Below are 57,671 nucleotides of genomic sequence, written 5' to 3'. Positions count from 1 at the left end.
ACCAGTGTGAGCATAAGCAGCACTATAAAGCCTACTATAAACGGCATGGGTGAAATATCTATCCTGAAAGCGAAATTTTCCAGCCATTTATCCAGTAAGTAATAAACTGGAAGTAAAGCAATAGCAAACCCTGCTATACAAAACAGTATATATTGTTTTGAAAGTTCCTTTAAAAGTACGCCCGTTTCAGCGCCCAGTGTTTTCCTTATGGCTATTTCCTTCATTTTTCTCTGGATAGAGTAGGAGGCCAGGGCAAATAAACCAAATACCGCGATAAGGATTACTATAATATTAAGAAGGGAAAAAAGGTTTTTTTGCTTTATATAATCCTCGTATGTGCGTGCATAATTTTTATTTACAAAATCATAACTGAACGGATATTCGGTATCTACTTTTGTTGTCCAGAATTTTTCAATATCTGCAATGGTTTGCTGCATGTTCTCTGCATCAACTTTAACATATATGCTGCTAACATTACCAAGCATCCATGTAATGGTTTTAAAATGGAAAAATGTCATAGGGGGAATTTCATTTTGCGGGCCGGTTACATTAAAATCATCTACTATGCCTACTATTTTCAAATCTTTATTGTTCCAGTGTATTATTTTGCCTATAGGGTCTTTTTCTTTCATCATTTTTAGCGCCGTTTCATTAACCATAACAGAATTAACAGTATCCAGTGCATATTTTTCTGAAAAGCCGCGCCCTTTTACTATTTTAATTTGCATCATTTCCAGCATGCCGAAATCAACTGCCATGTTTTGTCCCTGAATATTATTAACATCTTTATACTTAAAACCCGATGATGAATTGGCGCCGTTGCCAAAATCAAAAGCACCTGTAGTTACCTGCTGAACGCCCTTGATTTTTGAAAGCTCCCTTTTTATGGTATAGTAGCGGTTAAATAATTTTTCCTGATAGTTTTCATCTTTCCAGTCATAAAAATTCCTGTATTGTACCTGTACTACCTGGTCGCCATTAAAGCCCAGTTCCATGTTGGCCATGTGGTTTACCTGGCTGTAAACAATGTAAGAGCCTATTATAAAAAAGGATGCAATGGCAAACTGGAGTATCAGCATGCCGTTTCGCAGCCATACGCCGCTCTTACTCCTGCTAAAGTTGCCTTTAAGTACTTTTAATGTCTCAAAATTTGATACATATACCGCCGGAAATATACCTGCAGTAATAACTACTATTATAAAAATTACTATTAGCTGCACATAAAACTCATTACTGTGCAGCATCAGTGTTTTGTTTAAAAAATCATTATAATAGGGCAGGGATAACTCTACTACCACAAGTGAAATTAAAATAGCAATTATTGCTGTAATTACAGTTTCAAATATAAACTGGCGGATAATATTGCCTTTGGTTGCCCCAAGTATTTTACGTATTCCTACTTCCTTTGCCCTTTTTATGGCATTGGCTGTGGCAAGGTTTACATAATTGGTTATAGAAAGGATAAGTATCAGTATAGAAAGGCCAAACATTATTACTAGGAACTGGTAGTTGCCTTTACCTTCCGGGCCACCACTAGTAAGGGTATGCAGCCTTACCTGGGATAAAGGTTCAAGATGCACTTTAATATTACCGTTCTTTTTTAAATATTCTTCAGGGCTTATACCCTCGTTCTTAGCATATCTTTTTATCCTGTTTTCATAGTAAATATTCTCTATCTGCTTTTCAGTCTTTTCTTTAGCAGCAGGATTTTTAAGCTTTACAAGCAGGGCAAAATTAAAATTACCCCATTCATCTTTATTTTCGGCAAGCCTGGTTTCAATATTGTTAATAACTGCTTCGGGTTCAAAAAATGTCCTTTTATCAACCCTGTAAACCCCTTTTACAATTTTAACACCCTTAGCATACTTTATCTGCTTGTTTATAGGGTTTTCATCACCAAACAGGGCTTTGGCTGTTTTTTCAGATAATACTATACTGTTTGCGCTTAATGCTGTTTTAGGGTTGCCTTTTATAAATTCAAAAGGGATAAAGGAGAAAAAGTTTTTTTGGGCATCAGTAATTTTGGAACATATAATCTTATTGCCTTTATATGAAATTATTTCGCCCGAATACCAGTCGTTTACATAACAATAGCTTTCCAAATCATCTGATGAAGCCTGTAGAAGTTCACCGGTGGCTGCAAGGTTGGTAGACCATATATCAAGGTTAAGGTCGCCCAAATCATTGGTTACCTGAAACGTCCTGTCCTTATCTTCTATCCAGCTATTGTAGGAATGTTCCTCGTTCCAGTACAGCATGGCAAAAATTAATCCTGCTATACCAATACTAAGCCCAAGTATGTTGAGTGATGTAAATAACTTGTTGTTTTTTACATTATATAAAAATATTTTAAACCAGTTTTTAAGCATGTTGTTTTTGATTAATGATTGATTGATAAAAGCTGTTAATTGTTTACAAGCACATCTACATTCCTGCTGTTTTGCTTTTGTGAGAGTATCATGCCGTCTTTCATTAAAATGGTTTTTTGTGAAAAGGACGCATCATAGTCAGAGTGGGTAACCATTAATATGGTTGCACCGTTGGCATGAAGGTCGGTAAGCAGTTCCATAACCTCGTTGCCGTTTTTACTGTCAAGGTTTCCTGTAGGTTCATCGGCAAGTATTATTTTAGGGTCATTAATCAGTGCCCTTGCCACAGCTACCCGTTGCTGCTGCCCGCCCGACAGCTGTTGCGGGAAATGCTTTAGCCTGTGCGATATGGAAAGCCTTTCGGCAATGACCTCTACTTTTTTCTTTCTTTCGCCGGCAGGGATATTATTATAAATCAACGGCAGTTCTATATTGTCATAAACTGATAGCTCATCAATCAGGTTAAAATTCTGGAATACAAAGCCTATGTTCTGCTTCCTTATTTTTGATTTTTCCGTTTCGCTTAATCCTGTTATCTCTTTGTCCAGTAATTTATAGCTGCCGGAGGTAGGATTGTCCAGCAGGCCGACAATATTTAAAAGTGTAGACTTACCGCAGCCGGATGCGCCCATAATTGTTACAAATTCACCCTGTTTTATTTCCATGGAAATTTCATTAAGGGCTTTTGTTTCCACTTCTTCGGTGCTAAATATTTTTGAAAGCTGTTCAATTTTTATCATGACTATATGTTTATTTAATTGTTTTTTATTTTGCTGAAAATGTTTGTTCGGCATACTCTACCCAATCCTCATCAGGTATGGTATCATCAAGGTAATAATCGGGCTGTATGCCTTTATCATCAATAGCCATTTCGGGAATCCTGTAACTTTTGGAAAGGCAGTAGCCCATTTCTATTTTTCCGCATGGCGATGTAACAAAATGCATATTGCTTATGTCAAGCACACCCATAGTGGTTGTACCAAAAAGCTTTGTTTTTGTGCTTTGTTTTGCAGCAAGCGAAAACTGCTCTGATGTACTGCCATTTGCCCTGTTTATAAGTATTGCAACATTTTTAGGATAATTGTAAACGGTATCAAGGGTTTGCACATATACTTTTTGATCGTTAAGGTTAACAAACTTACCCAGGTTATCATTCAGGGTTTTTAAATTTTCTTTAATGGCTTTCTTTTTCTCACTGGAAATGTCAGGATATTTTAAAAATTCTTCCATGCGCTGGTTGTTAAGCGGTGTAGAAAGCATTTCCAGCCCTATAATCCTGATAGGGTTAGTGTATAGGTAAGGTATAATTTGCGCATAGCTGTTATCTGAACCTCCGCCATTGTTCCTTATATCAATTACAAGGTTCCTTGTTTTTATTATTTTATCATGGTTTGCGTTTATAACACTGTCAATACTGCGTTTGTTTTCATAAGCAAATGAGGGTATGCGTAACACAAGGGTGTTTTCAGAATACTGCTGAACCATTGGCCCCTGTGCATTAAGCAATTCAAGATAGTTGATAGTGTTTTTGGAGTCTTTTTTATCAGGGTTTACACGTGTTAATGTAAATGCACTAATCTGCATCGTATTAAAGCCAATCAGTTTCGCGCTTTCAAATTTGTATTCCGAGTAATTCTTCAGGTAATAAGTCCCCGCATATTTATTGTCTGAAACAGCATTAAATTGTATTTTAACCTGATTCTTTTGCCACCCGCTATTCCCTCCTTCAATAATAAATCCGGTATAGCCATTTCCATTTTTCACTATTCCTATTGTGTAAGGGCCTGTTTTCCAGATACCTTCTACAGAGGTTTTCTTTATTTTTGAAAGGTATTTGTTTAGCTGCTGCTCGGTAATATCATATTTTTCCCAATCTGCATGCCCTGGTATTTCCTGAGCAGGTTCTGCATCCTGCCCGGTATTGTCTTCAATAATATTGACTGATATATGCCCGTTTCTAAAAAATTTCATCCAGTCATAAATGGCCTCGGCACAACCTGCGGTGGTGTTAATAGTTTTCACCTTTTCAAGAAATGACCTGTTGTGCGCATTGTAAGCGGCTTCGCCCTTTTTGTCAACCGCATAACGGAATCCTGCGTCATTTTCCTCGAAAGTTTTTTTAGCCCAGTTAAAACTTTCCTCGCAATTGCATTCCTGTCCAAATGAAGGAAGTGCTGCTAATAATAAAAAAACTAATTTTTTCATATTTGGTGTGTTTATAGTATGCGGTTGATTAGTCCGCTGTTATAATTGGTTAATTGATTGATGACTGAACTCTTTAAATAAACATGCTCATTATTGATAAAATACATTCTGTTATTATTTGTATCATACTTTACTCTTTTATATTTAATACCTGTATATCGCTGTAATCCCTGTAAGATGAGGTAACTACTTTTTCACCCAGTTTAAGGCCTTCTTCTACTTCATAATAAAGAGGGTTTTCCCTTCCCAGCTTTATATTTCTCCTGATTGCTTTATCTCCTTCGGCAACAAATATCCATTTCCCTGCAGTATCCTCATAAAAACTCCCTTTAGTTAATACAGTGGTTTTTGTTTTTTCTGACAATATAAGCCTTACTGCAAAACTTAATCCCTGCTTTAGGTCAAGTTCCTTACTCTGTTTAAATTCAAGGTCAACTAAAAAGCGCCCGTTTTTAATTTCAGGTATAATTTTAGCTACTTCAACTTCAATTATGCTGTTGTTAAAATCTATCTGCCCTTTTTGTCCTGTAGAAATTTTATCAAGATAATATTCATCTACCTCGGCCTGTAATTTATAACCTTTCATAACATCTATCTTTCCTATGCTTTCGCCTGCTTGGTAGTTTTTGCCAAGCACAGGCTCAAAAGACAATACCCTGCCCGAAAAAGGTGCGGTAACTAAAAAATTCTTTTTGTTGCTGCGCAGTATTTCAAGGCTTTTTTGCATAATGGCCTGCGATTGGTTTATTTGCGATATAAGTATAATGTTTGCCTGCTTTTCCTTTTGTATGCTTTGCTGTATAATGCCTTTGCGCTCTTTTTGAAACCTAAAGTTTTCCTGAGTTTTATCCCATTCGTTTTTAGATAATATTTCTTCCTTATATAACTTTCCGTTCAGTTCATATAGGTTTTTGGCATCAAGGTAATCATGTTCTATTGCTACAAGGTCTTTAGCCATGCTTAGTTCCTGGTTCCTTAAGTCCAGTTTTGCCTTATTAAGGTTGTTTATCTGTTCTATTATAGAGGTTTCCTGTGTTACATAGCCCAGTTCGGTATTCGGGTTATATAACCTTACCAATGGCTGGCCTTTTTCTACATAATCTCCATTTTCTATATATATTTCCTGTACAGAGCCTCCTTCAATAACATTAAGCAATGTGGAATGCAGCGGCTCAACCTTAGCCTGAAATACTATAAAATCCTCAAAATAGTTATCCTCAACTGTTTTTATCACTATTTCTTTCCTGCTTACGTTAAGGCTCCTCTTTTTTATTGCTGCTGAATAAACAAAATAGCCTATCAGTAAAAAAGCAGGTACTGCCATCAAAAAATACTTATTTTTTTTACTTTTACGCTTAACAACGGTATCCATTTATGTTTGTTTTGGCATATAGAATAACAATTTTATGCCATTATTTTAAAAGTTGTAATTGATTAATTTATAGTGATTTATTTACCACAAAAATTTCTCAGTGTCCGATACCGAACACTTTTTTGTCCGAAACCGCACACCAATGAAAAAAACACAGGCAGGTATTTTAATAATTGACGATGATGAGGCGATTGTATTTGCCTCAAAAATGGTATTAAAAAAGCATTTTGAATCGGTTTACACCCTTAATAATCCCAAACATATACTTTCGCTGCTTTCGGAAACACCGGTTGATGTTGTCCTGTTGGATATGAATTACAGGATTGGTTTTGAAGATGGGCGTGAGGGCATATACCTGCTGAAGGAAATTAAAACTTTTGCCCCTGCAACAGTAGTTATTTTAATGACCGCCTTTGGAAAGGTGGAAACAGCCGTAGAAGGATTAAAAAAAGGCGCTTTTGACTATGTTTTAAAGCCCTGGGATAACAGCAGGCTTATTGAAGTGGTAAAAGCTGCAGTAGATGAGGCACGTAAAGGGAAGAAAAAGATAGCGGAAGCACCGGCCCGGGATACCTTTTTTATTGGTAATTCACCGGCAATAAAAAATGCCTATGCGCTGGCAGGCAAAGTGGCAAAAACAGATGCCAATGTGCTTATACTGGGTGAAAATGGTACAGGTAAATATGTTATGGCACAGCACATACACCAGGCATCAGCGCGGGCAGGCAAACCGTTTGTGCATGTAGATTTGGGGGCGCTTAATGAAAATATTTTTGAGAGCGAGCTTTTCGGGTATGCCAAAGGTGCATTTACAGATGCTAAGGCCGATACTGCGGGCCGGTTTGAACTGGCGCAAAACGGTACTATTTTTTTAGATGAAATAGGAAATGTGCCGTTGCATCTTCAGTCCAAATTATTGCAGGTAATACAAAGCAAGTCAGTAACCAGGCTGGGGGAGGGCAGGCCCCGCCAGCTTGATGTACGCATTATTACCGCAACCAATACCGATTTAAGGAGTGAAGTAGCGAAAAAAATATTTCGGGAAGATTTATACTACCGTATAAATACGATGGAGATAACCCTGCCGTCCCTGCGTGAAAGGAGGGAAGACCTGATACCCCTTGCTGATTTCCTGCTAAGTAAAATGGCAGAAAAATATGGTAGGGAAACAGTGGTATTTGATGAAAAGGCATTGCAGCAAATAGAGGTTTACCAATGGAATGGCAACATACGTGAAATGGAAAACCGTATTGAGCGGGCTGTTATATTATGCGAGAATAATACAATTACGGCAAATGATTTGAACCTTACTAATATTACGGATATTGCTGTTGATGAAAACGAACTCCAGTTATCTGAAATTGAGAAAAAATCTATAGAGAAGGTGCTTATAAAAAATAATTATAATATCAGTAAATCAGCAGAAGAGCTTGGCCTGTCAAGGGCTGCTTTATACAGGCGAATTGAAAAATATGAAATAGGCAATGGCTAAAAAGAAATCATTTCAGTTATACCAGCTTTTATTTTTACGGCTCATAGTTATACTGGCTGTTGTAGCTTGTATTTTCTTTTTATATACCCATCACTTTATATACACCACCATTTTTTTTCTGCTAATTTTTATAGCATTGCTGGCTGAGCTGTTTTATTTTGTTCAAAATGTTTTTCAGTTTTATGATAAAACAATCAGTGCCATATTAAATGATGATTTTTCAGCTGATTTCTCCAAACACAGCGGGCTTCAAAATTACAAAAGCCTTTTTAGGTTATACAATACCCTGAAAGCAAACAAACAGGAGCAGGTATCAAAAGACATCGTTTACAGTTCCATACTCAACAATATAGAAACGGCAGTACTTATACTGCAAAAAAAGCAAGGGGAAGAGGAGAGGAACATCTTTTTTATTAATGATTATTTTTCAGGCCATTTCCGGGTTCCCAAAGTTACAAAATGGCATTACCTTAAAAATATGCTGCCATCCTTATGTACTATTATAGAGGAACGGGATTTTGATGATATAAAAACATCAATACAGATACGCATAGATAAAGAGGACATGCAGACTTTTATATTGCAGGCTTCTAAAACGGTAAATTATAACGATGAGTATTATATTGTCCTGATGGATTCTATACAAAATGTAATAGATAAAAAGGAAAAAGAAGCATGGGTAAACCTGATGAAAGTTATATCACATGAGCTTATGAACTCCGTTACTCCCATACGCTCCCTTGCACAGAACCTTCAGGAAATAGCCGGGCAGGAAAAGTTAACGGATGACGACCTTGATGATATAAGGCAAAGTGTTAATACCATGATACACCGCAGCGACCATTTACAGGGGTTTATAGAAAGCTACCGCAAGCTTGCCATGCTGCCATCTCCTGTTAAAGAGAAAACGGAGCTGACCGCACTGATTGGCAGCGTGCTGCAAATTATGGCACCTCTGCTTAAAAATGCAGGAATCAGTATTGACAATAAAGTTACTGATAAGCGCTGGTTGATGGTTGACAGGCTGCAAATTGAGCAGGTACTCATAAACTTACTTACCAATAGCATGTATGCACTGGAAGATAAGGCCGATAAGAAAATTGAAATAGCTGCCGAGTTTAAAAATAAGCGCATCTTCATTACAATATCCGACACAGGAAGTGGTATTGACGCCGCAATTGAAGATAAAATTTTCCTTCCTTTCTTTACCACCAGGAAGCAGGGGGCCGGCATAGGGCTTACCCTTTCCAAAAATATTGTGGAAGCCCATAATGGTTACCTGATTTACAATACCGATGGTGAAAGGACTACTTTTTTAATCTGCCTTGTGGAATAGATGCCTTTTAAATAACCAGCTCTTTTACAATAATATAAACCCCCATCAGCAATACAAAATAACCAAACCCGGATTTAAGTTTTTCCCCATCAATTTTACGCGACAATGTTATACCTATAAAAATGCCGGAAAGGGCAACCAGGGTGAAGGGTATTAGAAAGAACCAGTCTATAGCGCGGTTAAAAGCATCACCCGCAAACCCTGCTAACGACTGTATGGCGATAATAAACAGTGAAGTGCCTATGGCCTTTTTCATGGGAAGCCCTGCAAGGAACACTAACGCAGGTATAATAAGAAAACCACCCCCGGCACCCACTGCGCCTGCAAGCAAGCCTGTTGCTGTACCACTTATAATAATTTTTCCTTTTGAAAGAGCCGAGGGTTCAAAGGCAGGAGATGCTGACCGTATCATTTTCATGGCTGCCAGCAGCATTATTACGGCAAAAAGTAGCATTAACATCAACGGCTTTGTCAGGGCAAAGTTGCCTATTGTACCAATAGTATCAGGTATAGCAGGTATTACTAAAGCACGCACAAGATAAGCGGTTATTAAAGAAGGTATGCCGAACAGGAAAACGATACTAAAATTTACATTACCTGTTAAAGCATTCCTTGTTCCTCCGGCAAGGGCGGTAATGCCCACAACAAATAACGAATAGCCTGTAGCGGTTACCGCATCTAGGCCCATTGCATAAACCAGTATAGGTACAGTAAGTATTGAACCCCCACTGCCTATAAGCCCAAGTGAAACACCAATCAGCAACGCAAGTAAATAGCCTGATAATTGTATAAAATCCATATAATTATTTTATAGGCTAAATTATACCGATGGGATTATACTGGCAGTAACAAATGTTACAGCAAACAGTTATTTCAGCAGTTGTATTATATTACGGTTTAGCTTAATTATACCTTCGTTTTCAAGGGCTTTTAAAAGCCTGGATACCACCACGCGTGAGGTATTTAGCTCATAGGCTATTTCCTGGTGGGTATTGGCAATTAATGACGATTGGTTTACTTTGGCTTTTTCTCTCAGGTAATTCAGCAGGCGCTCGTCCATTTTCATAAAAGCAAGGTTATCAATTGCAGAAAGCATTTCTGAAAGCCTTTTATTGTAGCTGCTGAAAACAAAGTTGCGCCAGCTTTTATATTTGCCGAGCCATTCCTCCATTTTTCCTATGGGTATCATAGCTACCGTTCCCCTTGTTTCGGCTACGGCGCGTATCTCGCTTTTGGTATCGCCAAGGCAGCAGGCCAGTGTCATGGCACAGGTGTCTCCTTTTTCAAGAAAATACAAAAGCAATTCACCTTCAACCTTATCTTCCCGCAGTATTTTTATAGCCCCATTTATCAGCAAAGGCATCTGTTTTATATACTGCCCTATTTCAATAAGCAGGTCGCCTTCATCAAAATCAATAATACTGGCAACATCTGCTATTTCCTCAATCAGTTTCGGTTCAAATATACTGCTGTAAGCATTTGTAATTTCGCCCATAGATACTTGCTTTTATAGCTGTAAAGATAATAATTAATGGGGTAGCCTATTTTTTATATAGCCATATGCCCACGTGCCTGCCACCGCACCGGCTATAACTATTAAAACCGGAATGAAACCTGCGCCCACAAGGGTAAACATGGGGCCGGGGCAGGCTCCCACAAGTGCCCAGCCCAGCCCGAAAATAATTCCTCCAAGCATATAACGGTAAAAACTTCTTTCTTTAGGTATAAATGCTATGGTACTTCCATTTATATGCTTTAGCTTGTAGTATTTTATTAACTGCACAACCAGTACCCCTGTTACCAGCGCCGAGCCAATAACACCATACATGTGAAACGACCTGAACTGAAACATTTCATATATCCGGAACCATGATGCGGCCTCTGATTTAAACATGACAATGCCAAAGAAAGTACCTATAAGAAGGAATAATAAATTTTTCATTTTATGTAAATTTTAAAATAATAAAGGAAACAGCAAGTGCACCATAATTAGCCCTCCTGTAAAAAATCCTATTACAGCAATTAAAGAAGGGAATTGCAGGTTGCTAAGCCCCGATATGGCATGCCCTGAGGTACACCCCCCGGCGTAGCGTGCACCAAAGCCAACCAAAAAACCTCCTGCAAAAAGTAACGCAACCACTTTAACAGATGATAAAGCAGAATAGCTGAAAAGCTCTGTAGGCAGGTAGCTGCTTACTGCGCTTTTAAAGCCTTGCTGCTTAAGCTGTGCTATAACTTCAGGGTTAATTTTAGGTACAGGGTTGTCCGAAAGCAAATGTATTGCTATAAAGCCTCCTATAACTGCCCCAGCTATAACAAAAAGGTTCCAGCGCTGGCTCCGCCAGTCAAAACAAAAGAAATCACAGTTTTTTCCTGCGCCCAGTGCGGCACACACAGTACGGAAGTTTGACGACATGCCAAAGTTTTTACCTGCAAAAAGAAGTGCAGCCATCGTAAGGGTAATAAGCGGCCCGGCTACATACCAGGGCCAGGGTTCATAAATCCAGTCCATGCTTTTTATTTTATAGGGCAAAATAAATTAAATGAAAAAGCGCGGTCAGTATCTTTTGTTACAAAGGCAGGATTTATAATTACAAAGGCCTATATAAATTATTGTTATATATCTTTTATTAAAGCGCGTGCTGCTGTTTGCACAGGATCCCAAACAGGTGAGAACGGTGGAGCGTAAGAAAGGTCGAGGTCAATAATATTTTGCAGGGTTAAATTGTGGGTTAAGGCAGTTGCAAGCACATCTATACGCTTGGCAGCACCTTCCTCGCCAATAATCTGTCCTCCCAGCAGCCTACCGCTGTTTTTTTCTGCCAGGAGCTTTACTGTTATGTCTTTAGCACCGGGATAATAATGAGCCCTTGTTTTACTGTCAATAATGCCTGTAATATATTCAATATTCAAATCTTTAAGCTCTTTTTCCCTAAGCCCTGTGCGGGCTACCTCATAACTGCAAATTTTGCATACCGCAGTACCAACAACACCGGGAAATACTACTTTTTCACCTGCTAAATTGCTGCCAGCCACTAATCCGGTTTTGTTGGCTACTGTGCCAAGTGCAATATAAAATTGTTTTTTGCTGACGAGGTTCAAAGTTTCGGTACAATCGCCTGCCGCCCATACATCCGGTATATTGGTTTGCATACTGGCATTTACCTTTATAGCGTTTTTAATACCAAGTTCAATTCCTGAACTTTCAAGAAAATCTGTATTTGGAGATGACCCCATTCCCAGTATTACCATGTCGCAGGCAATTTCCTGCTTGTCTGAAATTACTGCTGTAACACGGTTATTTTCTGATTTAAACCCTTTTAATGTTTCCCCGCAGTAAAGAGCAATACCCAGTTTATGTATAGCACATGATATTTTTCCACCCATATCAGGGTCTAGAGTGTTCATTACCTGTGCCGAGCGGTTAATTATAGTAACCTTAAGCCCGCGTATCAGTAAAGCTTCTGCCATTTCCAAACCAATATACCCGCCACCCACTATTACGGCATGCTTTGGTTTTTCATGTTCTATAAAGTGTTCTACCTTAATGCCGCTTTTAAGGGTTGAAATCCCGAAAATACCATCGGCACCATATCCCGGTACATCCGGGCAAAATGCTTTTCCGCCTGTAGCTATTAATAGCTGGTCATATTCCTGCCAAAATTCTTTTTGGCCAGCCAGGTTAACCACTTTTACACGCTTGTTTTCGGTGTCAACCTGTGTTACCTTATGCTGGGTAAAAACATTTATATTATACTTATTTTTAAATTCTTCGGGACTGCGCACAATAAGCTGCTGTACAGCAGGTATAGTTTCTGATATAAAATAGGGAATGCCACATGCGGAATAGGATGTATAGTGAGATTTTTCAAACACTATTATTTCCCTGCCGGGCTGTTCGCGCCTTACTTTTGAAGCGGCCGACATACCTGCGGCATCACCGCCTATTACTACAAGCCTGTTCCCCATAATTAAATTGAATCGTATTTGTCTATTCTGTTCTGAACCAATTCTGCCGTAAGGCCGTGTATCAGTACAGAGAAAAATATTGTTGCAATGGTTATATCAAAAAGCTTATCGGTATCTACAAATTTTGTATAGGTTAAGGCGTAAGTGAGGTAAAATACCGACCCAATGCCCCTGATACCATAAAATGAAAGCACGAATTTTTGAAAATGGTTAAGATTGGTTTTTACAAGCGAAAGATACCCTGCCAGCGGACGCACCACCAGTATCATTATTAAGGCAACGGCAACTATTTCCGGATTGAGCAGTATATAATACTGCGATGAAATAAAAATACCCGTAGCTATAAATATAATGGCCACAACTATGCTCTCAAGTTCTTCGTTAAAGTCATGAAGGCTGTCCATATGGCTGTCAAATATCTCATAGCGGCTAAACATGCAGGCAGCTACAAAAACGGCAATAAAACCATAACCGCCTATTATTTCGGTAAGTGCATAAGGCAGTAGTGTAAGGGAAAGCGACAATATTCCCCTGCTTATTTTATTTAATATAGCGGTTGAAGAAATAGAAAAAACAAGTTTGTATAATCCCCAACCTGTTATAAGGCCAATTATAACTCCCAGTGTTATTTTTATCAAAAAGTCGTGCAGAAACCAGTAGCCAATCCATTCAGTATAATCGCCCCCTGCAACAGCATATAAAATTGCGGCATAGGTAAACGGAAAAGCAAGTCCGTCATTTGCCCCGGCTTCAGAGGTTAGCCCAAGCCTTATTTTAGATGTATCTGCCTTACTGGGTTCAGATGTTTGCAGCTCACCTGCCAGCACAGGGTCAGTGGGTGCTATCAGTGCCCCGAAAAGCAATGCCGTAGCGGGCGCAAGGCCTGCTATTTTCCAGCCTAAAAAAGCCGCGGCAACAATAGTTATGGGCATGGCAATGGCCAGTAACCGGAATGAATATTTCCATGTTTCCCATTTAAAAGGCTCTTTTATTTTTAGGCCTGCATTGGTGAGCGCAACAATTACCACAAATTCTGATATGCGTTTTATAATATCGAGATGCCTTAAGGGCTCAAAAAAATAATGCAGGAAAATAAAGTAGCTTGCTATGCCTATAATAAGATAAACGATAGGGGCAGAAATATAACTGCGTGACATAATTACAGGTACAATAGCGGCAAGCATGGCTATTATTCCCGTAATAAGCAATATTAAATTATAATCTTCTAAAGTAAAATAATCAGGCATGTATATAATGCTTTACCTTTTAGGATAAAGCCTGTTTTTTTAAATGGTTAACTTAAAATGTACTGGCTAAGTACTTTATAAACTTCATTAATATTATGGTTTTTGCCAAATTGTTTTTTGATAGGTACGCTTTCACCGCGAACCCATATTTTCAGCTCGGCATCAAGGTCTAATAACCCCGCACTTTCCTTTGAAAATTTTATGATACTGCCATAGGGTATGGAAAGATAATCCGTTTTAGAACCGGTAATTCCCTGTTTATCCACCAAAATCAATCTTTTATTAGTGAATATAAACATATCCCTTATAAGCTTGTATGCCTTTTCAATGTGCTCACCATTTACTAAAAGCGGCTCAAATTCCGCCTGTACTTTTTCTATGGCCACTTCAGAGGCGTGTCCTAATATAGCATTGAATAATCCCATTTTTACTGAATTTAGTCCTATAAATTTAATGATGATTTTTCTTTCACATTGCTTATGCTATTTATTTTTAAGTCTATTTTATGATTTGGAATAAATTTTCTTATTTTCGACTTCTAATATTGATATATGCTGATAAAAGTATACGGGAGTGCCGTTTTTGGTGTTGAGGCCACCACCATTACCGTAGAAGTGAATATAGATAAAGGGGTGGGATACCACCTGGTTGGCCTGCCTGATAATGCCGTTAAAGAAAGCAGCTACCGTATAGCGGCAGCTTTAAAAAATAATGGCTACCAACTTCCAGGAAAGAAGATTACCATAAATATGGCGCCTGCTGACATGAGGAAAGAAGGCTCTGCCTACGACCTTACACTTGCTATAGGCATACTGGCAGCTTCGGGGCAGATAAAGAGCGATGAGGTGGGCAGGTATATTATTATGGGTGAACTTTCGTTAGACGGCAGCCTGCAACCTATAAAAGGAGTTTTGCCCATAGCCATAAAAGCAAAGGAAGAAGGCTTTAAGGGCTTTTTCCTGCCAAAACAAAATGTAAGGGAAGCCGCTATTGTAGCCGGGCTGGATGTGTATGGCATAGAAAATGTAACAGAGGTAATTGATTTTTTTGAAGGTAAAGCTGCACTGGAGCCCACGGTAATTAATACCCGGGAGGAATTTTATAAAACACTTGATTTTCCCGAACATGATTTTTCTGATGTAAAAGGGCAGGAAAGTATAAAACGCTGTATGGAAATTGCAGCCGCCGGCGGACATAATATTATACTTATAGGCCCGCCCGGTGCCGGTAAAACAATGCTAGCCAAAAGGCTTCCCAGCATACTGCCGCCCATGACGTTAAGGGAAGCCCTGGAAACCACAAAAATACACAGTGTGGCAGGCAAGGTAAAGGATGCTGGGCTTATGAACCAGAGGCCGTTCCGCAACCCGCACCATACTATTAGTGATGTGGCACTGGTAGGAGGCGGTACTTTTCCGCAACCCGGCGAAATATCGCTGGCACATAACGGGGTGCTGTTTCTTGATGAGCTGCCGGAGTTTAAACGAACAGTGCTCGAAGTAATGCGCCAGCCACTTGAAGACAGGGAGGTTACAATATCCCGTTCAAAATTTACCATAACCTATCCTTCCTCTTTTATGCTTGTGGCAAGCATGAACCCAAGCCCCGGTGGTTATTTTAATGATCCAGATGCGCCCGTAAGCTCTTCCCCTGCAGAAATGCAGCGTTATATGGGTAAAATATCAGGCCCATTGCTGGACAGGATTGATATCCATATAGAGGTTACGCCTGTGCCTTTTGAAAAGCTTTCGGACAATAGAAAGGCAGAAAGCAGCGTTGAAATAAGAAACCGTGTTATCAAGGCGAGGGAAATACAAACAAAGCGTTTTGAAGCCCTTGAAAATGTTCATTACAATGCGCAAATGAGCACAAAGCAAATACGTGAATATTGCAGGCTTGATGATACTTCGCTCCAGTTGCTTAAAACAGCAATGGAAAGACTTAACCTTTCTGCGCGTGCCTACGACAGGATATTAAAAGTATCGCGCACTATTGCCGACCTTGAGGCGGCAGAAAATGTGGAGGCACAGCATATAAGTGAGGCAATACAATACAGGAGCCTTGACAGAGAAGGCTGGCTGGGATAAATAATTTAAAGAAAAAAGAAAATGTTTAAAAACGAATTACAGGAATTGTTCAGCAGCATGCCGCAAATGGTTCAGGATAAATTACAGCCCGTATTAAATAACCTTTTGGAAAGGGCAGGGGAAGTGGATGAGCATAGTGCAGCCGATCCTGATTATTATGAAGAAGAACGTGAACTTATTATGAAAGAGGTAAATAAAGTGAAATATATAAATGACCAATGGCAGATTATGAATGCCCGTAAAAATAACTAATAAAAAAGCCATACAATCTGTATGGCTTTTTTATTAGTGCTTATAATTTACTAAAATCCAAAACGGAATCCTAAATAAGCGTCTGCCTGGTCAGTTTCGCTTAGTGCTGCCGAAAGTATGGAGCCGGAACCGATAAAGAACCCGCCAATCCTTAAACCTACACCTGCTGTAAACCCTGAAATTTCATTATGCGATAAAGGCACATAGGCTTCAAAGAAATTAGTGGAGTAACGCGGCGTTACCGTAAGTATGTTTTGAATGGCAATCTGTTCGTTATCGCTGTCTTCATTAACTTTTTGCTGTGTATAAGCTGTAACAAACCATTTATTGTAAAGTTTTACATCGGCATAGGCAGAAAACACTGTAGGCAGTTTAACTTTAAAGTCCCTTTTAGAGTCATCAATTGTTACATAACCGCTTTCAATTAAAATTTGCTCAATTTCTTTTAAATCGCTTACATCTTCAAACTGGTTCAGGTTTAAGCTTTCAGCGCCTGTAATTTCAAGATTATAATTATTGGATACATTGTTATCATCTTTAAACTTCATGCTCCCTATATTCCTGACTGCAAGCCCTGTATTTAATTTATACCCGCCTTTTTCAACATCTTTCCATTGGTAATTAATACCAATATCGGTACCAAAACCATTAAGTCCGCCTGCAAAAAACTGGCTGAAATTGCTACTGTCAGTAAAATCTTCTGCCAAAGAACCGGAATAGGCAATATTTACCATTGCGCTTGCATTAGTTAAACTTACATCTCCGGCAACGTTTTCTATTGTCCCTTCAAATTGGTTTAAAGCTATATTAGCGTAAGAGCCGGGGAAAAGCAATTTAAATGTTACACCTCCAGATAAACGGTGGTTTTCACTGTTATACAATTCTCTTGCAACAGAAAAGCCTATTTCTCCCCATGTGGTTGCGGAACCACGCTGGTTGTATTGTGAATTAATATCATATAATTCAATTATATCATCAACGCCGGAATTAGTAACGGCCCTACCTAAAGCGGGGTTTACCTCCACCATGTCAGCTTTTATTTTTGCGGCTGATGTAATACCAAAAGCCCACTTGTTCATTTTCATGGCAAATGAAGGACCTAATATTTCTACATCTACCCTTAGGTTGGTAGGTTCATTCCCTTCAAAAATAAGGTTGTCAAAGTCCTTACCGTCAACAATATCCTTAAATGATATTTTATTGTTGGCAACATTCGCACTGAACGTAATAAGGTTGATTTCATAATCATTGCTCAGGTTAACAAATTCCGCCGGGTTTATAGCGGTATTTAGTATGCCCACGCGCTTTGAGGTATTAATACCTGCATAATGTTCCTGTGCAGACGCTGCACCTGCTAAAAACAACGCTGAAACAAATAATAAGGATTTTTTCATATTAGTTATCTTCACACTAAAGTAGATAAATAAATTATACTTAACAAAAAATTAAGACTGGATATTTAGCAAATTTCTAAAATTTAATAAAATGCAAAAATACCTATCTGTGGGTATTTTTATATAGATTTCCAAACAGCATCATCAGGTACGGGTGCAACAAGTTTAATTTCCTCTTTTAGTACAGGGTGTATAAATTTAAGGCTGCGTGCATGCAGGTGTATGCCGCCATCTGTATTGCTTCTTTCAGCACCATATTTAAGGTCGCCTTTAATAGGGCAGCCTATAGCTGAAAGCTGCGCCCTTATCTGGTGGTGCCGCCCTGTATGCAGGTTAACCTCAAGTGCAAAATAATTATCAAGCGTTTTTATAAGCCTATAGTCCAGGCTTGCTTTTTTACTGCCGGGCACTTCTTTATTATAGGCTTTGGAAGTGTTGTTTTTTTCGTTACGTTTTAGGTAGTGTACAAGGGTAGCTTCATTATATGGAGGCCTGTTTTTTACAACTGCCCAGTATGTTTTTTGGGTTTCACGGTTTTTAAAAAGGTCATTAAGCCGGGTTAACGCTTTAGATGTCCTTGCAAAAACAACAATTCCTGTGGTAGGCCTGTCCAGCCGGTGTACCACACCCAAAAAAACCTCACCGGGTTTATTATATTTTTCCTTAATATATTCCTTAACAACATCACTAAGGGGCTTATCGCCTGTTTTGTCGCCCTGAACAATATCTCCCACACGTTTATTTACGGCAATAATATGGTTATCCTCATAAATAACCTGCAGGTTGTTTTTGTCGGAAACAATCTTCATTTATTTAATATTGTTCCTTTTCATTAGGGAAGTCTTTTGATTTTACATCGCTCACATATTGCGATATAGCTGTAGTCATACCTTCATATAAATCCATATATCTTCGAAGGAACCTTGGACTAAACTCATTGTTCATTCCAAGCATATCATGTATAACCAGTACCTGTCCGTCAACACCACCTCCGGCCCCAATGCCAATTACGGGTATAGATATGCTTTCGGCTACTTTTTGCGCAAGGTGCGCCGGTATCTTTTCAAGTACAACGGCAAAGCAGCCTATCCTTTCCAGCATTTTGGCATCTTCTATAAGTTTCTCAGCTTCGGCTTCCTCTTTAGCCCTTACGGTATAGGTGCCAAACTTATAAATTGACTGTGGGGTAAGCCCCAAGTGCCCCATTACGGGTATGCCTGCATTAAGTATTTTTTTAATACTGTCCTTTATTTCGCTGCCGCCTTCCATTTTTACTGCATGTGCACCGCTTTCCTTCATTATGCGTATTGCCGAACGTAAAGCTTCCTTAGAATCGGACTGGTAGCTGCCAAAAGGTAAATCAACCACTACAAGCGACCGGCTTATAGCCCTTACAACCGAAGATGCATGGTAAATCATCTGATCCAGTGTTATAGGCAAAGTAGTTTCATGGCCTGCCATTACATTAGAAGCTGAATCGCCTACAAGTATAACATCTACACCTGCCGTATCAACAATTTTTGCCATAGTAAAATCATAGGCGGTAAGCATTGATATTTTCTCGCCGTTTGCCTTCATTTCAATAAGCGAGCGGGTGGTTATCCTTTTATAATCTTTTTTTGCGGTTGACATGATTAAAAATTTTAGGATGGTAAAAGTAATAAATTGCAATAAGAATTATTCCTTTGTTCAGATTTTATTGGCAAATAGGTATAATAAAAAGGCAGTGTAACCCCTGCAATTAGGTTACAGCAATACATGGTAATGTAAAGGAGTCAATTACTTTCAGGTATTAAATGATAACGAAAATGGAAAGATTGTTTATATAATTGATAACCGCAGGATAATCAGCAGTCAGAATTATTTACAGTTACAGCAAGCCCGCCTTCGGATGTTTCCTTATACTTATTGTTCATGTCCTTGGCAGTTTGCCACATGGTATTAACTACTTTATCCAAAGGTACTTTTGCATTTTTGGGGTCGGTTTCCAGTGCCAGTTCCGCAGCATTTATTGCTTTTATAGCCCCCATGGTGTTCCGTTCTATGCAGGGTATCTGTACAAGCCCGGCTATTGGGTCGCAGGTCATACCTAAATGATGTTCCATAGCAATTTCAGCAGCCATAAGGCACTGTTCAGGCGTTCCGCCCATAACCTCGCATAAAGCAGCCGCAGCCATTGCCGAAGATACACCTATTTCTGCCTGGCATCCGCCCATAGCCGCCGATATGGTAGCCCCTTTTTTAAAAATACTGCCAACTTCACCGGCAACCATAAGGAATTGCTTTATATGGCTTTCATTGGCCTCATGGTTTTCTATAACCATGTAATACATAAGTACAGCGGGTATAACACCCGCACTGCCATTGGTGGGTGCTGTTACTACCCTGCCCAGTGCAGCGTTAACCTCATTTACGGCAAGCGCAAAGCAACTTACCCATTTTAATATCTGGCGAAACTTAACTTCGGTTTTACGTATTACCCCAAGCCACTCCCATGGATTGCTGTAAGGCAGCTCTCCGATAAGGTTTTTATGCATGTCAAAGGCCCTGCGGCGCACATTAAGCCCGCCCGGTAACGTGCCTTCTGTATGGCAGCCTATATACATGCATTCCAGCATGGTATTCCATATACGCATCAGCTCATTATGTATTTCTTCCTCGCTGCGTATGGATTTCTCATTTTCGTAAACAATTTCAGAAATCTGTTTATTCTCGCTTTTTGCAAAAGCAAGTAATTCGTCCGCCGTATTTACAAGATAAGGAAAAGCACATCTTATTTTTTCTTTTTCCTTTGCTACAGTCCTTTCTTCCTTCACCACAAAACCGCCCCCTATGGAGTAGAAAGTAGATTCATATTCACTATCACCTGTATAGGCTGTAAACATAAAACCATTGGCATGAAACGGCAGGAAGTCACGGTTAAAAACAATATCTGTTTCCGGGTTAAAGCTTATTTCCCGATTACCGCCTAAAATAAGTTTATGTGTACTGTTTATGTTATCAATTATTCCCGAAATGTCTTCTACAGGAACATATTCAGGGTCGGCACCGCTAAGGCCAAGCATTACTGCCAGGTCGGTGGCATGCCCTTTACCCGTAAGGGAAAGCGAACCATAAAGGTCAACCCTTATACGGTTTACTTTGCTGAATATATTTTCGTCATACAGTTCGTTTAAAAACCGTTCTGCGCCACGCCACGGGCCCAGGGTGTGCGAGCTGGAAGGGCCCACACCAATTTTAAGCATATCGAAAACTGAAATACATTCATTCATAGCAAAAGACATTTTTAGTAAAGGCATAGCAGGCCTTTATACAGGCCGTAAAGGTAAAGAAATTGATAAAACTATAACGATTAAGCCGAAAAATTATTGATGCAATAAAAAACCCTGCTCATGCAGGGTTTCTATAATGAATTTATATTGTAATTACTTTACAATGATCTTCCTGGTTACAGAGGCATCACCCGATGAAAATTTAAGGATATAAAACCCGGAAGTAAGGTTTTGTAAAATGTAATTATTGCCCGTTGCCGAAGGGTTTTTTATATGTTTTACTGTTTGCCCGCTAACACTTACCAATTCAATTTCATCAAGCGGTGATTCCGCATAAATATTGATTTCATTATTAATGGCGGGGTTAGGGTAAACCGAAGCGGCCGAAAGCTTTTCAAAAGTATCATAGGATAATGGCAGTCCCCATATCTGCTGTACATACTCAGGGTGGTCTATATATGGGTTCCTGTTCCCCTGAAAATTATAAACAGCGTTATTGCGCGCTATTTCTTTTGGGCTTACAGGATCCATATTATGCCATGTTAGCAATACCTCAAGGAACCAATCAGAAAAAACCTGATTACTGGTACCGTTAAGCATGGCATGGTTCCAGTTGGCTATTTTATTTTCATAGCGTGTTGCAAAATATAAAAGGCAGCGTGCTATGTCGCCCTTAAACTCATCAATAGGTTCAAAAACAGTTCCTGAATACCCTGCTGAATAACCAGAATTAAGGTTGCTACCTCTTTTTGAACCGTTTGTAGATGTCCAGTTGGCATTGCCAACCCTGCCAAAAGGATGGTTGCTGCGCATACCGTTAACTTTACCGTCAGTAGGTACTATATGGTGCGCATCTGATACCATGGGCGAATTTTCATTAAAAACGCTCTGTGGCATAAGGTGTTCGCGGTTATAACAGTCGCCCTCGCTCTGGTAATTTCCGCAACGGTCGCTACTGCCTGTTGCGGAAAATGTATAAGATTCCGGCCCGTTTGGTTTTTCAGAATACATATCGAGTATTGTACCGTCATTTTCATAGAAGTAATCCCTGTCTGATGTTTGATAGCAGGTATAAAGGGCATCATAGCTCTTTGTGTTATGGCCTTTAATTATATTGTACAGCTGTGTTTTTAGCTGGTAACCTGTTCCGGTTGCGCCGTTATAATAGCCATTAGGAATTTGTGCAAACGAAAGAGCCGTAAAAATTAAGGCTGAAAGCAAATAAAATTTTTTCATCATCATTAAATTGGGGTGACAAATTTAAATCTTTAAAATAAAAACTTAACTATAAATTAACATTTAAATAATTTCGATAAAAAAAGCCTGCTTTTATGCAGGCTTAGATTTTAATGTTTTATAGCTTAATTAACCAACAGTTTTTTTACTGTTGACTTACCCTGGGCAGTTATCTGAAGAAAATAAAAACCCTGTGGCAGGTTGTCAAGCTGATAGTTGTTATTCTCTGCTACAGGCACATTTTTATTGATAATAACCTGGCCGTTAATGCTGTATAGTTTTATATTTTGCACAGGTAATTGAGTACTTATATTTACTGTACCGTTTGCAGTAGGGTTAGGGTAAACCGAAATCACATCGGCAGCCGCTACCTGTGGTGTGCTAAGCGGCACTCCCCATATTAGCTGTACATATTCAGGATGGTCAATATAAGGATTCCTGTTTCCCTGAAAGGTATAAATAGCATCGTTAAATGCAATTTCCTTGGGGCTTACGGGATCCATAAAATGCCATGTTAGCAGTATATTAAGAAATGTGCTGTCAAAAACTTTATCTGCACTGCCATCAAACATGGCTATTACCTCTGTATTATTTACATTGTTATAAAACCCGGCCATCTGGCTTTCATAGCGTGTGGCGAAATAAAAATAAGTACGGGCAATATCGCCTTTAAATTCATCTATAGGCTCAAATACTTTGCCTGAAAACCCGGCTGAATACCCTGAATTTACATTATTCCCTATTTTTGAGTTATTCTGGCTATGGCAGGGTATATTAGTTGCTCCACCATTGCAGTAATTATTGGCAGTACCCACAACACCAAAAGGCAGGTTGCCCCTCCAGCCGTTTACTTTCCCATCTGAAGGCACTACATGGTGCGCGTCAGAATACATAGGCATAGCATCATTAAAATAGGATTTTGGTATAAGGTGCTCCTTATTGTAACAATTGCCTTCAATGCTGTAATTACCACACTGGTCATCAGTGTCAAAGTAATTGTAAGGGTCGGCTCCTGCAGGGTTTTCGGAATAAATATCAAGCAGTGTGCCATCATTTTCATAAAAGTTATCCCTTAGCGCAGTAGCATACAGGCTCCATAACCCTGATGTGTATGATTGCGGGTCATGCCCATTGGTTACAATAGCGCTTAGCTGTGTTTTTAAAGCATAACCAGTACCGGTAGCATTATTATAATACCCTGCCGGTATTTGCGCAAAGCCTATCGAGGCAAAAAGCAGGGTTATAAAAGTAATTTTTTTCATAAGGATTATTTTTTTCGTTCCAGCAGTGCCATATAAAAACCGTCAAAACCTGATTCGTGCGCCAGTATTTTACTTTCTTTTACAAAGGTAAATTGTCTGCCGGTTTCAGTATCAAGAAAATGCTTTACCTGTTCCTGGTTTTCAGAAGGCAGTACAGAGCAGGTGGCATAAACCAGCTTACCGCCCGGTTTTACTATTTTTGAATAATTTTCCAGTACTTCCGCCTGTGTTTTTTTTATATTGTCTATAAATTCCGGCTGTAGCTTCCATTTGCTGTCAGGATTGCGCTTTAATACGCCCAGTCCGCTGCAAGGTGCATCTATAAGTACCCTGTCTGCTTTTTCATGCAGTTTTTTAATAACTTTTGTACTGTCTATTATACGGTACTCAATATTAAAGGCACTGTTGCGTTTTGCCCTTATTTTAAGCTGCTTGAGCTTGCTTTCATACAAATCCATGGCTATTAGCTGCCCTTTGTTCTGCATAAGGGAAGCCATGTGCAGTGTTTTTCCACCTGCACCTGCGCAGGTATCTACCACACGCATGCCCGGCTCTACTTCAAGGAAGCGGGCAACAAGCTGTGATGATGCATCCTGAACTTCAAACAAACCATCTTTAAAAGCCTGTGTAAGAAATACATTTGCCCTTTCTTTCAGTACCAGCGCATCAGGATAATCCTTAAGGAATTCTGTTTCTATCCCTGCATCCATTAATATGGCGCGCAGTTTTTCTTTAGTGGTTTTTAATGTGTTTACACGTAATATAACCTTTGCCTGTTCGTTTTGCGCTGCAAGCTCTTTTTCCCATTTTTTATCGCCCAATTCCTTAACGCCCAGTTCATCCATCCAGTCGGGTATTGATTCCCTGTACTTTCTGATTTTGGAAAGTTCATCAAAACGGCCTTTAATACGGCGGACAGGCGTATTTTCAAAATACTTCCAGTCAGGTAAATTGTATCCCCTGAGTACTGCCCAAACCGAGAATATGCGCCAAAGCTTGTCCCTGTCAAAAGGCTCCTTAACTTCTGCAATTTCGGCATAAAGGCGTTTCCAGCGTACTATTTCATATATGGTTTCCGCTACAAACTTACGGTCGGCACTGCCCCAGCGCTTGTCTTTTTTAAGCGCACGTGCAACTACCTTGTCGGCATATTCACCTTCATTAAAAATAAAGTTGAGCGAGTCTATAACTGTAAAAACCAGGTTCCTGTGTAATCTCATTTTAAAAAATTGAGGGGCAAAGGTATTGAAATTTTGCAAGATGCATTTATAAATTAACAAAATGCTGCTGCTCAGCCCTTTTTATATTTTATAAGGAAAGCAGAAGGCGTTGCTCCGGTTTTCTTTTTAAAAAGCCTTGAAAAGTAGGCATAATCATCAAACCCTAAACTATAAGCAATTTCATTAAAGTTTTTTTGCTGTAATACCAGTTCTTTTTTTGCTTCCAAAAGCAGTCGTTCGGTTATAATATCGCCTGTGGTTTTTTGTGCTACCGCCTGTGTTATACGGTTAAGGTGCTTGGGGCTTATGTTAAGCATTTGGGCGTAGGCTGCGGGCCGTTTTTCTGTTTTATAGTTTTGCTCCACCAGTTCTTCCAGTTTCCTGAATTTATTATAATATGTACTGTTTATGTTTTTTTCAGCAGGTATATTTCCATTGGCATAAATACCGGTGCTACAGGCATACACAAGGTTTATAAAGCTCATTACCTTTTCTTTTTTAAGTATGCCGTTTTCTTCATTCATATAATAAGCCTGCTCAAATAAATAAGTTATTTCAGCAGCCTCTTTATCAGTAAGGTACAGGCAGGGTTTGCTGTGCATACTGTAAAAAAAAGGGAACTGGCTTATACGGTTTTGGGTGTAATACAAATCATAAAAGTCCTGCGTGTGGAAAAACACAAATCCTTTAACATCGGCAGATAGTTCCCAGTGATGTGTTTGCCCAGGGTTTAAAAAGAAAAGGCTTCCGGGCCCAACATCATAAGTTGTAAAATCAATTTCATGTACACCTTTCCCATGCGTAAATAATATTGCCAGGTAAAAATTGTGGGAGTGGGGCAATGCTATGTCCTTATGGGCAGTTATAAGGTGGTCTTCCAGTGTATTGGCATAAAATCCTTGTAATGTGCTTTGCTTTTTAAACTGGTTTATGTTGAGTATGTTTACTTGTTTCATGTCTTAAAAGTACAATTTTTTGCGAATATTGTATATCGCCATTTTACTATTGCCACAGTAAATTTGTAATAAAAAAAGGTATGTCGCAGTTTACAGATATTATTGAGGAAAAATGCCCTGTTTGCGGAAAGGGCCATGTGTTCAGCAAAAAAGGAAATCCATTATTATTTAAAATGCCTAAAATGAATGAAACCTGCAATGTATGCGGGCATAAATTTGAGCGTGAGCCGGGGTATTTTTATGGTGCAATGTATGTGAGTTACGCAGTAACGGTTGCCGAGATGATGGCGGTATATATTATTACACAGTTTTTTACAAAAGATTTTGCCACTATAATTACCATTATAGCTATAACAGCCGTGTTACTCAGCACATTTAATTTCAGGTTGTCGCGCATGTTATGGATTTATATGTTTGACAGCAAAAAGCGGGAGGCATAAAAGCTTTAAGGTTATTATTTTTATATATAACGCCGGCAGTATTGCCGGCGTTTTTTTAACCTGTTTTTCTCGGTTAAAATATTTATTTTTGCTTCTTTAGTTGTTATGATGGAGATAGAAAAATATATAAGCCAGTTAAATGAAGCCCAAAGGGCACCTGTATTGCAAAAGGATGGCCCAATGATTGTAATAGCAGGTGCGGGTTCAGGGAAAACAAGGGTTCTTACCATGCGCATTGCCTACCTTATGAGCAAGGGGGTTGATGCTTTTAATATACTTGCACTTACATTTACCAATAAGGCAGCGCGGGAAATGAAAAGCCGCATTGCCGATATTGTAGGGCCATCGGAAGCCAAAAACCTGTGGATGGGTACGTTTCACTCCATTTTTGCCAAGATACTGCGTTTTGAAGCGGACAAACTAGGCTTTCCTTCCAATTTTACTATTTATGATACGCAGGATAGTGTAAGGCTTATTTCGGCTATTATTAAGGAAATGCAGCTTGATAAGGATATATATAAGCCCAAGCAGGTGCTAAGCCGTATATCTTCCTATAAAAACAGCCTAATAACCGTTAAGGCATATTTTAACAATCCTGAACTTCAGGAAGCCGATGCTATGAGTAAAAAGCCAAGGCTTGGTGAAATTTATGAGCAGTATGTTGAGCGCTGTTTTAAATCGGGCGCTATGGATTTTGACGACCTTTTACTACGGACAAATGAATTGCTGAACCGTTTTCCTGATGTTTTAATGAAATACCAGGACAGGTTCCGTTACATATTGGTAGATGAGTACCAGGATACCAACCATTCCCAATACCTTATTGTGCGTGCCCTTTCTGACAGGTTCCAAAATATTTGTGTGGTAGGGGATGATGCACAGAGTATATATGCATTTAGGGGAGCCAACATTAATAATATACTGAACTTCCAGAAGGATTACGATAATGTACAGCTTTACAGGCTGGAGCAAAATTACCGTTCTACTAAAAATATAGTCGAAGCCGCCAACTCTATTATCGATAAGAATAAAACCAAGCTTGATAAAATTGTATGGACTGCCAATGATGAAGGGCCTAAAATAAAAGTACACCGCAGCCTTACCGATGGTGAGGAAGGCCGTTTTGTGGCAAGCACAGTTTTTGAGGAAAAAATGCGTAACCAGCTTAAAAACGGCAGCTTTGCAGTATTGTACCGCACCAATGCGCAGTCGCGTTCTATAGAGGATGCTTTACGCAAACGCGATATACCTTACCGTATTTATGGCGGGCTTTCTTTTTACCAGCGCAAGGAGATTAAAGATGTACTGGCTTACCTAAGGCTGGTAATAAACCCCAAGGATGAGGAAGCCCTTATGCGGGTTATTAATTACCCGGCAAGGGGAATAGGGGATACCACCATTGAAAAACTTACCGTTGCAGCCAAGCATTATGACCGGTCTATTTTTGAGGTAATGGAAAATATTGACAGAATTGACCTGCGGCTGAACAGCGGTACTAAAAATAAGCTGCAGGATTTTGTAACAATGGTAAAGAGCTTCCAGGTTTTAAACGAAACACAGGACGCTTTTTATCTTGCCGAACATATAACCAAAAAAACAGGGCTTGTACAGGAACTTAAAAAAGATGCAACGCCGGAAGGTATAGCCCGTATTGAAAATATAGAAGAACTTTTAAACGGTATAAAAGATTTTATTGAGGGACAAAAGGAAATAGATGGCGCTCGGGGTGCCCTAAGCGAATTCCTGGAGGATGTTGCGCTTGCTACCGACCTTGATAAAGATACCGGTGATGACGACCGTGTGGCGCTTATGACCATTCACCTTGCTAAAGGGCTTGAATTTCCTTATGTTTTTGTTGTTGGTATGGAGGAAGATTTATTCCCAAGTGCTATGAGCCTTAATACCCGCAGCGAACTGGAAGAGGAGCGCAGGCTGTTTTATGTGGCACTCACCAGGGCAGAGCATCAGGCTTATCTTACTTATGCCCAGTCGCGTTACCGCTGGGGCAAGCTGGTAGACAGCGAGCCTTCACGATTTATTGAGGAGATAACCGACAGTTTTCTGGAATATCTTACGCCCGCTGAAAACAATTACAGGTATAAGCCAATGATTAATGCTGATATTTTTGGCGATGTAGATAAATCAAAATTACGGCAAAATAAGCCTGTTAACGGTACTCCGCCCAAATGGGTTACGGATAATGAGCCTAAGCCTGATGCCAATGTCAGAAGGCTTAAGCCTGTTTCAGGTAATTCGCCTGCCGGTGGTGGTGCAGCTATGCCGGATACAAAGCTTACTATTGGTAACATGGTAATGCACGAGCGATTTGGCAGGGGTAAAGTACTTAATTTAGAAGGTGTGGGTGCAGATAAAAAAGCGGAAATACAGTTTGAAGTTGGCGGTATAAAAAAACTGTTATTACGTTTTGCAAAGCTGGATATCTTACAATGATGTAAATAGTTTCACGGATTTTATATTATGAAGCCTATTCTTTTAGGTTAAAGTTATCATTTTAAGATATAGTGATTGGATATTAATAATTCGTTAAGATAAAAAACACGTAAATTTAGGATTTTAAATTTTTAACTGATTTATCATGGCACAGTTCATTAAAATATATCCTGAGAACCCGAATGAAAGAGAAGTAGCCAAAGTGATTAAAATACTGAGGGACGGTGGTATTATCATATATCCTACCGATACTGTTTATGGCTTGGGCTGCGATATAACTAATACCAAAGCGCTGGAACGTATTGCAAAGTTAAAGGGTATTAAACTGGATAAGGCTAATTTTTCGTTTGTATGCCATGACCTCAGCAACTTATCAGACTATGTTAAGCAGATAGATACAAGTACGTTTAAAATTTTAAAACGCTCACTGCCGGGGCCATACACCTTTATACTTCCCGGTAACAATAACCTGCCTAAGGAGTTTAAGAAAAAAAACACGGTAGGTATCCGTATTCCTGACAATAACATTGCGTTGGAAATTGTAAAACAGCTTGGTAATCCTATAGTATCTACATCCATACATGATGATGATGAAATACTGGAATATTCAACCGACCCGGAACTTATATTTGAAAAATGGCAAAACCTTGTAGATGCTGTTATTGATGGCGGGTATGGTGATAATACCGCTTCCACGGTAATAGACCTTTCGGGTGATGAGCCCATAGTGGTTAGGGAAGGTAAGGGCGATCCTGATATTTTTTAATAATCATATTATATACAAATATAAAATATAAAGGAGGCCAATGGCCTCCTTTACTTCTATCAAAAACCCCAATTTTGATAAGAAAATTGATTTTACCTGCTTTTTAAAGCTATTACAAAGTAAAGCTATAGGTAAACTGCAAACAATACCCATTAATGGGTATTTTTCATGTAGCAGCTATAATTATTTTTTGAGGTGAGTATCAAAATAATCAGCAATTTTCTCATTCAGGTGAAACCTGTCCTTGCCCCGCACATTGTGCTCATGGGTAGGATATAAAAAATAATCTACCTGTTTCCCGGCTTCAATGCAAGCCTGGATAAATTCCATACTGTGCTGCTGCACAACTACATTATCCTGGGCTCCATGTATCATTAGCAGCCTGCCCTGTAACTGCCCGGCTTTATTTACAACATTTGTTTTATCATATCCTTCAGGGTTTTCCTGTGGCATATCCATATAGCGTTCACCATACATCACTTCATAATATTTCCAGTCGCACACAGGGCCGCCCGCAACACCCACTTTAAAAATGTCGGCATGGTTAAGCATAAGCGATGTAGTCATAAAACCTCCAAAACTCCAGCCATACACGCCTATTTTATCCTGGTTTACAAAAGGTTTGCTTTTTAAAAACTCTATACCCTTCATCTGGTCGGCCATTTCATTTTGGCCCAGTTGCCTGTGTATTACGTGTTCAAAATCGCGGCCGCGCGCATCACTTCCCCTGTTGTCCAGCGTAAATACCACATAGCCTTGCTGTGCCATATAATAATCAAATAATGATGCCCCGCCAAGCCAGTCATTGCTTACAAGCTGGGCATGGGGCCCGCCATATACATACAGCATTACAGGATATTTTTTGGCAGCATCAAAACCGGCAGGATAAATAAGCCTTCCATTCAAAGGTGTTTTTCCGTCAGCCGCTGTTACGGTAACAAGCTCCATTTTTGGTAAATCTATAACCCCTGCATACGGGTCGGCAGCTTTGAACAGGGTGGTAGTTTTGTTATTTTTTAAATTAATGATGCTCACATCATTTGGTGTTGAAACATTGCTGAAGCTATCCAATGCCCAATCACCATCCTGGCTTACCAAAACACTGTGTGTACCTGCACCTGTGGTTACCTGTGTTGTTTTACCTGATTTTAAATTAACTTTATATAACTGCCTTTCAAGCCCGTTATTGGCAGTGCCCAAATAAAATATATCTTTGGCTTTTTCATCAAAATCAAAAAGGTTTATTACAACCACATCTTTATAGCAAAGCTTTTTAAGCAGTTCGCCATCTGTGTTATACAGGTAAAGCTGCTCATAGCCATCTTTTTCAGTACGGTATAAAAACTGGTTATTATTGCCGGGCACAAAAGTAAGGTTATGAAGCGGCTCTACATAAGTAGCGGCTTTTTCTTCAAATAATGTTTTTATAAAATTACCGCTTTCAGCATCATATTTATTAAGCTTAAGGTGGTTCTGTTCGCGGTTAAGCACACCCACAAATATATTTTTACCATCGGGAGACCATGTAACAGTTGTAAGAAACTGCTCTTTAGGGCCTTCAGTTTTTAATGTTGTTTTATTACCCGAAGCTACATCATAAACCACAAGTGTTACTTCCTCGCTTTTCATGCCTGCCATAGGGTATTTAACATCCTTAGCCTGCGCTATACGTTCAGCCCACTGTACCAGCGGATAATCGGCAACCATAGTTTCGTCTTTGCGGTAGTATAACAGTTTATTGCTGTCCGGGCTCCACCACATTCCTTTATTTATCCCAAATTCCTGGCGGTGTACATAGTCGCTACCGTTAACTATGCCCTTATCAGTATCATTAGTAACATTAATATTTTTACCGCTTAGGGTAGTAATAACAATATTGTTTTCATTAAGCCACGCAACGCTGTTACCATTTGGCGATAAATCCTGTTGTGTACCTTCTGGGTTTAAGGCAAAAGCTTTTGTAATTTTTTTTTGTTCTACATCAAACAGTACCTTATACGCATTATTTTTACCTGACACATCAAAAAGTATAGTGTTATCGTCTTTCCATGTATATGCGTAGGGAAAAATCCTTAACATAAATTCATCAGAGGGGAATTTTTCTTTTAGTGCAGAAGCTATTTCATCTTTAGAAAGCAATACCGACTTTTTCCATTGGTACTGGCCTTTTAATTCTACAAGATTTGAATAGGTTTCATCCAGGTGGGTTAATGATTGCGCTCCGGGCCTCCATAAAGGTGAAACAAGGCTTTGAGGAGCAAATGCCTGGTACTGGCCATAAGTTGCTTCCTGTATAGTTAGGTTTCTCTTCCTTGATTTTCCCGGCTGGGCATACAAGGCTATTCCTGAAAGCAGGAACAGTAACAATAATTTTTTCATTGAATTTAGTTATTTGTTGTGTGCTAATTTAATAAAACTGTACATGTATTAGTAACCGTTATTGTTATTTGGTTACAAAAAATCCGCCCTTTAACAGGAGCGGATTTTACTGTATTAATTTCTATAATTTATTACAGGTGTATTACCTCGCCGTAAGCATCGGCTACAGCTTCCATAACCGCTTCACTCATAGTAGGGTGCGGGTGAACGGCTTTAAGTATTTCATGTCCTGTAGTTTCCAGTTTTCGTGCCACTACAGCTTCGGCAATCATATCGGTTACGCCGGCACCAATCATGTGGCAGCCAAGCCATTCACCATATTTTGCATCAAATATAACCTTTACAAAACCATCGGGTGTGCCTGCTGCTTTTGCTTTACCTGAAGCCGTAAAAGGAAACTTACCGACTTTAAGTTCATAGCCTTTTTCCTTAGCCTGCTTTTCTGTAAGCCCAACGGAAGCAATTTCCGGTGTTGCATAAGTACATCCGGGAATATTGCCATAATCAAGGGGTTCTACATGAAGCCCTGCAATTTTTTCAACACAAAGTATTCCTTCTGCCGAAGCTACGTGTGCCAAAGCCTGTCCCGGCACAACATCGCCAATTGCATAATAACCACGGATGTTCGTCTGGTAATAGGGGTTAACAAGTATTTTATCCCTGTCGGTAGCAATACCTACTTCCTCAAGACCTATATTTTCTATATTTGATTTTATACCAACTGCTGAAAGTACAATGTCCGCTTCAAGTACTTCTTCACCTTTAGCGGTTTTAACAGTAGCTTTTACACCATTGCCTGAAGTATCGACTTTTTCAACAGATGAGTTAGTCATTATTTTTATACCAGCTTTTTTAAGCGAACGCTCAAATTGTTTTGATATGTCCTCATCTTCTACAGGAACAATGTTTGGCATAAATTCTACTATGGTAACATCTGTACCCATTGAGTTGTAAAAATGCGCAAACTCAACCCCTATTGCTCCCGAGCCTACTACTATCATAGATTTTGGCTGTTCTGCCAAAGTCATTGCCTGGCGGTAACCAATTACCTTTTTACCATCCTGTGGCAGGTTTGGCAACTCTCTTGAGCGTGCACCTGTTGCAATAATAATATGGTCGGCACTTATTTCACTGGTTTTTCCATCCTTATCGGTTACTTCCACTTTTTTACCGGGTTTTACTTTACCGGCGCCATCTATAACCTCTATTTTATTTTTTTTCATCAGGAACTGTACACCTTTGCTCATGCCATCGGCAACGCTGCGGCTACGCGCAATTACAGCCCCAAAATCTTTATCAAATTCTTTTACGGTAAGCCCGTAATCAGATGCATGTTTCAGGTAGTCAAAAACCTGTGCGCTTTTTAATAAGGCTTTTGTGGGTATGCAGCCCCAGTTAAGGCAAATTCCACCAAGGTTTTCTTTTTCAACTATGGCTACTTTAAAGCCTAACTGCGATGCCCTGATTGCTGTTACATAACCACCCGGGCCGCTCCCTAAAACAATAATATCGTATTTCATCAGTAAAAAATAATTTGCTGTTAAATTGTGCGTACGAAAATAGTCAATTATTTGTTTACATGAAAATGTATTATTTACTGCTATAACTTATCCCTAAGATATTCCCCCGTAACTGATTTTGGGTTTTTGGCCACTTCCTCAGGAGTGCCAAAGGCAACAAGGTGCCCGCCGTTTTCACCACCTTCAGGGCCAATGTCTATAATATAGTCGGCACATTTAATAAGGTCAAGGTTGTGTTCAATTACTATTATGGAGTGCCCTTTGTCTAAAAGTGCGTCAAAAGAGGCCAATAGTTTTTTAATATCATGAAAATGCAGCCCTGTGGTAGGCTCATCAAATACAAAAAGTGCCTTTTCTTTGGTAGCGCCCTTTACAAGGAATGAAGCCAGCTTAATACGTTGTGCTTCGCCGCCCGAAAGGGTAGAGGAACTTTGCCCCAATTGTACATACCCCAGCCCCACGTCCTGTAATGGCTGTAACTTCTGGATTATTTTTGCCTGTTTGTGCTCTCCAAAAAAGGCTACGGCTTCATCAATGGTCATGGTGAGCACATCATCAATATTTTTACCCTCAAAAGTTACTTCCAGTATTTCCTTTTTAAAGCGCTTGCCATTGCAGGTTTCGCATTCAAGGTGCACATCGGCCATAAACTGCATTTCTATGGTTACTTCGCCTTCGCCTTTACAGGTTTCGCAGCGCCCGCCGTCAACATTAAAAGAAAAATGCTTGGGCTGGTAACCTCTTATTTTTGACAGTTTTTGTTTAGAGAATAAATCACGTATGTCATCATACGCCTTAATGTATGTTACCGGATTAGAGCGTGAGCTTCGCCCTATAGGGTTTTGGTCAACGTACTCAATATGTTTTATATGGCTGTAGCTGCCCCGCAGTTCGGTAAACTGCCCTGCCTTTTCACCTACGCCTTCCAGTTGCTTTTGTATAGCGGGGAAAAGTATTTTTTTAACCAGCGTACTTTTACCGCTTCCGGAAACGCCTGTTATAACTGTAAGGCAGTCCAGTGGGAAAGTAACATCTATATTTTTCAGGTTATTTTCGCGCGCACCAATAACATCTATATGATGTTTAAACTTCCTGCGTTTTTTAGGCACAGCTATTTCAAGATCCCCGTTAAGGTATTTAGCCGTAAGCGATTCTGATTGTAAAATTTCGTTATAGGTGCCCTGTGCCACAAGCTGCCCTCCAAAGGTACCGGCCTCGGGGCCAATATCAATAATCATATCTGCGGCTTTCATTATATCCTCATCATGTTCCACCACTATAACAGTGTTGCCCAATGCACGCAATCCTTCCAGTACGTTAATAAGCCTTTCGGTATCTTTAGGGTGAAGCCCAATACTGGGCTCATCTAATATGTACATAGAACCTACCAGGCTGCTGCCTAATGAGGTAGCAAGGTTAATCCTTTGGCTTTCTCCGCCTGATAGCGTTGCAGAACGCCTGTTGAGGGTTAAATAACTTAGCCCCACTTCCTGTAAAAAGCGGAGGCGGTTATTTATCTCCACTAAAAGCCGTTTAGCCACTTTTTCCTCGTATTCAGAAAGCTGCAGCCCGCTGAAAAATTCTGCAAGGTTTTTAATGGGCATATCCACAAGGTCGCTTATGGTATGGTTGCCTACCTGGATATAATTGGCTTCCGGCCTTAAGCGTTTTCCCTTGCATGCCGGACATTTGGTTTTGCCCCTGTAACGGGAAAGCATAACCCTGTTTTGTATTTTATAGTTTTTTTCCTCCAGTTCGGCAAAAAAGTCATTAAGGCCTGTAAAATAGCGGTTGCCATTCCAAATTAGCTGCCTGTCTTTTTCGCTTAGCTGATAATAAGGCTTGTGTACAGGGAAGTCAAATTTATGCCCATTATTAACCAACTGGTCGCGGTACCAACTCATGCTTTCACCACGCCATGGGAAAATGGCATTTTCATAAACCGATAAAGCGGTATTGGGTACTACAAGCTCTTCGTCTATACCTATTATGCTGCCGTAGCCTTCACACACTGGGCAGGCACCATACGGGTTATTAAAACTGAAAAGGTGCACGTTAGGCTCAAGAAACACCATGCCGTCCAACTCAAAGTTATTACTGAAAGGCAACCGGTTTCCGGTGCTTACATCCTGGAGGAATGCTTCCCCCTTTCCTTCATAAAAAGCAGTTTGCACTGCATCGGCAAGCCTGTTGTAAAACTCTTCTTCGTGTTTTACTACAATCCTGTCAACTACAAGTAATACTTCCTTATTGGTAAAATCTGTATCGGCAAGATCATCAAGCCTAAGTGTTTCATTATCTACCAGTATACGGGCAAAACCCTGTTGCAGCAATACGCCAAGCTTTTCTTCTATGCTGCGGCCTTTTTCAGTATGGATAGGGGCAAGGAGGAGCCAGCGGCTGTTTTCCTCAAAACCCTTTACTTCGTTTATAACATCAGTTACAGTGTGCTTTTTTACTTCCCGACCCGAAACAGGCGAGTAAGTGCGCCCAACACGTGCAAATAGTAATTTCAGGTAATCGTAAATTTCGGTACTTGTGCCCACTGTACTGCGGGCGTTGGTTGTGTTTACTTTCTGCTCTATGGCAATAGCGGGAGCTATGCCTTTAATATATTCTACTTTAGGCTTGTCCAGCCTGCCTAAAAACTGCCGGGCATAACTGCTAAGGCTTTCCACATACCGGCGCTGGCCTTCAGCATAGAGTGTATCGAAAGCAAGGCTTGACTTACCTGAACCCGAAAGCCCTGTAACTACTACCAGTTTATTGCGCGGAATGGCTACATCTATATTTTTGAGGTTGTGCAGTTGTGCACCTTTTATAAGTATATTTTTCTTGGGTTCTAAAGTAGAGAAATCAGTCTTTATCATGGCAAAAATTGAATAAGCAAAGATACGGTTTTACAGGGAAATTTTTGTTAAGGGATTGAAAAGGGATTTGTTATATTCATTAATATTAAAATCTTTAAAGACATCAAAAGTTTAGCACTTGAGTTAAGTATAAAGACATTAGCCTTGCTAATTTAATTTTCTTCATTAAAAAGAATGAAATGCCTTATAAAATGAATTGTTTTATTACATATTGTGCTGATAATGTTAAATTTTGAATTGTTTCTTGTTTTTTAAAATTTATTTATGTTATATTTGGCATAGTATTAATTTAAAATTAACATAGCCTATACAAAAAAATACTTTTTAGAAGCCGCAAGGCAAAACATCAATTTCAAAATCAAAAAACGCTAAAAAGTAGTTCTATGGCTAATGTTGTAATCCCCGACGCTGTTCTGGTTAAAAACTATATAGGCGGAGACGAAAACGCTCTTGCCGCATTAATCAGGAGGCACCAATCCAAAATTTATGGTTTTATTTACTCTAAGGTAACCGACAGGGATATTGCTGACGATATCTTTCAGGATACTTTTATTAAAGTAATCAGGACTTTAAAATCAAATTCGTATAATGAGGAAGGCAAATTCCTGCCGTGGGTTATGCGCATTGCGCACAATCTTATTGTTGACCATTTCAGGAAAAACAAAAAAATGCCGATGTACCGTGAAACAGAGGAATTTTCCATCTTTTCGATAATGAGCGATAACAGCCCCAATATTGAAAGCAGGATTATTACCGAACAGGTTGAAAATGACCTTCAAAGGCTTATTGAGGAACTTCCTGATGACCAGAAGGAAGTATTGCAGATGCGCATATACCAAGACCTTAGTTTTAAGGAAATAGCCGACTTAACAGGCGTTAGCATTAATACTGCGCTGGGCAGGATGAGGTATGCACTTATGAACCTAAGAAAGGTTATTGAAAAAAATAAAATTATTTTAACCAATTAAACAATATTGAAAAGTTGCTTTGCGTTATATAGAAAACAAACAAATTCTATATGGCAAAAATTTACTCTAAAAAGAAATTGGCAGCTCCAAAAATGTTACCTAAAAAAGAAACAATAAATTTTTTGCTTAGCTTTTCCAAAGCATTAAGAATAGTTAAAACAGGTAACGGCACTTTTGAGAATATAGCTAATTAAGAAAAAACCTCCCGTTTTATTTGCGGGAGGTTTTTTTATAATATTCATCCAGCACCGATTTTCGGCCTATTGTTCTTGTAATAATATCTTTGTCCAGGCTCCATCCCCGCGCGGGTGAGTATTGCCTTCCATACCATATTATTTGCAGGTGCAGGTCATTCCATAATTCCTCGGGAAAAAGTTTTTTTGCATCTTTTTCTGTCTGTACAACATTTTTTCCATTGCTCAGTCCCCATCTGTACATTAGCCGGTGTATGTGTGTGTCCACAGGAAAAGCAGGCACGCCAAAAGCCTGGCTCATAACCACACTGGCGGTTTTGTGGCCCACACCGGGTAACGCTTCCAGGTCTTCAAAATTATCAGGAACCTGCCCGTTATGCTTTTCAAGTAATATTTCTGATAACCTGTGTATAGCTTTAGCTTTGGCAGGGGAAAGCCCAACGGGTTTTATTATTTCCCTTATTTCATCTACATCCAGTTTTACCATTTGCCTGGGGTTATCGGCACGCTCAAAAAGCAGTGGGGTTATCTGGTTTACACGCACATCCGTGCTTTGGGCAGACATTAAAACGGCAATCAATAAAGTGTAAGGGTCCTTATGGTCTAAAGGTATGGGTATGGTTGGGTATATCTTTTTTAGCGTATCTATAACAAATTGCGCCTTTTCAGCCTTGGTCATTTTTTGTAATTTTATACAAACAAATATAACAGTTATGACAACATTAAAAAAAGGTGATAAAGTTCCTGACTTTTCAGGTATAGATCAGGATGGTAAAGCGCATAAGCTTAGTGATTACCAAGGCAAAAAGGTAGTGGTTTTCTTTTATCCTAAAGCAAATACACCGGGCTGTACTACAGAAGCCTGTGATTTAAGGGATAATTTTGAACGGTTTAAAGCCAACAATTATGAGTTATTAGGAGTAAGCGCTGATGACCAAAAGGCCCAGGGTAAATTTAGGGATAAATATAATTTTCCTTTTCCACTTATAGCAGATGAGAATAAGGAAATGATACATGCATTTGGTGTTTGGGGTCCCAAAAAGTTTATGGGTAGGGAATTTGACGGCATACACCGCACAACTTTTATTATTGATGAAAATGGTATTATTGAGGAGATTATAGATAAAGTAAAAACCAAAGAACATTCCAGCCAGATACTTAAGTGATTAAAAAAAGCCCTTGTAAAGGGCTTTTTTTAATTTTGTTCGGCAAGAAGCTTTTTCGGGTCGTAACCAAAAAGATGGTTCTTTTTAATAATATCTGCAACGCCGGGTGGCAGCATACCTTCCCATCCTGTCTGGCCTTTGCTTATCATTTTTAAAACTTCCCTTGAAAATATATCCAGGTGGTCTTCCTTTACTTCAGGTATGTCAATAACCTTACCGTTAAATTTAAAAAATTTGTATAGTTCCTTCATCCGGGGGTGTACCTTAAGGTTTTCAGAATTAATGATTTCTCCCTCTTCATCCTTCATTGGGTAAAGAAATACCTTTAAATCCCTGTAAAACAGTTTGCCAAAAGCTTCCAGTATGCCCCCGCTTAAATGGCGGTAATATTTTTCATCAAATATGTCCACAAGGTTATTTACACCCATTGCCAGCCCCATACGGGCTTTGGTATAGCTTGAAAAATACTCTACCACACGGTAATATTCCTGGAAATTGGAAATCATTACATTTTGCCCGAGTGAGCAAAGTAATTCTGCCCTGTCCATAAAATCACGCTCGTCAATTTCGCCTTCAGACCTCAGGTTGGATAATGTAATTTCAAAAACCACAAGGGCTTTGTCCTTATCAACCTTATTTTCTTCAAGAAACATCCTGTATGATTTCTCATACATATCCATATTTACCTTAGTAACCGGGCGGAAACTACCCCGCAAGGCAAGTATATTTTTTTTGTACAGTACTGCTGCGGGCAGTACATTTTTACCTTCAGGGTTAAACATAACCGCATCTGTCATACCGTTTTTAACCAATTGAAGGCTCATAAGCCTGTTGTCAACATCTGCAAAGCGTGGCCCCGAAAAGTTAATAGTATCTATTTCAAGCTGGTCTTTATCCAAGTGGTCATACAGGTAGCGTAAAAGCTTTTTAGGGTCGTTATATTTATAAAATGCGCCATATATAAGGTTGACACCCAGTATTCCTAATGTTTCCTGCTGCAGGCGCGCATCGTTCTCCTTAAAGCGTATGTGCAGTATTATTTCATTATAATCTTCATCCGGCTCAACCTGGTATTTAATGCCTACCCAGCCATGCCCTTTAAACTGCTTGGCAAAATCTATGGTGGCAACGGTATTGGCATAACTAAAAAATACTTTATTAGGGTGTTTATCCCTTTTAAGGCGGCTTTCAATAATTTTCACTTCATGAGTAAGCATTTTTTTCAGTCTGCTTTCGGTAACATAACGTCCGTCATCCTCAACACCGTAAATAGCATCGCTAAAATCCTTATCATAAGCTGACATTGCCTTTGCGATAGTACCGGAAGAACCGCCTGCCCTGAAAAAATGGCGCACGGTTTCCTGGCCCGCACCTATTTCGGAAAAAGTGCCGTAAATATTTTCATTAAGATTTATACGGAGGGTTTTATCTTTAATAGAGGGTACGTGCTCAATTATTTTATCGCCTTTTAGCGTAATGTCATTTTCAGTTAGTTTCATAGCCGGAAGTGATATATCGCAAAGTTAGCAAATACCGCAGTTTAATAAAACAAATAATGTTATTTTTGTAAAAAAATAACCTGTGGTTAAAGTATGGTTTTTAGGTACCGGCACCTCGCAGGGCATCCCTGTAATTGGCAGCAGCCACCCTGTTTGCCATAGTAACAATCCTAAGGATAAACGCCTTCGGGTTTCGGTATGGCTGCAGTGGGATGAATATTCGTATGTTATTGACTGCGGGCCCGATTTCAGGCAGCAGATGCTTACCTGCAACTGCCAGAAGCTTGACGGTATACTTTTTACCCATGAACATGCCGACCATACAGCAGGGCTGGATGATATAAGGCCGTTTTTTTTCAGGCAGGGCGATATTCCTGTTTATGGACACAAGCGTGTACTGCAAATCCTTAAAAAACGTTTTGACTATATATTTGAAAAGGAAAACAAATACCCCGGCGCGCCATCTGTGGAAACTATTGAGGTAATAAAAGACAAACCATTTGTGCTGGGTGGAAAAACTATTGTACCTATACTTGCCATGCATGGCAATATTGAAATTTTCGGTTACAGGGTTGGCGATAGTTTTGCTTACCTAACCGATGTAAAAACCATTGCAGCAGACGAAAAACATAAGCTGAAAGGTGTAAAGGTTTTAGTAGTAAGTGCATTAAGGGAAGAACCGCACCACACACACTTTAACCTTGAGGAAGCACTTGATTTTATAAAAGAGATTAAGCCCGAAACGGCTTATTTAACCCACATCAGCCACCTGATGGGCTTTCATGACCAGGTGCAGGAAAAGCTGCCGGACAATGTATTTTTAGCTTTTGACAACTTACAAATAACCATATAAACATGAAAAAGAATATATTTTTATACCTTTTTATTTTTTCACTGCTTATTAATGTATTCATGTATATGTATTTAAGCAAAAGCCAGCAGCATGAAATGCAGCGTGCGGAAAGCCTTTCAGATAGGGTAGCCGTACTTAAAGACAGCCTGAAAGCTGAAAAGGACAGAGTAACCGAGGCAGATTATTTCTCCCTGCAAAACAATTCTAATGCTATTGAATACTTTAATGGGCAGGACATTAACCGCATAGCCATAAAGGTGCGTGATGGTATTTATGCCTTAAATAAAAGTGATACGGGTAATACTTTAATCCAGTATCCGCCGATTGACAGCAGGCCGTTTTTAATAAACAAAATTAAAGTACTGAACAACCGCTGGGTTATTGCCGATTTTTCCAATGGGCAGGCGTGGGGTGAAGTGCTGATTAAGTATTTTATTGATAATGAAGGTAATGTATCCTTTGAAACGGCAGAAACTTTATTACATTCCAACACCTTAGTTCCAAATTAATTTTTTGTACTTTTAGTACCCCTTAATTTTACGTAATGAAAAAGCTTATTTTCATGGCGCTGGTGCTGCCGGCATTAATTTCGTGTGACTTTGTTTTAAAAGACCGTGATGATGATGCAGTAAAGGTAAAAACAGGCAATAAAGTTATACTTGGTACAGATAAGGATGCCAATGGCTGTGTAACTTCTGCAGGTTATAAGTGGTCGGAATTAAGGGGAGAGTGCATACGCCCGTTTGACGAAGGCTACAGGCTTAACACGGCCGATGACCTTAAGGAAGAAGGCATGGAACTGAGTGCCTTTGTAATATTTGAAAAAGAAGGGAATAAAGCAGAGCTTTTCCTGCCCAATACTACAAAAACAATTATACTTACCCAGGAGGGCAAAGATGCACCTTATACAGCCGGAGAATGGAAGCTGCAACCGGGCAGCGGGTATATATTAACCCAAAACGGTAAAGTTATGTATGCCGGGGCAGCCATAGAGGAGGAGCGCGTTGTTGGCGATGATTCTATAGAAAATTAACCTATTTGGTTTTTTCCAGCCAGCTTAATAAATCATAAAAATTTTGAGGGGCTACACCATGTCCTGCAGGGTATTCATGATATTCTGCCTTAATACCTAAATTTTTAAGGAATTCAGGGGCTCTACGCGCCCATTCCACAGGAATTACCTGATCGGCCGCGCCATGTGATATAAAGTATTGCAGCCTTGTTAAATTTTCGGTATGTAAAGCCTTATTAACTATATCCATGTTAAGGTAGCCGCTTAATGCTATAACCCTTTTTATTTTTTCAGGATAGGTGAGTGATACTGCATAGCTTAATATTGCGCCCTGGCTAAAACCGATAAGTGTAATGTTATGATTATCTATAGGATATGCACTACACAGCTCATCTATAAATTTTACAATCAGGTCGCGGGATTGTACAGCCTGCTCATTATCAGAAAATTTATTCATGCCTGCATCAAAGTTAATGGCATACCATGCATTACCATAAGGCGGCAAAGCATAGGGCGCACGTGCAGATACTATGAAATAGTCATCAGGAAGCTGTCCTGCAAAAGAGAATAAATCTTCTTCATTACTGCCATACCCATGCAGCAGCAGCAAAAGCGGGTTTTTATCTTTCTTGACTTTGGGCTCTTTAACCAAGTGGTATAATGAAAGTTCCATTGCTATATATTTTTAAACCATTTTTGAAAATACTGCCCTATAAGCGGTACAACTTTCATTTCACCCTGCACTGCTCCTAAAAAGCCGAATACCCATAATACAAAGAAAAAAAGGTAAAATGCCGAGGTAGCCGCCCAACTGTTAAGATAGCCCACCAGGTAACCCAATGCAAAAAAAGTAAGGAACAGCCCCAGCGTTTGCCGGATATGAAATGAAGCGAAACTGTTTTTATGTTCGCTGTTCATAAAAATTGCTATTACAGTGCCTATAATTGTAAAATAGCTTACAATGGCGGCGGTTTTGCCTTGTTCTACAGTATTATTGTAATTCATTATTTTATGTTTACTACAAGTTTACCATTATTAAATATGCCGTATGCTTTTCCTTTTAACTGCCTGCCTAAAAACGCTGAGTTTTTAGATTTTGATATTATATGGGCTTTATCAAAGGTAAAAGCATAATCAGGGTTAAACAGTGTAAAGCAGGCAGGCTTTCCTTCTGCTATTACATGATTTTCAATACCAAAAACATTTTTCCCAGCGGTTAGTTTTTCTATAGCCAAATCTAATGGCAATATAGTACTAAGTGCCCCAATTGCACTTTCAAGCCCAATGGTGCCATCTTTGGCAAGGTCAAATTCCAGTTTTTTATTTTCAATATCAATAGGGTTGTGGTCGCTGGTAATCATATCTATGGTGCCATCCTTTATACCTTCTATAAGGGCAAGCCTTTCACTTTCCGTGCGCAGTGGCGGCATTACCTTATAGCGGGTATCAAAGCCTGTAAGTTCATCATCTGTAAGTGTAAGATTATGTATTGCTGCACTGCAGGTAACATTTAATCCTTTTGCCTTTGCCTCGCGCACCAATTGTACCGATTTGGCCGTTGATATTGTAGGTATATGCATTTTGCCGCCTGTATACTCCAAAAGGAATAAATTGCGGGCTACCTGTAGTTCCTCCGCAAGGGCAGGTATGCCTTTAAGCCCTAGTTTTGTACTTACATATCCTTCATGTACCACACCTTTGCCCTTAATTTTCTCATCTTGGCAAAAAGTTATTACCAAGCCGTTAAAGTCCTGAACGTACTGCAATGCTATCTTTACTATGTTGGCATCTGTTATTGATTTGTTGTAATCGCCAAAAGCAACTGCGCCGGCATTTTTCATGTCGAACAATTCAGCTATGTCTTTTCCCTCACTGCCTTTGGTAAGGGCACCAATAGGGTGCAGCGTTGTTGCATGATTGCCTGCACGGTTAAGTACAAAACTAATATCAGCCTGTGTATCCGCAACAGGGTAGCCGTTTGGTTGCAGTGCTACATCTGTAAATCCGCTGAGGGCGGCAGTATTAAGCCCGTTTGCTATAGTTTCCCTGTCTTCAAAACCCGGCTCACCGAAACTGACGGAGCTATCAAACCAGCCACGTGATATATGCAGGTTTTCCAGTTCAACCACCTCAAAATTTTCGCCTGCCGTAATGGTATCAGCAATTTTGGTTATTGTGCCGTTTTCAACCTGTATATCTACAGTTTTGTTATTAAACCGGCTGTGTTTATCTATAACAACCGCTTGTTTGAAAATCAGGTTCATTTTACAAATTTTTGTATAAATAATTCAATCAATAAAAATATAAGCGTGCCTATTACAAACCACTTCCACAATTCATTTGCCGTGCGTGCAGAATCAATATCATTAAATACTGTGCCCACGGACTGTACTTTGGTAAAATCATTTAAAACAGCTTTGTTGCCAAGGTTCAGGTTACTTTCTGTGCGGGCATGGTTAAAACTTATGTCTTTAAGTTTTTCTCCTTTTTTATAAATACTGTAGTTGCCTGCTGTTTCAGGATAATCGCCAAAAGATAGCTTCACCCTGTTGTTAAGTATTTGCTGCATGGGTATAAAATCTGCAGTTTCATTTTTTACCGTAAGCACTTCATCTTTAGAAAGTACTGCATCAAGCAGCAGGCTGTGGTTTTGCCCTATGGTAAATGCATTTATGCCCGTTTTGCCGCTATTTTGCGCCATGTTGAAAAATGTGGGCACAATTAGCGGTGAATTTTGAAAATTACTGTTTTGCTTATTAATGGCTCCTGCAAATATGTAGGCGTTGCCTATACCGTTGGTAACTGATGCCAGGAATGGTGTTTGGTCTGCAAAAGAAAGTACAGGCAGCCCGCTGCCGGATAGTACAAAACCTGAATTTATTTCAGGATACTGGAAATTGTCTGTACGTTTTTCAAAAACCGTTTGGTATAGCGGATGGCTAAAAGCTATTTTAGTTATCTGGCGTTTGCCTGTAGCCGCAGCAGTAAAAGCTGTACCGCCAAATTCAGATGATAGCTGGTTAAGGTTTTGGAGGCTGCTTTTTTCTGAAGGGATAATAATTATATTACCGCCTTCATTATAAAACGATTTTAATGTGGTTATAAGCGCCTGTGGTATTTCATCCAGTTCATTTAATATAATAGCATCCTGCTTTTGCAGGCTGTTATAATCAAGCGTGCGCAATGCCGTTGAAGTATAATTAAAATCATCAGCAGTATAAATACGGGAAAGGAAATTATTTTTTTCATCATTGCCAATAGCTATTACATTGGCTTTTTCAGGTTTTGATATGCTGAAATAATATGTATTATCATAAGCAAGGCTCTTATCGGTTACAGAAACATAACCATGAAAGTCCTGCTTTGGTAATGTAAATACACTTTGCTTTTTATTTTCATCAAACTTTACAAGGGTTTTTGCAGTAAGGTTATTGCCATTATATAGTGCTATTGATACATCACTATCTGTTTTACCATAGGCCTGCATGGTAACAGTAACCTCATAAAAATTGTCCAGTACCTGAGAAATATATACACTGTCAATAGCAATATTGCTTTTGTTTTCTGCTTCGGGTACTATAAAATATACCGGATTTTCCGCATTAAAGCTGCTGATATCTTTGGTATCAAGGTTTACAGCATCGGTAATAACTATGGCATCAATACTTTTTGCGTTGTTTTTTATTCCGGCCTTTGTAAGTAAAAAATCAGGGCGGAAAGCAATATCGCTGTATTGTAAATTTTGCAGTTCTTTTTGTATTGATTTTATATCGGTATCCCTGTAAACCCCTGTAGTGGTAACAAGGGTAAACTGCCTTTCATCTGGAATGTTTTCAAGTAAATCCTGCACAGCCCTTTTAAGAAGCTCGCCCTTACTTCCTTTTGCCTGCATTGAAAAAGAGTTATCCAGCAGTATTACCATTTCATTACCTGCATTTGCGCTGTCTTTGGCTTTAAAAAAAGGCTGGGCAAAAGCAAAAATTAAAAAGGCCAGCAGTAAAAGCCTCGTAATAAGCAGTAACCACTTTTTTATTTTAGAGCTTTTACGGGTTTGTATAGTTAGTTCCTTTAAAAACCTGACATTGGTAAAGTATTCTTTTTTAAAGCGGCGTAACTGAAACAAATGCACCAATATTGGTAGCACCAAAAGGAAAAGGAAGTAAAGGATTTCCGGGTGTTTAAACTGCATTCAGTTGAAAGTTTGTCAAAAATACTAATTTTATGTGAAACCTTACAGTAAATACCCGCCCATTAATTTTTCATATAACCCAAATGACTTACTTTTGTTTTATAAAAAGATTTTAATGAAATTATTTAAAATATTGCTGTCGCTTATTATTATGAACTGCCATGCACAGGATAACCTTAACCTAATTGTAGGTACTTATACCAATAACTGCAACAATAAAGGCATATATGTTTACAATTTTAATGCTGCAACAGCCGAATTTAAGCTTAAAAATAATACAGACAAAGTTATAAATCCGAGTTATCTGGCTGTTTCTCCCGATGGGAAATATATATATAGTGTAAATGAGAATGGCGATGACAGCACAATAAGTGCCTTTACATATAATGCAGCCACCGGTGCTATAAACTTTATTAATAAAAAAGACGCTAAAGGGGCTGACCCATGCTATATTATATGTGATGAAAAGAATGTTATAGCAGCTAACTATTCGGGTAGTACTATCGCTGTTTTTGAAAGAAAGGAAGATGGCAGCATTACAGCAGCCAGGCAGGTAATTAAAAGGAATGGCGGAAGTATTGATAAAAGCAGGCAGGAAAAGCCGCATCCGCACATGGTTTATTTTTCGCCCGACAAAAAGCATGTATTTGCTAATGATTTAGGTACTGACCATGTAATTGTGTACAGCTATGACCCTGATAGTAAAAATGATAACTTCCTAAAAGCAGAATATGCATTAGCTACAAAACCGGGAAGCGGCCCCAGGCACCTGGCTTTTCATGCCAGTGGTGTATTTTTTTATGTATTGGGCGAACTGGATGCCAGTTTAACTGCTTATAGCTATGTAAACGGAAAAATTGAAAAAGTGCAGGAGGTAAGCCTTGTGCGCGACCCTTTATTTACAGGTAAAAACGGTGCAGCCGACATACACCTGTCTAATGACGGAAAGTTTTTATATGCTACTAACAGGGGAGATGCCAATACCATAACGGTTTTCAGGGTGCATGCCAACGGCAGGCTCGGCTTTGTACAGCAGGAATCTACCTGTGGTGTAGGGCCGCGCAACTTTACTATTACGCCTAATGATAATTATATACTGATAGGGCACCAGCAAACCAATGATATAATGATTTTTAAGCGTGATAAAGTTACCGGTATGATTGAAGATACAGGTAAAAAAATTGAAGTTTGTTCTCCTGTGTGCTTATTGTTTACAGAAAGCAAATAATTATTTCCCTTTTTTCTTCTTTGAGGCACGCTTTTTTTCAGCAGCCCGGTTTCGCGGCTTTGTTTTTTTAGGGTTCCGTTTGCCGGGGCCGCCAAGATTGACCTTTTTGTTTTTATCCTTTTTTTCATGAAAGGCTGCACCACCCTCAAGTTTTGGCCTTTTTAAAAGGAATTTTATCTTTTTCTTTTCCTTTTCAAATTCAAGCAGTTTTTCCTCATGTTGAATATTCTCCGGTAAGGGCAAAAAATCAATTTCCTTTTCCATTAGCAATTCCGCTTCAATCTGCTCTTCTTCTTCACGTGGGGAAACCAGGCTTATTGCTATACCTTCCTTATCAGCACGCCCTGTACGCCCAATACGGTGCATATATTGCTCAGGCACTTCGGGAAATTCCATGTTTATCACATGGCTTACATCAGGAATATCAAGGCCACGCGCCATAACATCAGTAGTTACTATTCCCCGAAGTTCTCCTTCCTTAAAGGCAGCCATTGTATTAAGTCGGTAATTTTGCGATTTGTTGGAATGGATAACACCAAACTGTCCTGCAAAATTTTCTTCAAGCCTTTCTGTAATCAGGTCGGCTGTTTTTTTATTGTTACAAAAAATAAGCACACGTTCTATGCGTTCCTGCTGCAGCAATGCTTCCAATAAGTTTAATTTGGTAAGGAAGTTAGGCACACGGTATCCTGTTTGTGTTATTTTTTCTATAGGTGTGCCGCTTGCAGCCAGTGAAACTTCTTCAGGGAAATCAAAAAACTCATTAAGCATTTCATCCACTTCATCGGTCATGGTAGCAGAAAAAAGTATATTCTGCCTTTTTTGCTTCATCATGGATAGTATGGAGGTAACCTGGAAGCGAAAACCTAAATTTAAAATTTCATCAAATTCATCTATAACCAGTTTTTGCAGCGAGTCGAAACGTACCACACCATCAAGTGCTAAATCCATAAGCCTGCCCGGTGTAGCGGTTAATATGTCAACCCCTTGGTAAACAAGATTTTTCTGGGTGTTAATATTTACTCCGCCATAAACGCCCAGTGCCCTTACCGACATATATTTTGTCAGTTTCTCAACCTCTTCGGTAACCTGTACCACAAGTTCGCGCGTGGGTACTATTATAATTACCCTTGGCGAATCTGTAGCTATAAATTTCCATTGTTTAAGTATAGGTAAAAGATACGCAAAGGTTTTTCCCGTACCAGTTTGGGCAATACCCATCATGTCGCGGCCCGAAAGTATAACCGGCATTGATTTTTGCTGAATTGGGGTAGGTGAAGTATAACCCAGTTCATCAAGTGCTTTTTGTACAGACTTAGGCAGGTCAAGATCAAGAAATGTGGCCATTGCAATTAATTTCCGGCAAAGATAGGCTTATTTTAATTAGTGCCAATTTTAAGATTTTTTGCAGTAGGGGTAAATTAACAAAACCTTGTATAATTTATATTTTGCCGTTGCTATCTTAGCTAAACATAATAATTGAACCAATGTCAGAATTTGTAGTAATAGGCAAAAAAATATCGGTAGCCGCCATAAGGGACTACCTGTTTTCGAAACGGATAGATAAAGGTGATTCGCTTTTGCTTAATCCTATGGATTATGAGCAATTAGTTGAGGAAATTAAACACTCCGGCGAACCTGTAAGCATACCTTTAAATGTGCTTGGAGTGCTTATTGTAAGAGATAAAAATGATGAGGTGCCACATGGCAAAGTGCAAATTGTTAAAAACGAAAAGTTTTAACTTTTAAACACATCATTTTGTAAAAGCTTCGTAGTAGTGCCCGGAGCTTTTTTTATTTTATACCATTATTTTTTAAGGGGGCTGTTGGAATATTTTTTATTATAAATAATCTGGTCTATTGTTGATATTGAAATATTATCAAATTCCTTCCTGATAATATTTTTTGCTTCTCCACTGGATACTTTTTGTTCCTTTAATTCTTTATACCTGGCAAGAATTTTAGTGTTTCTCTCTTTTAATAATTCTCTTACGGTCATAAATTATATTTTTGCAATTATTTTCTTTATCTTTATAAAGATAAACTTACAAAATTAAATTTAATTTACAATTAATTTTTTGCAAATATATTATTATTTTTGAAAATGAAAAATTATATAGGGCTAAACATTAAGTATTTATGCGAAAATAATTTTTTATCGCAGGACGAGTTCGGCGCTAAGTTCGGCCTTAAGAAAAGTGTGGTAGGGACTTATGTGAGGGGGATATCTTATCCTAAGGTTGAGGTAATGCAAAAAATTTGCAAAGAGTACAACCTTACACTGGATGAATTTATAAACCAGGATTTATACTTAAAAAACAAAGGCTATACATCGGCCGGGACAGTACAAAGTATAAATGAACCTGAAACCCCGATGTATGAAAGCGAAAAAGAAGCTTTGCTTAAAACCATTGAAGCGCAAAAGGAAACTATTGCTGCCATGAAAATTACCATAGATACACTATTGCAGAAGTAACTTTTTTGGGTTATATTTAGTAGAAAAATATAGCCATGAAAGAACATTTTAAAACCATACTGGAAGCCTTTGAAAATGCGGGCGTTGAAGTAAGTCGCGCTGAATTCAGCATTACAGAATATTCCCTTAATACACCCCTGAGTTTTAAATTTAACGATTTGGACGAGCTGCTTGAATTTTTAAACCTCGCCAATATTGCCAATGATAAACGTACGGAAGCCATTAAAAATGTTTTTGCGGAGGAGGGAATAGACCATCAAAACTTTTTTTACGTAAATTTTTATACTCCTAAAGTGGCTGAATTATAACCCTGGCAATTATAGTTTAATTTTAATAGCTGTATTTAAGGCTGGCAGTAATTCAAATTTATTTGTTTTTTCACGTTAAAATAAACTTAATTGTTTACATTTGGCGTGGAGAAGAGGATGGAATTGCAGCTTAATAGTTGTAAAAATGAAGGCAGAGTAACCAATAACCAGCCCCTTTTGCTAATAACCGCTTATATAACGAGTAAAAGGCATGAAGTTATTTTCACTTATATTATCAGTAATTGTATTTTTTATTGCATTATACTTTTTTGCAATAAAAATTGAGTATGTAGATACCCTTAATGATATTATTTATGTTTCGCTTTTAATTATCCTTATGGCTATTTGCATTGTGGGGGTAATTATAAACTGGGAGATATTTACAGCAAGGAAAAAAAGCCGTATCATATTATTTGTGAGTAACGGATTTTCTAAAAAGCATAAAAAAAACCTGTAGAAAGCTACAGGTTTTTTTATTATAATAATTTACTTTTTAAGTGAGCCTACCATATCTTCAGGCTTTACCCAGGCATCAAAATCATCTGCTGAAACATAACCTAAACGCACAGCCTCATCTTTTAAGGTTGTACCGTTTTTATGGGCAGTCTGCGCAATTTCTGCAGCTTTATAATAACCGATTTTAGTATTAAGTGCTGTAACAAGCATAAGCGAATTATCTACCAGCTCCTTAATCCTTGCATGATTAGGTTCTATACCCTGCGCGCAATGCTCGTCAAACGATACGCAGGCATCACCAATAAGCCTTGCCGACTGCAGGAAATTGGCAGCCATAACCGGCTTGAATACATTAAGCTCATAATGGCCCTGCGTGCCGCCAATTGTAATGGCAACATCATTACCCATAACCTGGGCGCATACCATAGTCATTGCTTCGCACTGAGTAGGATTTACTTTACCCGGCATTATAGATGAGCCTGGCTCATTTTCAGGTATAAGAATTTCACCAATTCCTGAGCGTGGCCCCGAAGCCATCATACGGATGTCATTAGCTATTTTGTTTAAAGAAACGGCCAGTTGTTTAAGTGCCCCATGGCTTTCCACAATGGCATCATGCGCTGCCAGTGCTTCAAATTTGTTTTCGGCGGTAACAAAAGGCAGCCCTGTAAATTTTGCAATGTATTCAGCAACTTTCACATCATAACCTTCAGGGGTATTTAAGCCTGTACCAACAGCTGTTCCCCCAAGGGCAAGTTCCGAAAGGTGGGTTAAGGTATTTTTAAGTGCCTTAAGCCCGTGGTTTAATTGTGCTACATAGCCCGAAAATTCCTGGCCCAGGGTTAGGGGAGTGGCATCCATAAGGTGTGTACGACCAATTTTTACCACATCCATAAATTTTTCTGATTTTGCTTTTAGCGTGTCCCTGAGTTTTTCAACTCCCGGTATGGTAACTTCCACTACCGCTTTATAGGCAGCAATGTGCATACCTGTTGGGTAGGTATCGTTAGAAGACTGCGATTTGTTTACATCATCATTAGCTTTAAGTACAGGTTCGCCTTCACCTATTTTATGGCCTGCTAAAACCTGTGCCCTGTTAGCCACAACCTCGTTTACATTCATGTTGCTTTGCGTGCCCGAACCGGTTTGCCATATAACCAGCGGAAACTGGTCATCAAGTTTGCCTTCAAGTATTTCATCGCATACTTGTGCTATGGCATCACGTTTTTCGGCAGAAAGCACGCCCAAATCGTGGTTGGCACAGGCAGCCGCTTTTTTTAAGTAGGCAAAGCCCTCAATAATTTCTTTGGGCATAGATGCCGGAGCCCCTATCTTAAAATTATTTCTTGAACGTTCGGTTTGGGCTCCCCAGTACTTGTCGGCAGGTACTTTTACTTCGCCCATGGTGTCTTTTTCTATTCTGTATTCCATTGTGTAGGTAAGTATGTTGAATTATGTTTATTTGTAATCAGCTGAAAATGTGAGGCACATTTAAAGCCAGCCAAATTTACTCATTATATACTGGTATTTAAAATGAAATTATTAAAAAATTGAGTGCGATTTGGCAGGATAGATGGTTCATAATAAAATTTAAATCACTATATTTGGGGCTGAATTCGAAAATTCCGGAAAACATGTTTGAATTTCAACAGTACTTAGGTTTTTTACTTTTCTTAACCATATTAACTATAGGTTTCTGGTTAATGTTCTTCCTTGTAAGCTTTGTGTTTTACTGGGTGGGCGGTGCAACTATGGAACTTATTAAAGAGAGAAGGAATAAAGACACTGAAAATTAAAAAAAGCTGCTTTAAAAAGCAGCTTTTTTATTATCACTTAATTTAATTTTCTACCGGAAAGTATAAACTTATTACAGCTCCTTCACCCAAAGTTCCTGAAGCTGTTATATAACCGTTATGATTGTGCATTATTTTTCTGCATAAAGCAAGGCCCACCCCTGAGCCCTTATATTCTGAAGAAGGATGCAGCTTGGTAAAAATATTAAAAATGTTTTCAGCATATTCCTGCTCAAAGCCAATACCGTTATCAGCAATATATATAACGTTGTATAGCTTTTTGTTTTCATTGCTGTAAGGCACAGGAAAATCGCCTGCTGTAATTTTTATTTTTGGCTGCCTGCCGGCTGCTGCATATTTTATAGAGTTGGCAATAAGGTTGGAAAATAACTGTTTTAGCAGGAAAGAAACCCCTTTTATAACCGGTAAACCCTCTGCTGTTATCTCTGCATCACTTTCACGTATTGCTTCTGAAAGGTCCTCTTTTACCTCATCAATAATATTATACAGGTTAACATCTTCAAAACTGCCCTCGGTATGCTTAAGCCTTGTATATTTTAGTATATCTATAAGTAGTGTCTGCATCCTGTTTGCCGAACTATTCATCCTTTTTATGGAATCCTGAACATTTTCGGACATACTGTTTTCTTCCTTGCTTAATATGCGTGATGAAATAAGCTGTATTTTCCTTAGTGGCTCCTGCAGGTCGTGTGTGCTTATCCAGTTGATGTTTTCAAGTTCGGCATTGGTTTCCTTAAGCAATTCGCTTAGCTTGCGGTATTTTTCCTCCTCCTGCATTATAGCAACAAGGCTTATTTGCTTTTGCAGATAATGCGCATAGGTTTTAGCTGCTTCAAGTTCCGGCTGTTTCCAGGGCTTGCTGGTGCAGTCCACAATTTCTTTCCAAAGCTTGAACGAGTTTCTGGGTGAAAGCCCGTTTTTATCTTTAATTATAGATTTATTAGGATCGCCACCCCAATTCACCTCAGTTTTTGTTTCGGGCCTGTACCACATTATACAGTTATTATTTTCCATACTTAATGAATGGTAAATAACACCTGATGTTTTTTCGCAAATATTCCTGAAGTCGGGTAAGTAATCTAAGAGTTTATCGGTATAAAAACTCGTGTTACCGCTATAGGTAGCCATCCAGTTGGCAAGGTGCTGTATTTCGTCGTCAGAAGGAGCGCCTCCATACTTGTATATTTTACCATTAAATAATATGCTGATGCCTGTTGCATTACAAAGGCTTAATATATCCTGCCTTTTTACAAGGTCTGCAAAACCACTGCTGCTTAAAAGGCTGAAATTACTAAGGCTTTCAAGTGAGGCATTTGTTTTTCTTGCCAGTTCATATTCCTCGTTAGATTGCCTTAAATCTATCTGAGAAGTGATAAAATGCCCCTGCAATTGTGCTGCAAGCCGCATTTCGGGTGTAAGGTTTTTAGCCGAATAATGGTGGCAGGCAATCAGCCCCCATAATTTTTTTTTGTGGATAAGTGATATGGTAAGTGTAGCGCCTACACCCATATTTTGTAAATACTGTACATGTATTGGCGATGTGCTGCGTAATATGGAAAGGCTAAGGTCAAGATTTTTTTCTTTCCGGTCATCAACCGTATAAATAGGTACAGGAGTATAATTTATATCGGTAATTATCCTCAGCAGGTTTTGCATATATAATTCACGTGCCTGTTTGGGTATATCCGTATGCGGATAATGCAACCCTAAAAATGGCTCAAGGTCATCGCGGCAGCTTTCTGCAAATACTTCTCCATTATAATCTTTGTCAAAGCGGTAAATCATTACCCTGTCATACCCTGTTATTTCCCGTGTTCCCTTTGCCACAAGCTGGCAAAGCTCCTTTAGGGTATGGGTATCGTGCATATAAAGTAAAAACTGCGATGTCTGGTCATAAACCTGGCTTGCCTCTTTGGTGTCTTCGCTTACAGGCTCAGCTTCAAGTATATAAATATTATTGCTTTTGTGCAGCGTGCAAAGAAAATTTTTACCGTTGTATAAAAGTTTTAATAGGGTAGAAGACAATAGTTTATTATTACTAATATATTGCTGCAATGCCTTGCTGTTATCTATCCCGAAAACACTTTCAAAATCTTTACCTAAAAGTTCTTTGTGTTCAATACCTATATATTCGGTGGTATTGCCGCTGCAATAATCAATTAAAAATGACTCTTCCTTTAAACCCAGCAAAAAGCCATGTGGTTGTATGCTGCCCGGAATATGTATTGGTTCCTGCTCGCAATTTGTAAGATTTACTATATCACGGTTTACTATATCCTTAATGTTCATAAAGCTTTGGGGTAAAAAGTTATGCTAAATGATTTTTAATGGCTGTAAAGGCAAAGTGTGCCCCTTTTATAATTTCGCCTTCACAATTATTTTCCTCTTCATACTTTGTGAACTCCGCAATAAATTTTTTCCAGCAGCTTCCGGTTTTTGTACCGTAGCCTGAAAAATACATGGCTCCGCCGTCTTCATTATAGCCCAGTTTTTCTTTTACATTTTTAAGTATAACCCTACCGCCAAGGGCAGAACCCTCAATAACATAAAATACTCCAAGCAAAAATGCTTTAGACGGGTTATTTAAATGGCTGCTTAGAGGCTTGTTATTACCTTTAGCTTCGGCATTAAGCACCAGCAAATCATTTTCAATAAGGTGCTTTTTGCGTCTTTCTGATAAATCGGTAATTATTCCTTCCAGTTCAGGGAATATATTATCTTCTGTATCCTTTACAACATCATGCATAAGCATAAGATAAGCTGTATAGTCCTCTTTTGTTATTTCAGGGTTTGTGATTGAAAGGGAAACCGGGAGAGTTTCAAGTTCAGTATGCGGTTTTGCTGTGGCTGCGCGAAGCCTTTCCAAAAAGGTTTCGGCCATTACAAAATTATTGTTCATTCAGGAAAATTAAAGATAATTGTAAACAAAGTTGTTTTTTGCAGGTATAAAACCGCTCCAGTTAATAGCAAGTGTATGTTCTATAGCTTTTTTAAGCTGGTCAAAAATACCGGATTTAGGCAGGTAAAAACTTGCACCCAGTTCGCGGCTTTTTTCTATAGTGGTTTCATCGCTTGATGTAGAAAAAATAACCACGGGGAGGGTTTTATGGTTGTTAGATTCCCTAACTTTTTTCAAGGTATCAAAACCATTCATCCCCGGCATGTTTATATCAAGAAAAATCATGTAAGGGTTTGGCGGAGGATTGTTTAAGTCATATAATAACTGCGACCCGTTATTTTGCGTAACAACATTATAATCTTCCCCAATAAGCTCTATGATTTCCTGGAAAAAAGCCAGGTCATCCTGGTCATCATCTGTATAAAATATGGTAAACTGCTCCTTCATAACAACATCAAATTTTGATGGTAATAACAAATATAGCCAATTATTTGGGGAAGGGCAAACCTTCACAAATATTTAATACAGTAAAATATTATAATAATATGCGTAAAAAATTATAAAACAGTATTTCTGCCTGTATAATATTTTTGCAAATATCCTTATAAACATACTGAAATGAGGCTGATTTTATGCATTTTGTCTTTTGTTGGAGCAATAGCATCTGCATACTTTTTATACACAGGCTGGGAGGGCAGTTATGATACTAACCACCTGCTGTATTTACTCCTTTTGCTTATAATACTTTGCAATTGCATAATAGGTGTTATAATGACGCTGCCGGAGTTGCTTAAATACCGCCGCCGTGTGCGTATAATATCTAAGCAGAAACCAATTTTTTAAAGGCTTAGTATAAAGCTGTCTTTGTTAAAACCGTCTATTATATACTGCCAGTTAATATGTATTACATTGGTCAGTATCCTTTTCAGCTCATCAAAATCATTGGGTTTTTGTATGTAAACATTGGCACCGGCCACAAAAGTATCCTCTATATCTTTTTCAGAAGAAGAAGTGGAATATATGGCTACCGATATATCTTTTATCCTTTCATTGGTCCTTATCTCCTTAAGGCACTCCATACCCGATTTTCGGGGCATATTCAAATCTAGGAAAATAATATCAGGTAACGGATTGTTATCATCGGCAAGATGATGCATCAGGCGGTTGCCATCGCTAAAAGTTGTGAGGTTATATTTAATTTTAACTTCTTCAAATGCTTCCTGAAAAACCAGTCGGTCATCTTCATCGTCGTCAGCCAGCATAATGTGTATAGAGGTAGGATGCATTGAATATCTAGAAATTTAATTAGTTGCTTTTGAATATCGTTTTTGTTTCATTATTTTTTGAAACGTTGTGGGGGTAACCCCGGTAATATTTTTAAACTGTTGCGATAAATAAGCAACACTACTGTAGTTCATCATAAAGGAGATTTCGGTAAGCGAAAGGTTTTCCGTAAGCAGCAATTGCTTTACACGTTCAATTTTATGCAGGATTATAAAGTTTTCAATAGATATAAATGTTACCTCCGAAAATACCTGTGATAATGTCCTGTAGCTTTCGCCCAGCTTTTCGGAAAGGTAAGTTGAAATTTTTAATGACTGTACACCTTTTTCCGAATAAAGCATTTCTATAATGGCATTTTTAATTTTTTGCACCATTATGCTTTTTTGGTTATCTACTATCTCTATTCCAAATTCCTTTAGCGAGTTTACCAGCTTTTTATAAGTATCCATGGGGATATTCTCCCTGAATTTTACATAACCTGGTTCTGTTACTGTACAGTCAATTCCAAACTTGTTAAGCTGTTGCTGGAGCAGGACCTTACACATAACATCTATATTATATTTTACGTAAAGTTCCATTGCTTTTGTAAGTGGTTTATTGCGTAAAAGTAGCTAAATTTTGTTTAAAATTGTTTAACGTTATATCCAGAAGCAGGATTTATACTATTGAGACAGATAAATTTTATTTGATTATCAATTTATTAAGCTTTAAATTGCTGTAAGAAAAATTTCTGAAAAATGCCTTACAAAACCCCTCCTGATGGTGGAATGCTATATGCAGAAACTGATTTAACACGATTTTTCCCCGAGCCCCTGAACATGATTACATCATGCTTTTTCCTGGCTATAGCTATTTACTGGACCTTTATGTTATGGGGAAAAGGGAAGCAGCATACCTTTCTTTCATTTGCATTAGTACTTTTATATATTGGTGGTATAGGTGGCACTATATATCATGGCCTGAGGAAGTGGCCATTTTTTATAATGATGGACTGGATGCCCATTATGCTGCTGTGCGTGGCGGCAGGCATATATTTTATGGTACGTGCTACCAAATGGTACTATGCAGTGCTGTTTATAATAGTATATGTTGCTTTTCAGGTATTTGCCCGTAAGGCAATGATAAACAGTGGAGACCTACAATTGTTTATTAATATAAATTATGCCATTTTGGCTTCAATAGTACTTGTGCCTGTAAGTATTTATCTTATTAAAACACAATTTGTTAACG

At 38.9% G+C, this 57,671-nt stretch carries 57 protein-coding genes (2 of these 57 cut by a window edge); 21 read left to right on the top strand and 36 right to left on the bottom strand.

All coding sequences use genetic code 11. The features are described from left to right. The 4 genes from GSF09_RS03135 to GSF09_RS03120 form a co-directional block, all read right to left on the bottom strand. Nucleotides 1–2,369, bottom strand: partial view of an ABC transporter permease gene (locus tag GSF09_RS03135; protein ID WP_159799475.1) — the 5' portion only. Its footprint begins 67 nt before the window's first position; the window shows 2,369 of its 2,436 coding nt (coding positions 1–2,369); its start codon is at nt 2,367–2,369; its stop codon lies off the left edge, out of view. A 35-nt stretch (nt 2,370–2,404) separates the two neighbouring features. Next, nucleotides 2,405–3,109, bottom strand: coding sequence for an ABC transporter ATP-binding protein (locus tag GSF09_RS03130; protein ID WP_159799474.1), 705 nt, complete (start codon nt 3,107–3,109; stop codon nt 2,405–2,407). A gap of 25 nt (nt 3,110–3,134) precedes the next feature. Further along, a complete protein-coding gene (locus GSF09_RS03125) occupies nt 3,135–4,574 on the bottom strand; it encodes a S41 family peptidase (RefSeq protein WP_159799473.1) in 1,440 nt (479 codons plus the stop codon). A 130-nt stretch (nt 4,575–4,704) separates the two neighbouring features. Continuing rightward, nucleotides 4,705–5,946 carry an efflux RND transporter periplasmic adaptor subunit gene (locus tag GSF09_RS03120; protein ID WP_159799472.1) on the bottom strand — a complete coding sequence of 414 codons (1,242 nt, stop codon included), beginning with the start codon at nt 5,944–5,946 and terminating at the stop codon, nt 4,705–4,707. Nucleotides 5,947–6,088: 142 nt separating this feature from the next. On the opposite strand from GSF09_RS03120, the gene GSF09_RS03115 reads away from it, so the two are divergent. Both GSF09_RS03115 and GSF09_RS03110 read left to right on the top strand, forming a co-directional pair. Then, a complete protein-coding gene (locus tag GSF09_RS03115) occupies nt 6,089–7,438 on the top strand; it encodes a sigma-54 dependent transcriptional regulator (protein WP_159799471.1) in 1,350 nt (449 codons plus the stop codon). Next, a complete protein-coding gene (locus tag GSF09_RS03110) occupies nt 7,431–8,774 on the top strand; it encodes a PAS domain-containing sensor histidine kinase (RefSeq protein ID WP_159799470.1) in 1,344 nt (447 codons plus the stop codon). The genes GSF09_RS03115 and GSF09_RS03110 overlap by 8 nt, the downstream gene beginning before the upstream one ends. A gap of 7 nt (nt 8,775–8,781) precedes the next feature. Here the strand turns inward: GSF09_RS03110 and GSF09_RS03105 are convergent, their stop codons facing one another. The 7 genes from GSF09_RS03105 to GSF09_RS03075 form a co-directional block, all read right to left on the bottom strand. Further along, a complete protein-coding gene (locus GSF09_RS03105; RefSeq protein ID WP_159799469.1) occupies nt 8,782–9,573 on the bottom strand; it encodes a sulfite exporter TauE/SafE family protein in 792 nt (263 codons plus the stop codon). 69 nt (nt 9,574–9,642) lie between these two features. Next, on the bottom strand, nt 9,643–10,269 hold the full coding sequence (locus GSF09_RS03100) for a Crp/Fnr family transcriptional regulator (protein WP_159799468.1): 627 nt from the start codon (nt 10,267–10,269) through the stop codon (nt 9,643–9,645). A 33-nt stretch (nt 10,270–10,302) separates the two neighbouring features. Then, the gene (locus GSF09_RS03095) at nt 10,303–10,716 is read right to left on the bottom strand and encodes a YeeE/YedE family protein (RefSeq protein ID WP_159799467.1); all 414 of its coding nucleotides are present in this window, start codon (nt 10,714–10,716) and stop codon (nt 10,303–10,305) included. A 12-nt stretch (nt 10,717–10,728) separates the two neighbouring features. Beyond that, entirely contained in the window at nt 10,729–11,286 is a 558-nt protein-coding gene (locus GSF09_RS03090; protein ID WP_159799466.1) for a YeeE/YedE family protein, read from the bottom strand. A gap of 104 nt (nt 11,287–11,390) precedes the next feature. Further along, nucleotides 11,391–12,743 carry an FAD-dependent oxidoreductase gene (locus tag GSF09_RS03085; protein WP_236564842.1) on the bottom strand — a complete coding sequence of 451 codons (1,353 nt, stop codon included), beginning with the start codon at nt 12,741–12,743 and terminating at the stop codon, nt 11,391–11,393. Between the two features lie 2 nt (nt 12,744–12,745). Continuing rightward, nucleotides 12,746–13,990 (bottom strand): sodium:proton antiporter, encoded by a 1,245-nt coding sequence (locus tag GSF09_RS03080; protein ID WP_159799465.1) that lies wholly within the window; start codon nt 13,988–13,990, stop codon nt 12,746–12,748. Between the two features lie 47 nt (nt 13,991–14,037). Further along, entirely contained in the window at nt 14,038–14,415 is a 378-nt protein-coding gene (locus tag GSF09_RS03075) for a PH domain-containing protein (RefSeq protein WP_159799464.1), read from the bottom strand. Between the two features lie 126 nt (nt 14,416–14,541). Here GSF09_RS03075 and GSF09_RS03070 point away from each other — a divergent pair, with 126 nt between their 5' ends. Further along, nucleotides 14,542–16,077, top strand: coding sequence for a YifB family Mg chelatase-like AAA ATPase (locus GSF09_RS03070; protein ID WP_159799463.1), 1,536 nt, complete (start codon nt 14,542–14,544; stop codon nt 16,075–16,077). A 21-nt stretch (nt 16,078–16,098) separates the two neighbouring features. Further along, entirely contained in the window at nt 16,099–16,329 is a 231-nt protein-coding gene (locus tag GSF09_RS03065) for a hypothetical protein (protein ID WP_159799462.1), read from the top strand. A gap of 50 nt (nt 16,330–16,379) precedes the next feature. Here GSF09_RS03065 and GSF09_RS03060 read toward each other — a convergent pair whose 3' ends face one another. The 8 genes from GSF09_RS03060 to GSF09_RS03025 all read right to left on the bottom strand — a co-directional run bounded on the left by GSF09_RS03060 (nt 16,380) and on the right by GSF09_RS03025 (nt 25,669). Further along, nucleotides 16,380–17,723, bottom strand: coding sequence for a DUF5723 family protein (locus GSF09_RS03060; RefSeq protein ID WP_159799461.1), 1,344 nt, complete (start codon nt 17,721–17,723; stop codon nt 16,380–16,382). 119 nt (nt 17,724–17,842) lie between these two features. Continuing rightward, a complete protein-coding gene (locus GSF09_RS03055) occupies nt 17,843–18,532 on the bottom strand; it encodes an RluA family pseudouridine synthase (RefSeq protein WP_159799460.1) in 690 nt (229 codons plus the stop codon). A gap of 4 nt (nt 18,533–18,536) precedes the next feature. Next, on the bottom strand, nt 18,537–19,355 hold the full coding sequence (gene panB, locus GSF09_RS03050; RefSeq protein WP_159799459.1) for a 3-methyl-2-oxobutanoate hydroxymethyltransferase: 819 nt from the start codon (nt 19,353–19,355) through the stop codon (nt 18,537–18,539). A gap of 215 nt (nt 19,356–19,570) precedes the next feature. Next, a complete protein-coding gene (locus GSF09_RS03045; RefSeq protein WP_159799488.1) occupies nt 19,571–20,995 on the bottom strand; it encodes an L-serine ammonia-lyase in 1,425 nt (474 codons plus the stop codon). A 153-nt stretch (nt 20,996–21,148) separates the two neighbouring features. Further along, a complete protein-coding gene (locus GSF09_RS03040; RefSeq protein ID WP_159799458.1) occupies nt 21,149–22,231 on the bottom strand; it encodes an endonuclease in 1,083 nt (360 codons plus the stop codon). Between the two features lie 125 nt (nt 22,232–22,356). Beyond that, nucleotides 22,357–23,493, bottom strand: a complete 1,137-nt coding sequence (locus GSF09_RS03035; RefSeq protein ID WP_159799457.1) for an endonuclease — start codon at nt 23,491–23,493, stop codon at nt 22,357–22,359. A 5-nt stretch (nt 23,494–23,498) separates the two neighbouring features. Further along, nucleotides 23,499–24,713 (bottom strand): RsmB/NOP family class I SAM-dependent RNA methyltransferase, encoded by a 1,215-nt coding sequence (locus GSF09_RS03030; protein ID WP_159799456.1) that lies wholly within the window; start codon nt 24,711–24,713, stop codon nt 23,499–23,501. A 71-nt stretch (nt 24,714–24,784) separates the two neighbouring features. After that, entirely contained in the window at nt 24,785–25,669 is an 885-nt protein-coding gene (locus GSF09_RS03025; protein ID WP_159799455.1) for an AraC family transcriptional regulator, read from the bottom strand. An 80-nt stretch (nt 25,670–25,749) separates the two neighbouring features. Here GSF09_RS03025 and GSF09_RS03020 point away from each other — a divergent pair, with 80 nt between their 5' ends. From GSF09_RS03020 to GSF09_RS03010, 3 genes are all read left to right on the top strand, one after another. Next, on the top strand, nt 25,750–26,109 hold the full coding sequence (locus GSF09_RS03020) for a DUF983 domain-containing protein (protein WP_159799454.1): 360 nt from the start codon (nt 25,750–25,752) through the stop codon (nt 26,107–26,109). A gap of 105 nt (nt 26,110–26,214) precedes the next feature. Then, nucleotides 26,215–28,560, top strand: a complete 2,346-nt coding sequence (locus GSF09_RS03015; RefSeq protein ID WP_370515971.1) for an ATP-dependent helicase — start codon at nt 26,215–26,217, stop codon at nt 28,558–28,560. Nucleotides 28,561–28,705: 145 nt separating this feature from the next. Then, entirely contained in the window at nt 28,706–29,326 is a 621-nt protein-coding gene (locus GSF09_RS03010) for an L-threonylcarbamoyladenylate synthase (protein ID WP_159799453.1), read from the top strand. 183 nt (nt 29,327–29,509) lie between these two features. Here the strand turns inward: GSF09_RS03010 and GSF09_RS03005 are convergent, their stop codons facing one another. The 3 genes from GSF09_RS03005 to uvrA form a co-directional block, all read right to left on the bottom strand. After that, nucleotides 29,510–31,705 (bottom strand): DPP IV N-terminal domain-containing protein, encoded by a 2,196-nt coding sequence (locus GSF09_RS03005; RefSeq protein WP_159799452.1) that lies wholly within the window; start codon nt 31,703–31,705, stop codon nt 29,510–29,512. 131 nt (nt 31,706–31,836) lie between these two features. Next, nucleotides 31,837–33,225 (bottom strand): dihydrolipoyl dehydrogenase, encoded by a 1,389-nt coding sequence (lpdA, locus tag GSF09_RS03000; RefSeq protein WP_159799451.1) that lies wholly within the window; start codon nt 33,223–33,225, stop codon nt 31,837–31,839. An 80-nt stretch (nt 33,226–33,305) separates the two neighbouring features. Beyond that, nucleotides 33,306–36,095 carry an excinuclease ABC subunit UvrA gene (gene uvrA / locus GSF09_RS02995; protein ID WP_159799450.1) on the bottom strand — a complete coding sequence of 930 codons (2,790 nt, stop codon included), beginning with the start codon at nt 36,093–36,095 and terminating at the stop codon, nt 33,306–33,308. 383 nt (nt 36,096–36,478) lie between these two features. On the opposite strand from uvrA, the gene GSF09_RS02990 reads away from it, so the two are divergent. After that, nucleotides 36,479–37,063 (top strand): RNA polymerase sigma factor, encoded by a 585-nt coding sequence (locus tag GSF09_RS02990; protein WP_159799449.1) that lies wholly within the window; start codon nt 36,479–36,481, stop codon nt 37,061–37,063. A 50-nt stretch (nt 37,064–37,113) separates the two neighbouring features. Further along, nucleotides 37,114–37,257: a hypothetical protein gene (locus tag GSF09_RS13745; protein ID WP_201309324.1), complete on the top strand. Its 144-nt coding sequence runs from the start codon at nt 37,114–37,116 to the stop codon at nt 37,255–37,257. A 16-nt stretch (nt 37,258–37,273) separates the two neighbouring features. Here the strand turns inward: GSF09_RS13745 and nth are convergent, their stop codons facing one another. Then, entirely contained in the window at nt 37,274–37,936 is a 663-nt protein-coding gene (gene nth, locus GSF09_RS02985) for an endonuclease III (RefSeq protein ID WP_159799448.1), read from the bottom strand. A gap of 34 nt (nt 37,937–37,970) precedes the next feature. Here nth and bcp point away from each other — a divergent pair, with 34 nt between their 5' ends. Beyond that, the gene (bcp, locus tag GSF09_RS02980; RefSeq protein WP_159799447.1) at nt 37,971–38,423 is read left to right on the top strand and encodes a thioredoxin-dependent thiol peroxidase; all 453 of its coding nucleotides are present in this window, start codon (nt 37,971–37,973) and stop codon (nt 38,421–38,423) included. Nucleotides 38,424–38,452: 29 nt separating this feature from the next. On the opposite strand, the gene GSF09_RS02975 is transcribed toward bcp, so the two are convergent. Beyond that, nucleotides 38,453–39,922 carry a TonB-dependent receptor gene (locus GSF09_RS02975; RefSeq protein ID WP_159799446.1) on the bottom strand — a complete coding sequence of 490 codons (1,470 nt, stop codon included), beginning with the start codon at nt 39,920–39,922 and terminating at the stop codon, nt 38,453–38,455. 82 nt (nt 39,923–40,004) lie between these two features. Here GSF09_RS02975 and GSF09_RS02970 point away from each other — a divergent pair, with 82 nt between their 5' ends. The 3 genes from GSF09_RS02970 to GSF09_RS02960 are packed head-to-tail and all read left to right on the top strand — an operon-like array spanning nt 40,005 to nt 41,808. Further along, entirely contained in the window at nt 40,005–40,775 is a 771-nt protein-coding gene (locus tag GSF09_RS02970) for an MBL fold metallo-hydrolase (RefSeq protein WP_159799445.1), read from the top strand. Between the two features lie 2 nt (nt 40,776–40,777). Beyond that, nucleotides 40,778–41,284 carry a hydrolase gene (locus tag GSF09_RS02965; RefSeq protein WP_159799444.1) on the top strand — a complete coding sequence of 169 codons (507 nt, stop codon included), beginning with the start codon at nt 40,778–40,780 and terminating at the stop codon, nt 41,282–41,284. Between the two features lie 35 nt (nt 41,285–41,319). After that, the gene (locus GSF09_RS02960; protein WP_159799443.1) at nt 41,320–41,808 is read left to right on the top strand and encodes a hypothetical protein; all 489 of its coding nucleotides are present in this window, start codon (nt 41,320–41,322) and stop codon (nt 41,806–41,808) included. Nucleotide 41,809: 1 nt separating this feature from the next. Here the strand turns inward: GSF09_RS02960 and GSF09_RS02955 are convergent, their stop codons facing one another. Genes GSF09_RS02955 through GSF09_RS02940 form a run of 4 tightly spaced genes read right to left on the bottom strand, consistent with a single transcriptional unit; the run spans nt 41,810 to nt 45,976 of the window. Beyond that, nucleotides 41,810–42,460: an alpha/beta hydrolase gene (locus tag GSF09_RS02955; RefSeq protein WP_159799442.1), complete on the bottom strand. Its 651-nt coding sequence runs from the start codon at nt 42,458–42,460 to the stop codon at nt 41,810–41,812. A 2-nt stretch (nt 42,461–42,462) separates the two neighbouring features. Then, complete coding sequence (locus tag GSF09_RS02950; RefSeq protein WP_159799441.1) at nt 42,463–42,792, bottom strand: DUF4870 domain-containing protein; 330 nt, start codon at nt 42,790–42,792, stop codon at nt 42,463–42,465. Continuing rightward, a complete protein-coding gene (locus GSF09_RS02945; RefSeq protein ID WP_159799440.1) occupies nt 42,792–44,051 on the bottom strand; it encodes a dihydroorotase family protein in 1,260 nt (419 codons plus the stop codon). Before GSF09_RS02945 ends, GSF09_RS02950 begins: the two co-directional genes overlap by 1 nt. Next, entirely contained in the window at nt 44,048–45,976 is a 1,929-nt protein-coding gene (locus GSF09_RS02940; RefSeq protein ID WP_159799439.1) for a BatA and WFA domain-containing protein, read from the bottom strand. The genes GSF09_RS02945 and GSF09_RS02940 overlap by 4 nt, the downstream gene beginning before the upstream one ends. Nucleotides 45,977–46,091: 115 nt before the next feature. On the opposite strand from GSF09_RS02940, the gene GSF09_RS02935 reads away from it, so the two are divergent. Further along, complete coding sequence (locus GSF09_RS02935) at nt 46,092–47,204, top strand: lactonase family protein (RefSeq protein ID WP_236564841.1); 1,113 nt, start codon at nt 46,092–46,094, stop codon at nt 47,202–47,204. On the opposite strand, the gene GSF09_RS02930 is transcribed toward GSF09_RS02935, so the two are convergent. Further along, nucleotides 47,205–48,551 (bottom strand): DEAD/DEAH box helicase, encoded by a 1,347-nt coding sequence (locus tag GSF09_RS02930; RefSeq protein WP_159799438.1) that lies wholly within the window; start codon nt 48,549–48,551, stop codon nt 47,205–47,207. A 140-nt stretch (nt 48,552–48,691) separates the two neighbouring features. On the opposite strand from GSF09_RS02930, the gene GSF09_RS02925 reads away from it, so the two are divergent. After that, on the top strand, nt 48,692–48,946 hold the full coding sequence (locus GSF09_RS02925) for a hypothetical protein (RefSeq protein WP_159799437.1): 255 nt from the start codon (nt 48,692–48,694) through the stop codon (nt 48,944–48,946). 65 nt (nt 48,947–49,011) lie between these two features. Here GSF09_RS02925 and GSF09_RS02920 read toward each other — a convergent pair whose 3' ends face one another. Next, nucleotides 49,012–49,203: a hypothetical protein gene (locus GSF09_RS02920; protein WP_159799436.1), complete on the bottom strand. Its 192-nt coding sequence runs from the start codon at nt 49,201–49,203 to the stop codon at nt 49,012–49,014. 105 nt (nt 49,204–49,308) lie between these two features. On the opposite strand from GSF09_RS02920, the gene GSF09_RS02915 reads away from it, so the two are divergent. The 3 genes from GSF09_RS02915 to GSF09_RS02905 all read left to right on the top strand — a co-directional run bounded on the left by GSF09_RS02915 (nt 49,309) and on the right by GSF09_RS02905 (nt 50,445). After that, complete coding sequence (locus tag GSF09_RS02915) at nt 49,309–49,680, top strand: helix-turn-helix domain-containing protein (RefSeq protein ID WP_159799435.1); 372 nt, start codon at nt 49,309–49,311, stop codon at nt 49,678–49,680. 35 nt (nt 49,681–49,715) lie between these two features. After that, nucleotides 49,716–49,988 carry a hypothetical protein gene (locus GSF09_RS02910; protein WP_159799434.1) on the top strand — a complete coding sequence of 91 codons (273 nt, stop codon included), beginning with the start codon at nt 49,716–49,718 and terminating at the stop codon, nt 49,986–49,988. Nucleotides 49,989–50,199: 211 nt separating this feature from the next. Then, a complete protein-coding gene (locus GSF09_RS02905; RefSeq protein WP_159799433.1) occupies nt 50,200–50,445 on the top strand; it encodes a hypothetical protein in 246 nt (81 codons plus the stop codon). A 29-nt stretch (nt 50,446–50,474) separates the two neighbouring features. On the opposite strand, the gene fumC is transcribed toward GSF09_RS02905, so the two are convergent. Beyond that, nucleotides 50,475–51,875, bottom strand: coding sequence for a class II fumarate hydratase (gene fumC / locus GSF09_RS02900; protein WP_159799432.1), 1,401 nt, complete (start codon nt 51,873–51,875; stop codon nt 50,475–50,477). Nucleotides 51,876–52,078: 203 nt separating this feature from the next. Between fumC and GSF09_RS13740 the strand changes: the two genes are divergently transcribed. Continuing rightward, nucleotides 52,079–52,240 carry a hypothetical protein gene (locus tag GSF09_RS13740; protein WP_201309323.1) on the top strand — a complete coding sequence of 54 codons (162 nt, stop codon included), beginning with the start codon at nt 52,079–52,081 and terminating at the stop codon, nt 52,238–52,240. Nucleotides 52,241–52,282: 42 nt separating this feature from the next. Here the strand turns inward: GSF09_RS13740 and GSF09_RS02895 are convergent, their stop codons facing one another. Genes GSF09_RS02895 through GSF09_RS02885 form a run of 3 tightly spaced genes read right to left on the bottom strand, consistent with a single transcriptional unit; the run spans nt 52,283 to nt 55,604 of the window. Next, the gene (locus tag GSF09_RS02895) at nt 52,283–54,547 is read right to left on the bottom strand and encodes an ATP-binding protein (RefSeq protein ID WP_159799431.1); all 2,265 of its coding nucleotides are present in this window, start codon (nt 54,545–54,547) and stop codon (nt 52,283–52,285) included. A 19-nt stretch (nt 54,548–54,566) separates the two neighbouring features. Then, entirely contained in the window at nt 54,567–55,157 is a 591-nt protein-coding gene (locus GSF09_RS02890) for a biliverdin-producing heme oxygenase (protein WP_159799430.1), read from the bottom strand. A 9-nt stretch (nt 55,158–55,166) separates the two neighbouring features. Further along, nucleotides 55,167–55,604: a response regulator gene (locus tag GSF09_RS02885; protein ID WP_159799429.1), complete on the bottom strand. Its 438-nt coding sequence runs from the start codon at nt 55,602–55,604 to the stop codon at nt 55,167–55,169. A 171-nt stretch (nt 55,605–55,775) separates the two neighbouring features. Between GSF09_RS02885 and GSF09_RS02880 the strand changes: the two genes are divergently transcribed. After that, complete coding sequence (locus tag GSF09_RS02880; RefSeq protein ID WP_159799428.1) at nt 55,776–56,000, top strand: hypothetical protein; 225 nt, start codon at nt 55,776–55,778, stop codon at nt 55,998–56,000. Here GSF09_RS02880 and GSF09_RS02875 read toward each other — a convergent pair. Together GSF09_RS02875 and GSF09_RS02870 are read right to left on the bottom strand one after the other, a co-directional pair. Next, complete coding sequence (locus GSF09_RS02875; protein WP_159799427.1) at nt 55,997–56,443, bottom strand: response regulator; 447 nt, start codon at nt 56,441–56,443, stop codon at nt 55,997–55,999. The genes GSF09_RS02880 and GSF09_RS02875 overlap by 4 nt on opposite strands. Nucleotides 56,444–56,458: 15 nt before the next feature. Further along, on the bottom strand, nt 56,459–57,019 hold the full coding sequence (locus GSF09_RS02870) for an AraC family transcriptional regulator (RefSeq protein WP_159799426.1): 561 nt from the start codon (nt 57,017–57,019) through the stop codon (nt 56,459–56,461). 159 nt (nt 57,020–57,178) lie between these two features. Here GSF09_RS02870 and GSF09_RS02865 point away from each other — a divergent pair, with 159 nt between their 5' ends. Continuing rightward, nucleotides 57,179–57,671 carry the 5' portion of a hypothetical protein gene (locus tag GSF09_RS02865; protein ID WP_159799425.1) on the top strand. Its footprint extends 182 nt past the window's final position, so 493 of the gene's 675 nt are visible here — the first part of the coding sequence; its start codon is at nt 57,179–57,181; its stop codon lies beyond the right edge, outside the window.

The sequence above is a fragment of the Flavobacterium sp. MK4S-17 genome (genome assembly GCF_009848495.1).
Lineage (GTDB): Bacteria > Bacteroidota > Bacteroidia > Flavobacteriales > Flavobacteriaceae > Flavobacterium.
This window is presented reverse-complemented; position numbering and strand designations above follow the sequence as displayed.

Bases quoted from the DNA above. Each gene is read 5' to 3' on its own strand.
- GSF09_RS03130 (WP_159799474.1), bottom strand. From the start codon at position 3,109: ATGATAAAAATTGAACAGCTTTCAAAAATATTTAGCACCGAAGAAGTG.
- GSF09_RS03125 (WP_159799473.1), bottom strand. From the start codon at position 4,574: ATGAAAAAATTAGTTTTTTTATTATTAGCAGCACTTCCTTCATTTGGA.
- GSF09_RS03120 (WP_159799472.1), bottom strand. From the start codon at position 5,946: ATGGATACCGTTGTTAAGCGTAAAAGTAAAAAAAATAAGTATTTTTTG.
- GSF09_RS03115 (WP_159799471.1), top strand. From the start codon at position 6,089: ATGAAAAAAACACAGGCAGGTATTTTAATAATTGACGATGATGAGGCG.
- GSF09_RS03110 (WP_159799470.1), top strand. From the start codon at position 7,431: ATGGCTAAAAAGAAATCATTTCAGTTATACCAGCTTTTATTTTTACGG.
- GSF09_RS03105 (WP_159799469.1), bottom strand. From the start codon at position 9,573: ATGGATTTTATACAATTATCAGGCTATTTACTTGCGTTGCTGATTGGT.
- GSF09_RS03100 (WP_159799468.1), bottom strand. From the start codon at position 10,269: ATGGGCGAAATTACAAATGCTTACAGCAGTATATTTGAACCGAAACTG.
- GSF09_RS03095 (WP_159799467.1), bottom strand. From the start codon at position 10,716: ATGAAAAATTTATTATTCCTTCTTATAGGTACTTTCTTTGGCATTGTC.
- GSF09_RS03090 (WP_159799466.1), bottom strand. From the start codon at position 11,286: ATGGACTGGATTTATGAACCCTGGCCCTGGTATGTAGCCGGGCCGCTT.
- GSF09_RS03085 (WP_236564842.1), bottom strand. From the start codon at position 12,743: ATGGGGAACAGGCTTGTAGTAATAGGCGGTGATGCCGCAGGTATGTCG.
- GSF09_RS03080 (WP_159799465.1), bottom strand. From the start codon at position 13,990: ATGCCTGATTATTTTACTTTAGAAGATTATAATTTAATATTGCTTATT.
- GSF09_RS03075 (WP_159799464.1), bottom strand. From the start codon at position 14,415: ATGGGATTATTCAATGCTATATTAGGACACGCCTCTGAAGTGGCCATA.
- GSF09_RS03070 (WP_159799463.1), top strand. From the start codon at position 14,542: ATGCTGATAAAAGTATACGGGAGTGCCGTTTTTGGTGTTGAGGCCACC.
- GSF09_RS03065 (WP_159799462.1), top strand. From the start codon at position 16,099: ATGTTTAAAAACGAATTACAGGAATTGTTCAGCAGCATGCCGCAAATG.
- GSF09_RS03060 (WP_159799461.1), bottom strand. From the start codon at position 17,723: ATGAAAAAATCCTTATTATTTGTTTCAGCGTTGTTTTTAGCAGGTGCA.
- GSF09_RS03055 (WP_159799460.1), bottom strand. From the start codon at position 18,532: ATGAAGATTGTTTCCGACAAAAACAACCTGCAGGTTATTTATGAGGAT.
- panB (WP_159799459.1), bottom strand. From the start codon at position 19,355: ATGTCAACCGCAAAAAAAGATTATAAAAGGATAACCACCCGCTCGCTT.
- GSF09_RS03045 (WP_159799488.1), bottom strand. From the start codon at position 20,995: ATGAATGAATGTATTTCAGTTTTCGATATGCTTAAAATTGGTGTGGGC.
- GSF09_RS03040 (WP_159799458.1), bottom strand. From the start codon at position 22,231: ATGAAAAAATTTTATTTGCTTTCAGCCTTAATTTTTACGGCTCTTTCG.
- GSF09_RS03035 (WP_159799457.1), bottom strand. From the start codon at position 23,493: ATGAAAAAAATTACTTTTATAACCCTGCTTTTTGCCTCGATAGGCTTT.
- GSF09_RS03030 (WP_159799456.1), bottom strand. From the start codon at position 24,713: ATGAGATTACACAGGAACCTGGTTTTTACAGTTATAGACTCGCTCAAC.
- GSF09_RS03025 (WP_159799455.1), bottom strand. From the start codon at position 25,669: ATGAAACAAGTAAACATACTCAACATAAACCAGTTTAAAAAGCAAAGC.
- GSF09_RS03020 (WP_159799454.1), top strand. From the start codon at position 25,750: ATGTCGCAGTTTACAGATATTATTGAGGAAAAATGCCCTGTTTGCGGA.
- GSF09_RS03015 (WP_370515971.1), top strand. From the start codon at position 26,215: ATGATGGAGATAGAAAAATATATAAGCCAGTTAAATGAAGCCCAAAGG.
- GSF09_RS03010 (WP_159799453.1), top strand. From the start codon at position 28,706: ATGGCACAGTTCATTAAAATATATCCTGAGAACCCGAATGAAAGAGAA.
- GSF09_RS03005 (WP_159799452.1), bottom strand. From the start codon at position 31,705: ATGAAAAAATTATTGTTACTGTTCCTGCTTTCAGGAATAGCCTTGTAT.
- lpdA (WP_159799451.1), bottom strand. From the start codon at position 33,225: ATGAAATACGATATTATTGTTTTAGGGAGCGGCCCGGGTGGTTATGTA.
- uvrA (WP_159799450.1), bottom strand. From the start codon at position 36,095: ATGATAAAGACTGATTTCTCTACTTTAGAACCCAAGAAAAATATACTT.
- GSF09_RS02990 (WP_159799449.1), top strand. From the start codon at position 36,479: ATGGCTAATGTTGTAATCCCCGACGCTGTTCTGGTTAAAAACTATATA.
- GSF09_RS13745 (WP_201309324.1), top strand. From the start codon at position 37,114: ATGGCAAAAATTTACTCTAAAAAGAAATTGGCAGCTCCAAAAATGTTA.
- nth (WP_159799448.1), bottom strand. From the start codon at position 37,936: ATGACCAAGGCTGAAAAGGCGCAATTTGTTATAGATACGCTAAAAAAG.
- bcp (WP_159799447.1), top strand. From the start codon at position 37,971: ATGACAACATTAAAAAAAGGTGATAAAGTTCCTGACTTTTCAGGTATA.
- GSF09_RS02975 (WP_159799446.1), bottom strand. From the start codon at position 39,922: ATGAAACTAACTGAAAATGACATTACGCTAAAAGGCGATAAAATAATT.
- GSF09_RS02965 (WP_159799444.1), top strand. From the start codon at position 40,778: ATGAAAAAGAATATATTTTTATACCTTTTTATTTTTTCACTGCTTATT.
- GSF09_RS02960 (WP_159799443.1), top strand. From the start codon at position 41,320: ATGAAAAAGCTTATTTTCATGGCGCTGGTGCTGCCGGCATTAATTTCG.
- GSF09_RS02955 (WP_159799442.1), bottom strand. From the start codon at position 42,460: ATGGAACTTTCATTATACCACTTGGTTAAAGAGCCCAAAGTCAAGAAA.
- GSF09_RS02950 (WP_159799441.1), bottom strand. From the start codon at position 42,792: ATGAATTACAATAATACTGTAGAACAAGGCAAAACCGCCGCCATTGTA.
- GSF09_RS02945 (WP_159799440.1), bottom strand. From the start codon at position 44,051: ATGAACCTGATTTTCAAACAAGCGGTTGTTATAGATAAACACAGCCGG.
- GSF09_RS02940 (WP_159799439.1), bottom strand. From the start codon at position 45,976: ATGCAGTTTAAACACCCGGAAATCCTTTACTTCCTTTTCCTTTTGGTG.
- GSF09_RS02935 (WP_236564841.1), top strand. From the start codon at position 46,092: ATGAAATTATTTAAAATATTGCTGTCGCTTATTATTATGAACTGCCAT.
- GSF09_RS02930 (WP_159799438.1), bottom strand. From the start codon at position 48,551: ATGGCCACATTTCTTGATCTTGACCTGCCTAAGTCTGTACAAAAAGCA.
- GSF09_RS02925 (WP_159799437.1), top strand. From the start codon at position 48,692: ATGTCAGAATTTGTAGTAATAGGCAAAAAAATATCGGTAGCCGCCATA.
- GSF09_RS02920 (WP_159799436.1), bottom strand. From the start codon at position 49,203: ATGACCGTAAGAGAATTATTAAAAGAGAGAAACACTAAAATTCTTGCC.
- GSF09_RS02915 (WP_159799435.1), top strand. From the start codon at position 49,309: ATGAAAAATTATATAGGGCTAAACATTAAGTATTTATGCGAAAATAAT.
- GSF09_RS02910 (WP_159799434.1), top strand. From the start codon at position 49,716: ATGAAAGAACATTTTAAAACCATACTGGAAGCCTTTGAAAATGCGGGC.
- GSF09_RS02905 (WP_159799433.1), top strand. From the start codon at position 50,200: ATGAAGTTATTTTCACTTATATTATCAGTAATTGTATTTTTTATTGCA.
- fumC (WP_159799432.1), bottom strand. From the start codon at position 51,875: ATGGAATACAGAATAGAAAAAGACACCATGGGCGAAGTAAAAGTACCT.
- GSF09_RS13740 (WP_201309323.1), top strand. From the start codon at position 52,079: ATGTTTGAATTTCAACAGTACTTAGGTTTTTTACTTTTCTTAACCATA.
- GSF09_RS02895 (WP_159799431.1), bottom strand. From the start codon at position 54,547: ATGAACATTAAGGATATAGTAAACCGTGATATAGTAAATCTTACAAAT.
- GSF09_RS02890 (WP_159799430.1), bottom strand. From the start codon at position 55,157: ATGAACAATAATTTTGTAATGGCCGAAACCTTTTTGGAAAGGCTTCGC.
- GSF09_RS02885 (WP_159799429.1), bottom strand. From the start codon at position 55,604: ATGAAGGAGCAGTTTACCATATTTTATACAGATGATGACCAGGATGAC.
- GSF09_RS02880 (WP_159799428.1), top strand. From the start codon at position 55,776: ATGAGGCTGATTTTATGCATTTTGTCTTTTGTTGGAGCAATAGCATCT.
- GSF09_RS02875 (WP_159799427.1), bottom strand. From the start codon at position 56,443: ATGCATCCTACCTCTATACACATTATGCTGGCTGACGACGATGAAGAT.
- GSF09_RS02870 (WP_159799426.1), bottom strand. From the start codon at position 57,019: ATGGAACTTTACGTAAAATATAATATAGATGTTATGTGTAAGGTCCTG.